The sequence below is a fragment of the Thermodesulfatator autotrophicus genome, assembly GCF_001642325.1.
Lineage (GTDB): Bacteria > Desulfobacterota > Thermodesulfobacteria > Thermodesulfobacteriales > Thermodesulfatatoraceae > Thermodesulfatator > Thermodesulfatator autotrophicus.
Genome location: NZ_LSFI01000003.1, coordinates 1 through 57,671 on the forward strand (window position 1 = coordinate 1; position 57,671 = coordinate 57,671).

Below are 57,671 nucleotides of genomic sequence, written 5' to 3' on the forward strand. Positions count from 1 at the left end.
TTTCCATTCCTTTTAGTTAGGCTTCAAACGTTATTTAGTCCAGGCGATAGACAATAGTCTATTGCCGTTTCCATTCCTTTTAGTTAGGCTTCAAACAAGTCTGCGTTAAAAGAAAAAAAGCGCTACCAAGAGTGTTTCCATTCCTTTTAGTTAGGCTTCAAACAAAAAGCCCTTTTGCGGCCTCTTACTTGGCCTTTACGTGTTTCCATTCCTTTTAGTTAGGCTTCAAACCTGTTTTGATTGTTTTGTTCAGTTTTGCTTAACTTCGTTTCCATTCCTTTTAGTTAGGCTTCAAACTTTGACGGTGAGGAGGTGTAGCTATGCAAGTTATTGTTTCCATTCCTTTTAGTTAGGCTTCAAACACGTTCCACTTCTCTTAGTCTCGCCGAACCATGACTGTTTCCATTCCTTTTAGTTAGGCTTCAAACGAAAACAACAAAAACGAAAAAACGAAAAAACGAAATTGTTTCCATTCCTTTTAGTTAGGCTTCAAACTCGGTATGAAACATGCGGACCGCTTAGCTGGAGACATGTTTCCATTCCTTTTAGTTAGGCTTCAAACACATAGATTAGCATAGAAGTCAAGAGAGGTCAAGATAGTTTCCATTCCTTTTAGTTAGGCTTCAAACTAAGCATAAAGAAAAATAACAAAAAGGGCGGTCAATCGTTTCCATTCCTTTTAGTTAGGCTTCAAACTTGAGATTGACCCAGTTAAGATGCTTAGCGAGCTATCGTTTCCATTCCTTTTAGTTAGGCTTCAAACGTGCAAGAGGAAAGTCAAAATTTTATTGACATATTTTCGTTTCCATTCCTTTTAGTTAGGCTTCAAACCAGGATCTCAGATGCAGTCTGAGCCTTTTGTTCCGCCGTTTCCATTCCTTTTAGTTAGGCTTCAAACTCTGAGGGCAGCCTCAAGAAGATCGCCGCTCAGAACTGTTTCCATTCCTTTTAGTTAGGCTTCAAACACGCCCTACATCTTTCAGTGTCGGAGCAAACGCTTCTCTGTTTCCATTCCTTTTAGTTAGGCTTCAAACCTGCCGTCCCACGCTTGGGCTATCGTTAAGAGTAGCGTTTCCATTCCTTTTAGTTAGGCTTCAAACAAAGCGGTGACATATATGTCACCACTTTGTGCAAATTATGTTTCCATTCCTTTTAGTTAGGCTTCAAACATGAAAGAAAAAGAAGTTAAATTCCATTTTATGCTCCAGTTTCCATTCCTTTTAGTTAGGCTTCAAACCTTAAATATATTATAAACGATTGCATAGATGCAAGTTGTTTCCATTCCTTTTAGTTAGGCTTCAAACATGTAACCGCCAAGTAACCGCTACTTTTTTTTAAGAGTTTCCATTCCTTTTAGTTAGGCTTCAAACTAGTTTGAGATTATATAAGACCATTGGCTTATTGTCGTTTCCATTCCTTTTAGTTAGGCTTCAAACGAGAGCGAATAAGTGATTGGTGGAATCATATATATCCAGTTTCCATTCCTTTTAGTTAGGCTTCAAACAAGTGAGTGGTAAAAACTTCTCTAACTCCACGAAGGCAGTTTCCATTCCTTTTAGTTAGGCTTCAAACTTTTCGGCCAAGTATGTATTCATAAGCGCTACCATTTCTGTTTCCATTCCTTTTAGTTAGGCTTCAAACCCCATTCATGCTCAGGGACGACTTCTTGTCGAGCTTCGTTTCCATTCCTTTTAGTTAGGCTTCAAACGCACGAATACATGGAAGATGTGCAATATTCCATAAATCGTTTCCATTCCTTTTAGTTAGGCTTCAAACTAACTTTAGCTATATCTGTTATTTTGAAACTGAAACCGTTTCCATTCCTTTTAGTTAGGCTTCAAACGCAAGCGTTATCCTTATGTTTACAAAACAAAACTTAGTTTCCATTCCTTTTAGTTAGGCTTCAAACCAGAATCGGTTCATATAAGGCTGAAAGTCTATTTTTTGTTTCCATTCCTTTTAGTTAGGCTTCAAACACGCCCTCGGTTACGTGTGTTTTTGCCTTTCAAAGAAGTTTCCATTCCTTTTAGTTAGGCTTCAAACTAAGTTCCCAGACGATTCGAGCAAGCTTGGGAGTCGTTTCCATTCCTTTTAGTTAGGCTTCAAACGGACCAAGACGGTATTATGAGAGAAGTTTAAACTTGTTTCCATTCCTTTTAGTTAGGCTTCAAACTTCACCCCGTCTCATCTCCTCCAGGGGAATTCTGTCGTTTCCATTCCTTTTAGTTAGGCTTCAAACCAAAAGTGAATCCGAAGAGGTCCCGTTGCAAGCTGTGTTTCCATTCCTTTTAGTTAGGCTTCAAACTTCTCTCTCTCGTCCTGACGCAACCCCCTTCCCTGAGTTTCCATTCCTTTTAGTTAGGCTTCAAACTCACGGACTTCCAAGTAAGGATAAACCTCAATTCTAGTTTCCATTCCTTTTAGTTAGGCTTCAAACCGCTAGGTTAAGAACTTCCCTTCCCAGAAGTTGCTGGTTTCCATTCCTTTTAGTTAGGCTTCAAACTCAGGGACTTCCAAGTAAGGATAAACCTCAATTCTAGTTTCCATTCCTTTTAGTTAGGCTTCAAACATACAAAGACACCAGTCTTTTGGCTGGTGTTATTATAGGTTTCCATTCCTTTTAGTTAGGCTTCAAACAGTATCATTCTAGTGTTATCCACCACAAACTAATCAGTTTCCATTCCTTTTAGTTAGGCTTCAAACCCGTCTAAGAGAAGAAATAGAAGCCCTTGTGGTCGTCGAAGTTTCCATTCCTTTTAGTTAGGCTTCAAACAAATGTGACACAAATAACAGAAAAAGTAGCACAACCGTTTCCATTCCTTTTAGTTAGGCTTCAAACGATAGCGAATTTAAAGTATATGTTCATAACTATACAGTTTCCATTCCTTTTAGTTAGGCTTCAAACATAACCAAAATAGCTGATACTGGATGGATTTTAGTTTAGTTTCCATTCCTTTTAGTTAGGCTTCAAACCTTACCTACCTTTATAGATTACCTAAACAAAAACCTGTTTCCATTCCTTTTAGTTAGGCTTCAAACCCATAAGACTAGTAAACAAACAATCAAACAAGCTATGTTTCCATTCCTTTTAGTTAGGCTTCAAACATATACTACAAAGATAATAGTGTTCCTATGAATGTATATGTTTCCATTCCTTTTAGTTAGGCTTCAAACTGAAAGCTGAGATATTCACCGATGATGACCCTATATTGTTTCCATTCCTTTTAGTTAGGCTTCAAACTAGCCGTGACCTCTCCACGAAAGGTCGTCTATTGCCCTTGTTTCCATTCCTTTTAGTTAGGCTTCAAACAGGATGCTTCAGATGAGGAGAGATTAGCCCTCTGCGCCGTTTCCATTCCTTTTAGTTAGGCTTCAAACAGGGAGTCGTGCCGGAACATCCCGCGATGGTCAAGCTCACGTTTCCATTCCTTTTAGTTAGGCTTCAAACAGAACCGTCGTTGAGAGCACCATAGACGTATCCGTCGGTTTCCATTCCTTTTAGTTAGGCTTCAAACCAGTTCGGAGACTTCTTTCTTTACTGCGTCCACGCGCGTTTCCATTCCTTTTAGTTAGGCTTCAAACCCTCATATCAATGAACTTGTTTTTATTTATATATCAACAATTTCGGCAAAAGTCAATTTGCTGAAAAAGGTGTATTTAGCCGCTGGACCTCCAATCCTGCAAAAATACCCGGGCATCCAGCGGCTAAAGCTAAAAATTTAGATTACAGGAGGATAAAGTGTCAATTATTGAACAAATTTTAGCCTTTATTATGTTAATTATTGTTCTCAGGATACTAAAAAGTTAAAACTTTCCGAGACTGCTTCGTCGCGCTTACGCGCTCCTCGCAGTGACAAATTGGAAGGAACATTGCGATAGTGAAGAATCCTTGCCGCTAGGCGATATAATCGCCGTGGTGTCATAAACCTATCTCTAATCTAAATTTTTGCAAAGGTCTCAAAAAATAAATAATTTCCTCAAATCCCTCTTTCACTGGGAGAGGGTTGAGTTGTTGCTTAGCTTTTTACACGGGGCTAATAAAGTCACACAAATATGCTGTCAGGGTCTCCTTTCTTCTTTCCCATTACCTCGCGAGAGAAATAGTGTTTAGTGCGAAAGGTATAGATAATCACAGAATCTTCTTCTGGCTTTATGAGAGCTTTTAGTTCCATTTTTAGCCGTTCTAACTGGGCTGCGCTGAGTTCTCCTTCAAATACAGAAAGTTGCACCCAGTGGAGATACTTTTTACAGGTCTTATGAAACTTTTGTACACGTTTTTCGCCGGCATCGTAAACCAGAATTACAAACATCAGCGTGTCCTTATATAAGGGTGGTAAAGTTCATCGCCAAGAAAGTGACGATAGAGTTTGTAGCACTCAAGCCTTATGAGTCGTCTATAAGAAACTTTACGCCCCAATCCTTTATGCATTATTGTTTCAGAAAGTCTTTTTTCATAAGCAGTCAAAAACTTCCTGACACCTTTTTCTTTGAGATAAATACCTCCCATTTCTTCGGCGAAATCGTTGGTTTTAATTTCCTTTCGGTTGAGAAGGCCAAAGATAACACGGTCAACTACTAAAGGTTTAAAAACTTCGGCAAGGTCAAGATTAAGAGTAAATGAACGTTGATTAGTCTCGTGAAGATAGCCAATTCTTGGGTCAAGGTGGGTGCGATAAATTTCTGAGAGGGCTGTCACATATAAAAGAGAATTTCCAAAAGAAATCAAAGCGTTCAGACGATTGGCGGGTGGGCGACGGCTGCGCACTTCAAAGGAAAATTCCGGGTCCGCGGTGATAACATCAAAGGCTTCGTAATAAGCCTGGCGAGCCTGACCCTCAATAGCCATAAGCTCAGCAGGACTTTGAGCCTGATTAAGCTGCCTCATATCGTCCTCAATAGTGGCAATCTGGGTGGAAAGGTCTTTGCCTCTGGAAGAATAAGTGCGCAAGTTAAAAAGCATATTGGCCAGGGCTCCGTAAACAAAAGCCCTGGCCAGACCAAGCCGCCATTCCTTATTGAGATAATACTCAGCCTGACGCAGGGTAATAAGGCCTGAATTCATGTATTCCCGTGGATAGTAAGAGCCAACATAGTATTCGTAATAATTGAAAAAATGAACAGGTATTTTTTTCTGAGAAAGGAATTCAAGAAGTTTTTTGTTAAAAGTTACCTCAGCAAATATATAAAGACTATCTATGGTTTCTACAGGGAGAGCCTTTTTCTCTTCCTGGCTTATGAAAACTAAAGTGTTTCCTTCGCGCTTAATCTGGCCGGGATTAAGAATGTAAAGAGACCGTTTCATGATAAGGTTTTAAGTCTTGAATAATACAATACCTTCAGACCAAAGTGTTTTTAATAAAACGCTTATCGCTGGCACGCTTTACCCTTAAGTTTTATATTTTTTTATGGCTATTATCAAGCTATCCTTATTTTTCATACCTTCTGGAGAAATAGAGAATGTTTAACTCCAACACACTTCCTGGAAAGAGCAAGTGCGGCAGTATCTGGACTTAACTGGTGGAGGAGGAAACTCGCTTTCAAGTACTGGAAGCATTTCTGAAATAAGTTTTTCAAGTTTTTGCTCAAGTTCAGGTGTAAGTTCCACTCTTTCAGTTTTACGCTCTTTGGGAAAGAGCAAAATACCAGGCAATTCAAGACCTTTTTCGTTCTTTAAGTAATAGAGGTAATAAGCCAGCTGGAGCCTTGCCGCCTCTTTGTGGCGGGATGACTTTTTGACTTCGGCCACTAACTCGTCGCGGAAAAGATCAATTTTGAGAAGGTTATCTACCATTATTTCTTTACGGGCTCGCGAATAAGAGCCTTCATGCACCAGCCGCCCCAGAGCTAAAAATTCATGTTCCTGAGAAGGATTTAAACGATGATAATAAAACCAAGCCTCCCGTGGACATACCTGGTAGGCGTAAAAAATGGTGCCGTTGAGAAAAGACAAATTTATAGACATATTACCAGAATTCATACCCTTCCGGTGTTTTTTCTTTTACAGGTGGAATTAAACCCTCTTCAGAAGTGTAGGGAAGTCGGGTTACGAAACACCCTAGCTCTTCAGTAGGGTAAAACCAATCTTTGAAGGCGGGAATCCACCAGATAGGAACCGGTACCAATAGTTCTATCAGTCGCCATCCTTTTCCTTGATTTTTGAAGGCCCGGGCCTCATCAAGAAAAGTCTCCGGCAATACCTCCACTGATGGAGTGCCCCTCCGGGTGGCAAAGCGCGCCCTTAGCTCCTCGTCGGCAAGATCAATAGTATAGCAGCCAAGGATTTCTCGGACTTCCTGCAAAGTTTTGCGCCCTAACTCAAAATCTTTCTGAAACGAATCTTTCTGAACAAGCTCTTCGTATAGCAGGCTTACAGCCTCCACCCAATCTCTCTCCGCAGGAACCTCGGGAAGATCTTTCAAAAGAGAAAGACTCTCTTCAAGAACACCTTCTGGATAGACATGCTTACTGCCTTCTCCTACGAGAGAGAAGATATTTACTTCCGCGGAAGGCTTTTCTCCTCGGCGGTTTACTCTACCCAGACGCTGGACAAGGGCATCAAGCGGGGCAAGTTCCGTAAAGAGCACATCGTACGAAATATCAAGGCTCACCTCCACCACCTGTGTGGCCACGAGTATGGTGCCAGGGTTTTGCTCCTGCACCAGTCTTTCTTTTTCCAGGCGATCTCTTAACACAAAACGAGAATGAAAAAGGTGAACCGGACCGGAGTAGTTTTGGCGCAATTCCCGATAGATTTCTTGAGCTTCTCGAACCGTATTTGAGATGACCAGCACCTTCTTGCCATTCAGGGCCCGGGAGATGATTTTTGAAACGGCTTCTTTGAGAGGACAGCTATGAAGGCCCAAACGATGGCGTTTTCGCAAAAAGAAGTTTTCTTCCGCTTCAATAAGGCTTTGCGGTGAAAAGATTTCAAGTAGTGCCTTCGGCAGGGTGGCACTAGCAAAGGCCAGAGATTTTCCCGGGAAATCGGAAAGTACCTCCGCAAGAAGGCCTAAAGTATAAGGCTCGTAGGAGTGGATCTCGTCGAACACAATGTGTGCCGAGGCTGCAAGTGTAAGCCTTTCCTCCCAATGCCTCCCCTGAAGACCGGCCAGGAGAAACTGATCCAAGGTGGCCACCGTAATTGGTTTGGCAAAGACCGAAGCGGCAAGTCTTTCCCAGAGAAAGTCCTCCTCGGTCTCCTGATGTAATATGTAAGAGGCGTGCCCGTGGGCAAGACCTACATTTTCCTGACCGTAAATGTTCTTTAGCCTCCGAAACATGGCATTTGTTGTGGCCTGGGTAGGAAGAAGATAAAGAATACGCTCGGCTTTCTCTGCCCAGAAGAGAAGAGCTTCTGTCTTCCCGGAACCGGTGGGAGCTCTCAGGGCGAGTTTTTTCCATGAAAGCTCTCTGGCCCTTTGCTGAAATTTATAAAGTATAAGCTTACGTCGGCAAAAATACTCTTCGAGAGCATGTTTGCCGTCTTTAAAGAAAAGCTCGTTAGCATTTTGCTTTCCGGCTGAAGCCAGCCAGTCCGCAAGATGGAGAACGGTTTTTACTTGAGCAAAGTCCCATCGAGGAGCTTCTTTGATCAGACCACGAAGGCTTATCTTACGACCATCTCTTTCGTGAGCTTTTTCAAGAAGGGTAAGAGGGGGTATTTCTTGGATAGTAATCAATTTTTCTTTCTCCAAGATATGCCCCAATATGGTCTTCCATATTTCAAAAAGGTGCGCGACAAGCTCAAAAAGGTTTTCTATAAAATTCGGTTTTCCTTCCCATGTATGGTAAAGATCTCCCGAAAGAGGAGAGTGGTGACTCAGCACCGCTCCAGTGGCCAAGAAAGGCTCACCGAAAAGTTCGGCCTCGGTAAGAAATACGAAGTTCAGAGAAGCCAGGGCATGAGGGAAAACACGGGGCTTCAGCCGCTGGGCATCTTTCTCGCACCCTTCTTTTAAGAGTCGCATGTAATGCTGGAAATCCTGTGTGGCCTTGCCAAGGTCGTGAAACAGAGCGGCAAGAACGCTTCTCCTGGTAAGATCTTCTCTTAAACCCAGCCGAAGAGACAATTTTCTGGCAAGCTCTGCCACTTTCTCAAGATGTGCCTCAAGGGTCTCATCCGGTTTAGCTAAAAGTTCAACCATACAAAGTTGCGCCCACGGAAGGAAAATGTTTTCAAAGTAGGAAACTCAAGCTGACTTCCCAAAGGGATAATAGTAAAAGGTCGGCGCTTTACAGGATGTCTTACTCCCTTGACTACCTTAAATTCCAAAGGAAGGACTTCCACACTTGGTGGTTCTATACGCAGGCCCGGTGTGAGCTTCACTTTCACTTCCAGCTCGCGTAGATCACCTGGTACCATTGTCCCGAAAAGGACGGAGCCTCCAGAAGAAAAGACAACCTTTTCTACGGCTTCAACGCTTGCGAGTTCGTCTTCCCTTCCTAAGGAAATGGGGTAAGCCGGATCGGCAAAAGCTTCCGCAAGCCGTTCAAGCAGTGCTTTTCCCCCGGTGAAAAGCAAGGTGTAACGCGGGAAAAAGAGAAGCTCTCGGAAATAGGGAGAACGCTCTGAGATTTTTTTATTTTTAATTTTTAATACTTTCCAGAGGTCTCGAGTCAATGCCGGGTCTCCACCGATCACCGGGGAGGGTTCGAGAAGGACAGAAACTTTTAGCGTCGAAAGAAGGCCTCCTTCTTGCCAAAGTTCATTTTCAGAAAGGCCCAGAGCTGCTCCGGCAATACCCAGGCAGGTCGTAGGCGGTGGCAAAAGCAGGGTGCGTTGAAAATTTATGTCAAGCGGCCTCCGAAAGGAGGCCACTGGAGCGCTTAGAGTAACGGTTAAGCCTTCCATATCTCCGCTATATCTTCTTTGGCTTCGCTAATAGCCTCGGAAAGGCTTACTACTTCACCATAGGAAGAAAGGGACTCACGTATTTCATTTTCATTTATGAAGAAGCCTGGTTCAAGCCCGAAGATGACTTTTGCTATTCGATCTTGAAATCTTTCTAGGGCGTTTTGCACAGGGGAAAGCGCAAGCCGGTACCTGCCGCTTTGAAATTCGACTTCGATGTTTTCAAGGAATACTGGATGTTTTACCGAAAGACGGGCATAGGCCAGAAAGCGCGGCGAGAGATCGGTAAGCATTCTAGCGGTGCGACCACCACCCCATAGAAGACCCAAGGCCTCAAGTAGGGCTTGAAGCCTCTTTGCCTTTTCTTTCGGGGAAAGGGAGAATTTGTTTTCTTCTTTCAAGAGTTCGTTCGGAATCTCGTTTTCACGCACTTCAAGGGTGGTGAAGCTTCCCAGACGATCAATCTCGACCAACAATGCGCCCCGAAAGACATTGGCGTAAAGTTCAGTTTCAAACATATTGCCGCCTTCGCTCATAGCCTGGCCAAATCTTTCAAACGAGCGTGTGCCGAGGTCGCGATCTCCCTGGAAAGGGAAAAGACCAATAGCTGCCGACACCCGCACCGGAGAGGTACGCCGCCTTCCGCCAGAGGGGTCTAGGTAACCAAAAAGATCTTCATCGATAAATTCCCAGGGCCTTACCGGCGGAGTAACTTCCTGGCCAGAGACCTCGCAGAAGGGTTCGGAAAGGGGCCAGCCCAGGTCTTCAAGGCGATCCCTCAACATACGCCTTATGGCCTGACCGGAGATATAGGGGAGGGTGCTTCCATCAGGAAGGGTTACCTTTTTGGTTACCAGGACGTTCCCTTCGGTGTGTGATGCGTTTACGTTGCCTGCCGAGACTTTAAAAAGGTATCCCAGGCTTATCGCCTTGCTCATTTTAGGCCTCCTTGGATGTTTCGTTTTGCCTTCTTAAAAAGGCATTCATGGCATATATTGAAAGGAGAGTTTTGACCCGCTTCCAGGGACTACCCTTTATGAGTTCTCCTGATTCTACCGCCAGAATATCTTCAGGTATGGTTAAGCTCAGGCGATACTGAACGTCGTTCAAAACACGGAAAAATTCATCTAAATTTTTGGCATTGCGTAGAGTGTATAAAAGCCCCATTTCATTTTCTTTTTGGGCGTGACTTCCAAGGGTGTAACCAAAACCTCTGATTACCTTTAGCAATTGTGCATCCATATTAAGAACCTCCTTGAGATAGACCTCAAATACTTCAAGAGTTTTAAAAACTAGAGGCCTTTTTTCCGAACCTTTATAAAGAAATTCTTCTATGAAGGGCAGAGGATCACCAAAATCTAGAACCGCGGCCGCGATCTTGTCTCGCCAGATGGTGTTGTAACCTCGCCCCTCTCGTTTTTGAAACTGTCTGAAGACGCTCTCAAGTATTTCTTGAGGGTGCTCCGGAGGAAGAATTTCGAGGAAGGCCTTATAAAGGCGGTAAAGGGCGGCCAGCCGGCTGAATTCTTTGAAAGATTGCATGGTGAAAGCCTGCCCCGGTTTTCCGGTAACCACGTAGAGCAACAAAGGTTGGACAGCAGGTTTTTCGGCTGCTCCTAAAAGTTGGGCGAGGAGTTCTCGGGCTTCTGGGCTTAATTTTTCAGCTTCTTGAGAATTACGCCGCACCAGGGAAAACAGGCGCAACAATAGCCCAAAGACCGTTTCATGAAGATAGGGCCCATAAAAGGCCAGCGGGACGTTCCTGCCCTTTTCTTCAAGGCGTAAGGGATCGAAAACTTCTCTCTGGAGACGTTCCAGGTCAGCAAGATCTCCGTGGAAACAAAAGATGTGCAGGGCATCTTTCCCCTGAGCGCACCAGAGCCAGCCGAGATAGGCGGCAAGCCCGGCTACGGCACAGGTTGGACAGATTCTAAGCTCACGCTTAAGTCCAGGATAGAAATTGGCAAACTTCCCAGGCTCAACGACAAAGGGATAATTCCACATCTTGGCCTTGGTAAGAGGAGCTGTTTCTCCGCAAAGGTCACAGGTTTCTTCTTTGCAACTAAAGGAGAGCTTGAGCTCGTAAGCCGGTGGATGAGTGAAATAACTTTTACCAGCTATTTTTATTTTTGGAGCTCGAGGAGTAGCCTTTATAAAGAGATTAGTCGGATAGAGCCAATTCTTTTTGGGATATTTTTTGATTTCTTCGTTTTCAGGATCAAAGTATTCGCCTTCGTTTCCGGTCTCCTGGACGAGCCTTTCTAACAGGTCTTCAAGAATTTTCTCGACCTCAAACTCCCCCTCACCGAAAAAGCGGTAGAGAACAACTAGGCCATTATCTACCCAAAAGTTACCAGTTGTTTGACCAAGAAATATTTTTACCAAGGCCATTTATTGCTAATTCTCCACCCTCTTTTGTAGGTAAAGATATACTATTTCTTTCGGCCGGTCAAAGGAAAACTTTAATTTTGATTCAAATAATGGCCAATATTGAAAGGAAGAATATAGTTAATTTCATTTCTTTCTTGTGTACCAAGATTTATTAGAAAAAGCCTGCTTTCAGGATAGTTGTTTTTAAAGGCTTTAAGAGCTCGCAAATCGCTAGCTTTCAATTTCGTTTTAAACTTGGCTTCTATAGCTGTTTGAGAGCTTGTTTTGTCTATAACAAAATCTACTTCATGGCGAGCTTTGTCCTGCCAGAACTTAATTTCTTCTCTTGAAAATCCACCCTTTAGAAGCTCTGCCATGATAAAGGTTTCAAAGAGTTGGCCACCTTCCTGACGGTATCTAGGGTCATTAAAATTATTAGTAAAAAAATTAGTAACTCCCGGATCCAGAAAATATACTTTAGGTATCTTTACTAATTCTTTGTTTTTGTTGGTAAAAAAAGGTCTTACCACTTGAATAAGAAATACTTCTGATAAAAGTTCAAGATAATTTTTTACGGTTTTTATGGAAAATCCTGTTAAACTTGCGATGTTTTCGTATTTGATTTTCTGGCCGTTATTAATAGCCAGATAAGTTATCACTTCTTTAAGTTCTCTAAGCTTTTTGACCTGTAGATATTCTACTAAGTCTTTTTTTACAAATAAATCAAAGATGCTTCTTAGTACTTCTTTTTTTTCTTCTTCGTTACTTTGGATAACAACCTCTGGATAGCCACCAAATTGTAAAAATTCAAATAATCTTAAAAGAAGAGGCTTAATAGGCTTTTCTAAGTCTTGCCCTTTTAATAAGGACACATTTGACCATAATTTTAGGGCTTTTTCGTCTTCTAAAAAAGACAAATATTCTTCAAAGTCAAGCGGATATAAGTAATGTAATATCTTTCTTCCAGCAAGGGATTCCTGAATACGATCTTTAATAGTGAGACTTGAAGAACCAGTGGCGTAAACTTTAATGTTTTCGTGATGGTCATATATGTTTTTTAAAACCAGAGAAAGATCTGCATAGCGCTGAAATTCATCAAGAAACACAAAGAATTTCTCAGAAGATTTATCCTGATAGCCGTGCAAGCGAAAGGTATTGAGGGCCGTCTCATAAGTAGCTACAGACTCGTATTGGGAAAAAACATCCACATCTATAAAAATTCCTTTATGCCCCTGCTTTTCGCATATTTCCTGGTAAAGAATTTTTAACACACACGTTTTCCCCACCTGCCTGGGGCCAAGAATGATGGAGTGCTTTCTTTTCCCTTGCTCCGCCAGGAGCTTTTTAAGAATCTTTCTGCTTTTAAGCATCTTTCCAAAATAGATACTCTAAAATGGAATAGAAGTCCAGTTTAGAGGCGATTTTTTGGTAATTGATGGCACAACCAATTTTTTCTGGTACAAAACAGATGGTTTACCCCTGCGAATGGTGTTCCCCCTGAACTTCCAGAACCAACTGAACACCCGTTGCCTTACCTCGTTAGAAAACTTTTTTGATTTATTTATAAACTTATCCTCTTTTCTATCGGCAAACCCGGGCGGTTCATTATGTTTAACTAGAAGGAGAATCTAAGGAACATGATAGTAGACCATAGTAGCCAATGGTAACAGATAAAGAATCGGTTGCTTTACTTCCTGGCAAGTAACAAATTGTGGGTGAAATAAGGCCAAAAGAGCCTTTAAATTCATATCCGGTGAAGGGTTCTATTAGGCCTATTAGCTTATCAGACGAAATAGAAGTAAGACCATTCCATTCAGTAGCAAGGGCGTGGGCGGTAAGGTGAGAGCTTTTAGGAAATGTCAAAACCACAGCATCGTTTACAATTTGCACTGCTATACCGCCTATGGCTGAACCATTGTTCACTTTAAATATTCTCTCGCATTGCACCCGGCCCCAACCGTAGCCTCTTTCAGCGCCAAGCTGGAAGGTGCTTAAAACACTGGAAAGAGATGATTCCTCGCCGTTTTCTTTTCGGAAAAGAGCATCGTTATCTTCAAGCTTCACAGAGTTTATTATGGCATCACTATGACTGTTTAGTGAGCTTTTAATCCAGAGATCACCTACGAAATAAACCTGTTGATCTTTCCTTGTTTTAGGTCCGATAAATTCCACCTCGTGGAGCATACCTTCTTCCGTTGACTTCTTGCCATAATCAATGGGCTGTCCCATGTAGCTGAATTTGAAAAGGTAATCAAAATCGTTATGTTCCCACGGGAAATACGGAGTTTCGCCATCAAGGGAAGGCCAGAGATAGCCAAAACGGAAATTTTCCATCAGAAATCTGCCAACTCTTTCGTAAAATTCCGGCCTGCCGCCAAAATAATCCCTGGTTATCCTCGCGGTCAGGGCACCCCATAAGGTCCTTCCGGGGACATACTCGCGTGTTTCCATTAAATTGCGGTATTTTCTTTTTCCGATGTGAAGAGGTGAAAGGAGTCTTAAAACTATGCGATAGTGGACAAAGCTCATGGAGTGCCTCCTGAATTAAAGGTTTCCTTCTGGGCAGCTTTAGCGTGAAAGCGGGCATAAATAAGGGTCTGTTCATAGAGATCCCGGACAAGAAGGAGGTTATCCATATTATCCGTGATGTTGTCAGAAAACCATTTAAAAACATCGCCGTGGTTTTCGTTATTTTCGCAAAAGCCCTTTAATGAACTATCGTTTTTGAACTGAGGAAGTTCCAGCAATGCCTTATAAAGGGGTTTTTTTATGTAAGGTGAAGTCTCGTTCTCCTTTGATGTTCTTGAAAATAAAAAGAGCATCATGGCATAGACGCCCTGGGACTGTAAAACCCCGAGGGCTTTCGTAACAAGTCTTTCTAAGGTTTCCTTATCCGGGCACTCCAGCATCTCCCGTGCCTTATCCTGGGCAATTTTGTCAAGGTTAATTTTGCTCATTTTTAACCTCCACAGGGTCACAGTAAATTTTCTTTATCCTGCCAAACCCTCTCGTTCCCATGCCTCCAATGCCGAGGTGCTCTGCCCATTCAAGAGCGGAGTTGATGAGGCACAGGATGGTTTCATTGCCGTTCTGACATCCCATCTTCGTCCATTTCCATTTTGTTTCGCCGTTCTCAGAGTATTTTTCTTCGGCTATCCACGACTTTGCTCTACTGATTGCTTCTTCAACCTTATCTTGCTCCTCCTTCTCAGGCCATACTTTCCTCTTCTTCAGTAGCCGTTTCTTTTCATCTTCACCTCCGTTATCTAAAACTTGCTCCCATTCTGTAAGTTTCGCAGTGGAAGGGAAACTATTCCTGAAGTCATCCAGCACCACATCAAACCATAGCACGGTAGCCCGGGGGATGGCCTCGTAGGTGAAGAGGGCGTGTTCTTCGGCCGCTCCGGTTTCAGGGTTTATAGCCACCGATGTGCGAACCTCCAGGTTGGAGTTGACTATCTGGGAGAAGAGCTTGTCAGAGACCAAAACGACACGGTTTCTGATTTGGGCAGGAATTTCGTCAGGCCATTGAATAGATGGGAAATTGTCTTCCCGCTCAACCATTAGCCAGCCGAGGTTAATGGGCTTGTCCGTAGGAAGTTCCCCATTACCATCCCATTTGGCTTTATCGGGCGACACAGTAAAATTGTTCCCCAACCCAGCGTCCTCAAGAACACCAGGACTCGTCACCCAAACCGGCCCCACCATGGAATAGACCGGAAAGAGCAGGATTCTGGCATCTGAGATAGAAACAACACCTGAGAAAGAGCCAGCCTCTCCCTGAACAGAGCCAAAGGTATAGCAGATAGGGCAGGTGGGCCGACCGCAATGTTTCCTCCCTTCCCTGCCGCCCCGCCCAGCGCACTGGGGCTTCCCATATCTCCTCGCTGCATAAGCCCTTATTGCTCCGTGAAGGGCCGTTCCGGGAATTTTAGGTAAATTCGTTCCCGGCTCCCTGACGATGGTATTGTCCACCCTGCCCAGCCTCATTCCCCCGGTGCCAATGTGAACAGGGTCTGTAGTCATAATGAGAAATCTATGGGTTTCAGGCATTTTTTACCTCCTATAATGTTGACTCATCTTTTTTATTCATTTCCTTCTACTTTTTCCTTCATGATATTATGAAAAAGGTAAACAGCATCGGTGAAATAACCTCTAACTGTCATATCCGTAAGCCAGTCCAATTTGCTGTCTTCAGGTTTTCCCCAGCGCCATTCGGCGTTCACAAAAAGGTCACGGCAAAACCTCTTGAAGTTTTCGTCGGCTATAGATTCCTGCGGGTCATCAAACCATTCTTCCCGCTTGGTCTCTATCAGGTTTCTTATGGCAAAAATCTGGCTTGAACTCAGGCGGGATTTCCCATCTTTAGTATCTTTTGCAATGAATTTCCAGAGCCTTTCAAGGTTCTCAATTTCGTCCAGAAAATAGGGTTTGGTTAGGGAACCTTTCCTTTTACCCCCTTCATCGTATGCAATCTCAAACCTTCTGGCATTGAAGTCAAGGAATTCAAAATCAAAGGTAGAAGGGGTGAAGTAGATGCGGTCGCCGGGCTTCAGTTCCCCCGCGTGGACAAGCCAGGGGTGGCTCGCATTCCAGGGATTGCCCAGGTCGGTTTTGTAGTAGCGGGTGCGGTCGGTGGGTTCGTCCTTCTGGGCAAGGAACACATAGGGGTACCAGTGGTCTTCCGTCTGGCCATCGCCCATCACGGCAGGGATGTACCAGGTGATGACACATCTTTGGAAATGCCCTTCGGAGAGGAGTACGATTCGGTGCCACCGTTTGAATTGGTTGGTGATGCGCTCTTTCTTTTCCTCATTCTCAAGGTTGCGATAAATTAAGGCCGGGTGTTCATTTTCTAAAGTGGTCTCCAGAAGCTTTGTCTCTGTTATGTGCTCAATGATAATGCCAGCTTTCGCTGCTTTCTGTTTTTTTTCCTCTCCCACCACACGCCATAGCAAACCTGGCGCTTCCTGCTTTAACATCCTCCGCCCCGCGTCCAGGAGGGTGCGCAGGGGCTGGTGAGAATCGGCAAAAACCGCACCTAAGTGAAGGGGCAGGCGGTTACGCACCTTGCCCATCTCCCTCTCGTATTTGGTCTTGATGGCCTTCACCACCTCAAAGGCCTTGTCGGCTGGCACCAGGGCCATGAAGGTGCGGGGCTCGGCGAGGATGGGGATGAGGGAGGTGTAGTTGTTCTCCAAGTACTGGACGCCGTTTTCCGCGATGGTGAAAGAGGCTCGCTCCTCTCCCGCCCGTCCGTATTCGGTGGGTTCGTAAACTTTCAGGGGCTGTCCCACTGAGGATTTCACAAGTTCATGGAAGGAGCGGCCATAGACACTGTCCAGATAATACAGATTCTCAATCACCCAGAAGCCGCCGCGGTATTCAAGGGCGTTGCCTTTATCGTCCGTGGCATTCTCCGGCACCCAGAGCACGGCCACTTTGCGCCCCTGGATTTCCAGTTCGTAGGCGTGGTAGGGGGCGAGGGCATTTTGCGGAGCAGGAGTTCCTTTGAGAAAGATGCGGGGGCGTTTGGTCAATTCGCCTCTCGCCTCTTCAAGGGTTTCTTCCCAGAACTTTCTGGTTGTCTCCCATATACGACGCAGGCGGGCAAAGGAGGGGTTTTTGGCAATATCTTCTGTTTTGGTTTTATCCTGCACATTTTGGGGATTGCGAACTGCAAGACTGCGCACTAAGGTGCCGTCCAGCCAGTGGCGCAGGTCAAAGGTGCCCACGAGAAGGGCCACGCGCCCATTGCGGTCGGCCACTTCGTCTATCCAGATGGTGGACAATAAAGCCTGACCGATATTTACAGCCCATTCTTTGGCCCGATCCGCCCTCCGCCCTTCGCATACATCGCACATTTTACGGGCAAGGGCCTTCTGCGAGGGGCCCTGAGGGCGCAAGCCGCAGACGGGGCATACTTCCCTGGGCTTCGGCAAGTCGCACCATTGCTGCGCCACCCAGGTGGGATCTGATTGGAGAGGGGGAACCTCTCTGAGATGCTTTTGGCCTATGGGAGGCAAATCATTCCCCTGCCCACTCCAGCCCATATCGTCCAGGTTGAAGACCGGCACAATCTCGCCCTGAAGGGAAAGGGAGTGGTTGTTCTTCACTGTGCCGCTTTGGAAGGCTCCGAGGAGGTACTGCCGCAAGGATTTGCAATTTTCAGCATAGTCGGTAAGTCCCAGCACATCCATATCAGGCACGACGAAGACGGAACCGTTTTCGTCCCGGTAAACCTCAAGGCCCAGGGGGTAGGTCTCTTCTATCACCTTTTGCACCCGGTCCCAGGCGTCTTTCAGGATGTCCTTGCGGGCTAACATATCGGGAATGGAGATGGCGGAAAGGAGGTAGCTCAGCCCATCGGTGCGGATGGAGAGGAGGCGCCATTTGACATCATTAGGAGAGCGTTGAGCATCAGGAGCACCTTGCTTGAGCACACACCGGGCAACCTCGGCTTTATAAAGCGCGGCTACAATGGAGGACCAATCCCATAGAGTAACTTCGTTGATGGGTCGGCGGGTGTCGCCGGGGGCTTTCTGCATGTTTGTCTTTAAAACTTGTATAACCTTTCCTCTTTTGTTTAAAAATCGTCCAGAATTTTCAATGATATTTTTTAGCTTTTCGTTAAGATTTTCAAAGTCTCCTATATACCATCCAAAAGGTGAAGAATACCCGGAAGATTGTCCCCCATCTGCATCATCTTCCTTTTCCATATGAGCAGATTTGTGAGCTTGGCCAAGTATTCCGGCAAGATGCGTTAAATCGCCTCCAAGAATATTTATGAAATTATTGTATCTTTGCGCTACCAGTGGTCTTCCCCATAGTATTAACTCTTTTAAGGAAACAGCCCCGTGAGCACCCAGGGAGACTCTCAGGTTTGGCAATTGAGCCTGGATTTGCTGTAAAGTCCTCCACAGCGCCGTAGGGTGATTAGCTTCCTCCAAGCGAGCGCATTGGCCTCTCTGCGGGGAAAGACTATTCCAATAAGGTAAACTTTGCAGTTCGGTCGGATTGAATACAGCTTTATGTGGATTAACTCTTGGTTGCCCCTGACAGTTTTGAGCATTGAAGCCCATACCTCCAGGTTGTAAAAATGCATCTGCACACTTCCCCACATCATGCAGCCACGCTGCCAGTTCGGCCTTCAGGATCTCTTCCCGTTTATCACGCAAATCTTTCAAGTCAGGCATGATCGCCTCCCTCGTTAGCGAGAGCATGAGCGATTTCCGAAAGTTCGCTGAGCGAGTGGAAGTCTTTCTCTAACCCCGCAACAGAAGCAGGCTCTTCAGATGCTCGCTCCATGCGGCTCGCCTTCCACCGCGCGCCATGCTTGACATACCATGCCCGGAAGCGCTTAAATTCCCCAAGGCTTCCTCCTCCCAATGATGCACCATGCTGTTTGTACTCCGAGTTGCTGAAAAGACCACCTTTCCCGCTTCCTTTGAAAGCGCCTTTAACCTCACCTGTTTCATCATCTAAGTACTTCAAAAAAGCCTCTTCGGGAGGCTCCAGGTCCGCGGTTCGTGGAGTTGACGTGGTCTTGAACCAGCCTGGCACATTCGTTTTCACAACACCTGTGATGAGTTCATCTTCCGCCACACCATACCCGCTGCTGGTTTTTGCCCCGAAGCCGTATTGGGTGAGCATGGAGCGGATGCCCTTGACCACTGCCTCAAGGTCGGATTTCGTCGTCTCTTCGTCGGCATCCAGGGGCACATAGAGCAGGGTGAAGACGCCCTGGGTGCCTGCGGGGACGCATTCAAAGTAGATGGGGTTCTTGCCCGCGCCCGTCTTGCGGTCGTGGGGGTTGATGACCTCCAGGCCGATGCGGTCAAAGAAGGTGGGGTAGAAGTGGAGAGCGCCCTGGAAGCCCTCTACATTATCTTTACGGTAGCCCTCGGACCGCACCCGTTCTTCAAATTCCCGGGCCATCTGTTCATAGGTTTGTTTATACCGCTTTTCCCATTCTTTTGCCTGTTCCTCGTCTTCAGGTCGAGGCCCCACAAGATGCAGGGTCAAAGCCCGATTCAGAAATTCGGCTGTGCCGTCTTTCTCGTTGCCAAACAAGCGATAGAGTCGCAGACGTTCCTGGACAAATTCCGTTTCGTTCTTTTGACCGGAACGCAAATCGTCCACTAACATTCTCATCATCGCCGCCCTAAGCGCCCCCTTCCACTGGCTGGGAGCCACATAGGGCACCTTGAAGACCCATTCCTTCTTCACCGGGTTATCCAGGATGTAGAAGTCCACATCGTCCTTGCTGATGTAAGGCTTGCGCAGGGTAAAGTGCACCTGCATGGCCCACGCACCGGGTGGAAAGAGGGCGAGGTCGGGGAAGGAGGGGCTGACTGTCTCATGATGGTTGGCGAGGCCTAAGATCTGTCCCATCCATCGGAGACGCTGGCAAAGGAAGGTCTGGTAATCGCCACGAGGGCTTTCAAGATCGCCGGCATAATACCAGCGTTGAAGGCCGTTTTTGCCCTTGGCATAGTCTTTGCATTGTGTAGTTCTGCCCTCACAAACACAATCCACTGCCAGAAGCTGAGCCAGGTGAGACAAGCGAGCCGCACAATCGCGTACGACCTGGTGTCCAATGCACCCCTGAAAGATGAATTGCTCAATCTCGGACCGTGCCTGTTGCTGAATTCTTCTTTTTTGCCGATTGTTTTGTTCGTTGCGAATGTTGATACCTTTCTGGGCGAAAGGTTCATACAAATCAAAGTGCGCCCAAAACTCACGCTTCATCGTTATCCTCCTGGACTGCTTCCACCAGTTGGCGGGCCATGTGAACCACACGGTGAGCGACTTCCAGGGCTTCCCGGGCATCTTCTTCGCTGAACAGTTCCCAGGGCGTCAGGCCGTGGAGTTCGTCGCCGTAATCGGTTTGGATGTGGACTTCCGGGCCCAGGGTTTGGCTTTTTTGTATCAGATCTTCCACCGGTTCCCGCCACTTTTGTGGAATCTGCCCCTGTTGCAATAAAGTGGCAAGAATGTGGGCCGGATTGTGGGTCTTGGGGGGCACGGTAAACAAAGCGATGACGGCCTTCAGCGCATTTTCAACGGCCAGTTGCGCGTGCGAGATACAGGCCCGCCAGCGCTGGAACTGGAAATCCTGTTCAGCTTCCTCCAGAAAGCCCTGGGCTACTCGAAGCCGGTAGGCCGCATGGGTGCTCATGTTTTGGCAACCTCCTGTAAGCGCTTTTCCCAACCCTGGGGAGGTGAACCCTGTTGCCAAAGCCACACGGGTTGCCCATGGATCCTACGACGCACCAGGCCTATATGGCGTATCTGACGACGCAACTTTTTCAGGAAGTGTTTCATCCGCCCCTGGGCATCGTAAAGAATAACGCCGTCCAGAGCGATGTCCAGGGAAAGGGGAGTTACCCGCCGGTACCACTCCTCCGGCGTGCGCAGCAGGGGCGCGGCGCAGGCCCTCCACTCCCTGGGCGCCACGGAAAGCCAGAGGCGCTGCCGGTCCAGGGGGCTGCGGGGCAGACCCTCCACCACGATGAGCAGGTCCCAGTCGCTTTCCTCGGTTGCCTCGCCCCGGGCTCGGGAGCCGAAGAGCACCACCGCATCCAGGCGCTCGCCCAGATGCCGGCGGAGGTGTTCAATTAAGTCTTGCAAATCCCGCTTGTTCATGGCGTAACCTCAAATCTTTTCACACGGAGACACGGAGGGGACAGAGAGTTTCTCTCCGTGTTCCCTGTGCCTCTGTGTGGAATCTTCATGACGAACATCCTTCAAGCAGTGCTTGGATGTAATTGCCAACTTTCTCGCCGTTTTGCCGGGCAAACCAGCAAATTTTTACATTGTCCAGGCTCAGGCGTTGCCATAAGGTATTGTTATCTGTAGCAGCCGTGTGCCATTGGCGCTCTTGAGATACGCCCAGCCAAGTTCGCAAGTGACTGAGCACCATTTTGCGTGTCACACCTCCGGGTAAACCTTCCGGAATCCAGCCCCAGATGCGAAACTCCCATCTCTCATTTCCAGCCGGATAGGCATGGGAAACATGAATGAGTGCCCTCTGGCGTTCCACTTTTTTGGTGCTTGAATCTTTTTGTACATCCCTCAATGAATTCCATTCCGTATTACAATGCTCGCATTGCGCCTTCTTTCGCGGTTTTCCTGAACAATTTTTATGCTCCTCCTTTGAAGGTCTGTGGTCCCACTCTTGGTGGCATTTGCTACAATACCACCGATCAATTTCTTCAATTTTTCCAAAATCTCCAACATGCCATAAACCATTTACTACACCCATCAACTGCCAGCGAGCAGGTGCATTAGGATGTCCGTTGTATTGAATGTGGTTGCGAATCAGCTGCCGCAGGTGGTAGCGCGCTACCGGAGCAAGAGGTAAGACGGAAGTCTTCTCATCTTCCTTGTTGGGGTTCAGACGGGTGGTTTGGGTTCGCAGCCACTGCTCAGGGTTATCCAGAGGAAACCGAATCCTGGCAAAGAAGAATCCGCCCAGTGAAGGTAAGTCTGGCGACGGCGCTACATTGCGTCGGTTAGGACGCCCTTTCAGTTTGTCAAAAGCCTTCAGAGCCTGTACCACATTTGGTTTTTTATCATCAGAGGTTATACAAACGACACCGTACCCCTGCTGCGTCTTTGGCCCGAGCCCGCCCCAGCAGGCGATCAGGCGGAAAGTCAACAACACAGTCTGCCATAAGTCTGATTCTGCCCATCCTTCCGGCAGCCGGAGCGCGCGCAGGTGCATTTCTCCCCCGCCCATAAAACCGCGTCCCAAGAACCAACCCCGATTGTTGTTTACTTTGATTTCCAAACGCCAACCGCGCTTCTCGTTCCACCACACTGGCCCTTCCAGCCGAAAGGCGCGCTGCAACCCTGTGGTGCCGAACACCGCACACACATCGCAATATCGCCCGTCTTTGTCAGGACAACGATGATCCCCTGTCACATCACACGCGCTTCCCCCCAGCCCCCGCACGATGGCTTCATACCACCAGCGAAGGCTACCCAGGATGCCCGTTTCGTGGATGCGGTCCATGGTGCCGTCCACGCCACCGGTGTAAAGCGGGGTTAGCGTCTTAATCTTCACTTTTAAGGGATCCATCTCTACCTCCATCTCTCACCACTTCAATCATCCCAAAACCCTGGCTGTTTCTGGCGCCGAGGCCGGCGTTATAGGCCAGGGAAAAGTAAGGCTCAGGCAGGTTTAGCTCGTAAAGCCCCATCCAGCCCTTTATCCAGTAATCTTTAAACTTCACGATGGCTTCGTTCTTCTTAGAAACCCGAAGCGGCTTAAGGTATGCCCCATTTAAAGGCGGAAGCTCTGCTCCTTCTCCCCATAAGGCCTTGGCCTTGCGTTCCAAATTTTCAAAAATCTTTTGGGTAAACTCCTGCTCAAAAGGAGTGTAAAAATAAGTCTTTTTGCGACCATCTGGAGTCATAAGGGTGCTATGAATAGTTATAGGGGAAAGTGCCCTCATTACTACTGGACCTTTAGCCTCAACAGGCATTTCCACCTCTACTGCCTCTACCTCGCAAAAGTTCTCACCAAGAAAAAAACTTCCTTTACGAACCAGATGGGTGGCAAAGGATTCAAGAAGCCTATCATCCACCGCGCCAACTTTTAACTTTACCGAACCGTGAAATGTTATCTCTCGCTTCTTGCGGTTAAAGGTTCGCTTTTTTCCGAGGAGGCGGGAGAAAGTGAAGAGCTTGAAACGCCTTTTGCCGTAGGTATAACCCTTTTCGTGGTAAAAATGGGCCAGGGTTTCATCAAGAAAACTGTAAATAAAGGCCTGCACCAAATGGTTATAATGAACAGGCAAAGAAAACTTTTCTTTAGTAACTTTAAAGGTTATGCTTATTCGCATTCCACCCTCAAATTCCCTGATTCAGGTAATATTAAACCAATACCAATTTGCTGTATAGAAATTTTTTATTTGGGGCTGCTATACCTGGCTAGCTTTTTCTGTAATTGCGGTAATTGCTAGCAAAATAGCCCTTGTGGCGAGGTGTCTGCGAGACTACTTCGCCTGTCCCGAGCGAAGCGAGGGGCAAAGCCCCGAAACAATCTCTTGTTTCCTCTATCTGCTGAGACTGCTTCGCTTCGCTCGCAGTGACAAATAAGGGGGCATTGCAAGCCACGTTCCCCACCTCGTCATGGTGAGCCCTATCAGGGGCGAAGCAATCTTTTTCCGGGTGATACTAAAAATATTTAGATTGCTTCGGCGACTAAGTCGCCTCGCTATGACGCCTTGTAATGTAAAACTCATTAATTTTACAGAAGTTATTATCTGTTTTATACTCCCGGTAATAGTTTTAGTGGGAAGAGAGTAAGCCATGATAATACTTGCTATTGAAACCTCTTGTGACGAAACTGCCTGTGCTATTCTAAAAGACGGCAGGTATCTTCTTGCCAATCTAGTGGCCTCGCAGGAAGAACTCCACCGCCGCTATGGAGGCATTGTTCCTGAGCTTGCCTCTCGTAAACACATGGAAATCATTTTACCTATCACCGAAGAAGCCCTGAAAAAGGCTAATGTAAGCCTGGAAAATATAGACGCAGTTTGTGTAACCAATGGCCCGGGCCTTATTGGTTCTCTGGTTATTGGAGTCTCTTTTGCCAAGGCCCTGGCTTACGGACAAAAAATCCCCCTTATAGCCTGTGATCACATAAACGCCCATATTCTGGCGGTATTTCTGGAAAAAGAAAGGCCGCCCTTCCCTTTCGTTGCCCTGGTGGTTTCAGGAGGGCATACCGCTCTTTTCTGGGTTAAAGACTATCTTGAGTTCTATCTTCTCGGGCAAACCCGAGACGACGCCGCTGGTGAGGCCTTTGACAAAGTGGCCAAGCTTCTTGGCCTTGGCTATCCTGGTGGGCGCATCATAAGCCGCCTGGCTGAAGAAGGAAACCCAGACCTTATCCCCCTCCCCCGCCCCATGCTTGATAAACCAGGCTTTGACTTTAGTTTTTCAGGCCTTAAAACCGCGGTGGTAAATTACGTGAACGACTTAAAACAAAAGGGGCTGAGCATTCCCCTACACGACCTTTGTGCTGCCTTTGAAAAGGCCGTGGTAGAGGTGCTTAAAGAAAAGGCCCTGGCGGCTCTTTCAGCCACCAACTGCCAGCACCTGGTTCTTGCTGGTGGAGTGGCAGCTAACAAGCGCTTGAGGGAAACTTTGAAACAGGAGGCCCAGAAGAAAAACTTCAGGCTTTACCTGCCAAGCCCTGAGTTTTGCACGGATAACGCCGCGATGGTGGCGGTTTGTGGTTATCGCAAATACTTACGAGGTGAATTTGCCTCCCTTGACCTTGATGTTTATGCCAGAGCAACCTTTAAAAAACTCTCCCTCTAAAATCCCTTCAGCCAGAGAGCTTTTAAGGCGCTATGACCTTAAGGCCAAAAAAAGCCTGGGGCAAAACTTCCTGGCTGACCCCAGGATAGCCCAAAAAATAGTGGCCTTAAGCGGCCTTCCAGAAGAAAAAATCGTGGTGGAACTGGGCGTAGGCCTTGGCACCCTTACCTATGCTCTCGCCCAAAAGGCCCAAAAGGTAATAGGCTTTGAGCTTGACCAGAACCTTATAGAAATCCTTGAAAAAGAAAGTTTTCTCACGCCAACCGTGGAAATAAGACACGGCGACATTTTAAAACTTGACTACCATGCTTTATCAGAAGAAATAGGCCAGAAGCTTATTCTTTTTGGTAACCTGCCGTATTACCTTTCAAGTCGCCTTTTGTGGGAATTAATTCAAAGCCGAAAAAACATAGATTTTTGCGTTTTTATGTTTCAGAAAGAAGTGGCGGAAAGACTTCTCGCCAGGCCCGGCCACAAAAACTACGGACCACTGAGCATCCTTCTTGCCTTAACCGCTGAAACAGAAAAGCTAATGGATCTTTCGCCTGGATGCTTTTATCCCCCTCCTGAAGTGCGCTCAAGCCTTATAAAAATAAAATTTTTGAATGACTCCCTACCCAATGAAAAAAAACTGCTTCAAGTCCTTAAAGCTTCTTTTGCCAATCGTCGTAAAAAGCTTGCTACTAACCTGAGAGCCCTTGACCTGAGTAAAGATGAAGCCAGAAATCTTTTAGAAGAAATAGACATTTCTCCAGACGCCAGGGCCGAGGAGCTACCTCCTGAAAAGTTCCTGGCCCTGGCAGAGAAACTCTCTAAAGACGGGTAAAGCGGTCTAAAAGCTTAAAAAGCATTTCGTGACAGAATTCGTATAACTCCGGTTGCCCTTTTATAGCTTCTGGGTCCTGAACATAAGGGCCACCAGGCTCAAGGTCTTCAGCGCTGTTCTCTAAAAGCCCTGCCACCAGGTCAGGAGTAACTTCCAGGTGAAATTGCAAGGCAAGGATGCGGTCTTCATGAAGAAAGGCCTGATTTTCGCAGGCTTCAGAACGCGCCAGGTGAATGGCCTCTGGAGGAAGGGAAAAAGTCTCCCCATGCCAGTGAAAAACCTCAAGAGAATGAGGCCAGTCTCTAAAAAGGCGGAGGCCTCTGGCAGCAGGCGTAAGCTCAACTGGAAACCAGCCTATTTCTTTGTAACGATTGGGATAAACCTCTGCACCAAGGGCCTCGGCCAGAAGCTGGGCCCCCAGGCAAATACCAAGAATCTTTATTCTTTCTTCATCTTCACCAATAATGTTGCGCAAAAAGGCCTTTTCTTCTGAGAGCCACTGAAACTGGTCTTCATCATGCACGCTCATAGGCCCGCCCATAAGAACCAAAAAGTCAAAATCAAGGGCTGAGGGAAAGGGCTCATCTAAAAAAACTTTAGTGTGAGTTACTTCATAGCTTCGGCTCCGAGCCCAATCAAGAATCACCCCAGGGGTTTCAAAAGGCACATGTTGGATATAATGAAGACGTTTTTTCATTTTCTTTCTCCTATAAATTAACCGCTTTAGGGGCCATACTTTGCAACGCGTAACGATTAGCCAGATCTTTTCTTTGTAAATACGCCTCACGCACAATATTCATGTCTTCAATGAAATGAGGAAGCTCTTCAAGGGTTAAAGCCTGAGGCCCATCACATAAGGCCTTCTCTGGGCGTGGATGAAACTCTACAAGAATCATATTAGCTCCAGCAATTACTCCCTGAGCTGCAGCGTGAAAAATCTCCTGAATACCATCTGGACCAAAATGACGCCTGCCTACCGAGTGGGTAGGGTCAACGCAGACTGGCAGGCGAGTCTGGCTTTTTATTACCGGCACGTGAGCAAAATCTACCAGGTTGCGATGGGGGTCTCCAAGATTTGTTTTCACTCCGCGCAAGCAAAATATAATGTTACGATTACCTTCGCTGGCAATATATTCACAGGCGTTAAGACTTTCTTCAATGGTGATTCCCATACCCCTTTTGTAAAGAACAGGAAACTCCGTCTGGCTACCAACGGCCTTTAGCAGTTCAAAGTTCTGGGCATTGCGAGTACCAATTTGAAGCATTATCCCGGTAGGGCGCCCTGCCCTTTCCCATTCTTCAAAAATTTCGTCTATATGGGATTCCTTACATACTTCCATGGCAATGCAGCGAATGCCATATTTGCCAGCCAGTTCAAAAAGCCAGGGGAGACACTTGCGCCCGTGGCCCTGGAAGGAATAAGGATTGGTGCGAGGTTTATAAACACCCATGCGAGCTGTTTCAAGGCCCACTTCTCTCATAGCCGCAAACATCATTTCTACGTGCTCCGGGGTATCTACCGCACAGAGGCCAGCAAAGATGTGAAAGGTATCCTGGCTGAAATAAAGCCCATTGTATTTAAAACCAAGGCCTTCCTGATCAGCAATGTGGCGACCTATTAGACGGTATTTTTTGGAAACCCTTACTACCTTTTCTACACCAGGTAAGTGGGCAATTTCCTCATCGGGAATCTTAGAAGTATCTCCTATTACGTAGATTTCTATGACCTTGCGTTCTTCACCGGTAACCCCTGAAATACGCGTGGTTATCCCCTGGTAATAGTGGAGAGTCTGTAAAATGCGCTGGACTTCAGGACCAGCCGGATCTATATCCGGCTTTAAAATAACTATCATATTGACACCCCTTCAAAAGAATTGTTTTGTTAAAGATTAAATTTAAAACCCTAAATTTATAATTTGCAAATATGCTTGCATTCATTTTACATCTCTTAGGCGCCTTTATGGCTATTATGAACCCAATTGGGAATATCCCCATCTTTGTAAGCCTGGTAGAAGAATTTAATGAAAAAGTTAGAATAAAAGTAGCCCAAAAAGCTACCCTATGGGCCTTTATTCTGGGTTCTTTGTTTATCTGGGCGGGAAACTTTATTTTCCACTTCTTTGGTATCACGCTTCCCGCCTTTAGAATTGCCGGCGGCATCCTGGTTTTTTTAATCGCCTACAACCTTTTACGAGGGAAAACCTCACGCCAGCATCATCCAGGCGAAGAAGAACACGAAGAAGCTGACCCTGACTCCATTGCTATTACCCCTTTAGCCACCCCTATTCTTACCGGGCCAGGCACCATTGCTACTGCCATGTCCTTTGCCGCGCAAAGGTCAAGTATTTATGAGTTGATAATCATAGAAGCTGTTTTTGGCTTTGTGTGCTTGCTTACCTATTTTTGTTTTGTTTATGGAGAAGCTATTTCCGCCAGGCTTGGCAAAACCAAAATAGGGGTAATCACCCGGCTCATGGGCTTAATTCTTGCGGTTATTGCCGTGCAAATGGGGATAGAAGGAATTAAAGAAGCCTTTTACTTAGCTAGCGAGATTACTTCAAAGTGATAGGTTATTAAGTCAACCAGGAGAAGTTTCCCAACAAGATTATCCTTGCGGCCACAAATTATTTTTACCACTTCAAAGGCTTGAACACCGCCAAGCACAGCACAAATAGAAAAAAAGGCGGCGGGTTCTTCTGGGGCTGCCCCGGCAAACACGTCTCTAAACTTTGGTGGCCTATTCGGGAGGAAACTTGCTACCTGGCCAAAGGCCCCTGAAAGCCCGGCGTGAACTAAAAATTTGCCCTTGGCCTCGCACATATCAGCCAGTATAAAACGGCTATCCCAATTGTCTAAGGCATCTACAACTCCGTTTACTTTATTAGGTATGTCAAACTTTTTTTCAATGCGTTGTACCCAGGCCTCTATCCACACATCATCTCTAATAGCCAGTAGTCGCTCTCTGGCTACTTTAGTTTTAAACTCACCAATATCTTTGGCCGTGTAAAGTATCTGGCGGTTCAAGTCTGTGGGAGAAACACGATCATCATCAACCAGAATAAGCCCGCCAATACCCAGGCGTACTAACCCTTCAGCTACTACTGTGCCAAGGCCCCCTACCCCGGCAATCATAACAGTAGAAGCCCTGAGGCGGGCCATATCTTCGTGAGAAAAAATAGCCTTCTGGCGCTCAAAGATGTTCATCCTCCAGCTCCCGGAGGGAAAATAACTACGGTGTCTCCTGGCTCAATTTCAGTGTTTAATCCTTGCAAATGCAAGACATTTTTACCGTTTACCAGAATAACTACTCCAGGCCTAAGCTTTTCTTCTTCAAGCAGTTTTTCCTGGATGCCTGCGTATTTTTTAGCCAGTTCTTTTAAAAGTTGGGCCAGGGTTATAGGTTCAGCAATAAATATTTCTCCTTCACTTGGCCGATAATTAAGCCTTAAAGTGCCAAAAAGCTTAAATTTTATATTGCCTTCCCTCTTTTCCATGTTCTTATAATAACCTTGACGCTAGCTAAAATAAAAGGTTTAAAAACATAAAAACAAAAGGGGGTTCAAATGTTATCTAACCAGATAAAAGAATATCTTGCCGGAGCATCCTGGATCAGAAAAATGTTTGAAGAAGGCGCCAGGCTTAAGGCCAAATTCGGCCCTGAACGGGTATGTGATTTTAGCCTGGGGAATCCAGATGTTCCTCCTCCTCCAAGTGTTCATAAAGCCCTTGAGGAATTAATTGAAGAAGACGCCCCTTCCCTTCACGCTTATATGCCAAACGCAGGTTTCCCCTTTGCCAGAGAAGCCATGGCCATCAAAGTCTCAAAAGAACAAAGATACGCCGTCCCCATGGAATGTGTGGTAATGACCTGTGGAGCCGCCGGGGCTTTAAATGTTATTTTTAAGGCCATTCTAGACCCGGGAGACGAGGTTATCTATCCTTCACCATTTTTTGTGGAGTACAAGTTTTACATAGAAAACCACGGCGGTGTACCTAAGCCAGTGGCTACTAAGCCTGATTTTTCCCTTGACCTTGCTAAAATAGAAGAAGCTATTTCCCCTAAAACCAAAGCTATACTCATCAATTCTCCCAATAACCCTACTGGCCAGCTCTACGAACTTGACGAAATAAAAGCCCTGGCTGACTTATTGAAAAAGAAGTCCGCTGAAATTGGCCGCCCGATACTTCTCATCTCTGATGAACCTTACCGAAATCTCGTTTTTGACGGTCGGGAAACACCACCTATTTTCCCTCACTATGACCAGAGTATTGTGGTTTCAAGTTTTTCCAAGGAACTGTCGTTGCCCGGTGAACGAATAGGTTTCCTGGCCTTACATCCTGAGGCCCAAAATCGTGAAGAACTTATGGGAGCCTTTATTCTGGCCAATCGTATTTTAGGTTTTGTAAATGCTCCAGCCATGGCCCAGCGCCTGGCAGCTAAATGTGCGGAAGAAGTAGTAGATGTAACCATTTACGAAAAACGGAGAGACCTTTTCTGCGAGGTCCTTGAAGAAGCAGGCCTTGAGTTCGTAAAACCCAAAGGCACTTTTTATGTATTTCCCAAAACCCCTATTGACGACGTAGAATTTTGTAAGCTCCTTCAGGAAGAATTAATCCTTGCAGTTCCCGGCCGTGGTTTTGGTGGCCCCGGGCATATTCGCCTGGCCTTTTGCATTGACGAAGTTTACATTGAAAAAGCCCGCGAAGGCTTTAAACGCGCCGTAGCTAAAGCCAAAGAAATAGCTTATTAGGAGGAAACATGTATCAACCAAGGCTTGAAACCTTACCCCGCGAAGAACTTGAAAAACTTCAATTGAAAAGGCTTAAAGCCACCTTGAGGCATATCCAAGAAAATAATCAGGCCTACTTTGCAAGGTTTGGAGACTTGTCCCCTGAAGACATAAAAACTCTAACAGATATCAGGGAATTACCCTTTATCACCAAAGACGAATTAAGAGAGGCTTATCCCTTTAAACTGGCCTGCGCTCCCAGGGAAGACTTTGTGCGCTTTCACATGTCTTCAGGAACAACCGGCACCCCGGTTATAAATCCTTACACCCGTTCTGACGTAGAGCAGTGGGCAGAAATTATGGCCCGCTGCCTTTCAGCCGCCACCCTTACCCACAAGGACGTCTTTCAAATAACACCTGGCTTTGGTCTTTTTAACGGGGGCTTTGGTTTTCACTATGGTGCCGAAAGAATCGGCTGCTTTGTGGTTCCTATAGGCCCTGGAAGAACCCTCATGCAACTCAAGTTCATTAAAGACTTTGGCACTACAGCCATAGCAGCGATTTCTTCTTATCCTCTGCGCTTAATAGAAGTGGCCAAGGCCGAAGGCTTTGACTTCAAGAAAAGCAAACTTCGGGTAGGCATCTTTGGGGCTGAAGTCTGGAGCAATGAAACTCGCAAATTCATAGAAGAAGAAATGGGCATAGAAACCTTTGACATAATTGGCATGACGGAAACAGGTGGCGTGGGCCTTGGCATAGACTGTATTGCCAAAGCCGGTATCCACGTATGGGAAGACCACTACATCGTAGAAATCGTTGATCCAGAAACAGGAGAAGCACTTCCAGACGGTGAAGAAGGCGAGCTGGTAATAACCACTCTTACCCGTGAAGGCCTTCCCTTAATCCGTTACCGCACAAGGGATATTACCCGGGTGGTATCACGAGGGCGTTGTGCCTGCGGGCGCACTATGTTACGGCTTGCCCGCATCAAAGGCCGCACTGACGACATGCTTAAAGTAAAAGGGGTAAACTTTTATCCCCGCCAGATTGAAGAAATCATTATGGCCCACCCGGAAACTCTCCCTGATTACCTGATAAGAATTGGCAAACAAGAAGGTAAAGACTTTATTGAAATCCTGGTGGAAAGCCGCACCCTTGACGAAACACTTAAAAAACGCCTGGAAGAAGAAATTTATAATTACCTTGGCTTCAGGGCCCAGGTTATCCTTCTCCCTGAAGGGCAGATTCCACGGCGAGAAGGGAAAGCCGTAAGAGTTGAAAAAATAGAAGAATAGAGAAGTAGCATTTTTTGTATTACGGAGCGTAATTGTGCGGAAGCCCGCGGGGCGACGCAGTGACCCTATCAGGTCACTGCGAAGAGGCATAAACTGCCGACGAAGCAGTCTCTCTCCCAAACGCTAGCGAAGGGATCTTAGATTGCTTCGCTCCGCTCGCAATGACAGGTAAAAAAGCTCGCAATGACAGTAAAAATTGTCATCTGTTTTGTGCTCCCAAATATCGCCAAAAAATTTAGATAAATTCAAATAACATGAATAAAAAAGGCAAAAGACTTGTAGGCCTTGCCCCTTTAGCTGGTTTTACTGAAAGCGCTTTTAGAAGACTTTGCCGAGAACTTGGAGCAGACTTTACCTGGACGGAACTCATTAGCGCTGACGCCCTTCTGGCCAAAGGTCTTGATTTGCCAAACATTTATGTTTCAAAAGAAGAGCGGCCTCTTCGCTTTCAGCTTCACGGCTATGATGAAAAGAAGCTCGCCCGGGCAGCTGAGCTGGTTTTAAGCAACCTCAAACCCGAAGGTCTTGATTTAAACGCCGGTTGCCCGGCTCCCAAAATTATAAAAACCGGTGGAGGAGCCGCCCTCCTAGAGGACCTGCCAAGACTTTTTCGCCTGTCCCGCACTCTTGCTAAAATAAGCCACGATTTTGGGGTTGATTTTTCTGTAAAATTCAGGCTTGGCTTCAACCACGACCAGCTTGAAAAAATAGCTGAGACCCTTCTCAAAGCAGGAGTGGACATACTGGTACTTCACCCTCGCACAGCTAAACAGGGCTTTAGCGGCAAAGCTCGCTGGGAAAGAATAAAAGACCTGGTTAACCTGGCTGAAGGAGAGGCCCGGGTTTACGGAAGCGGAGACATAACCAGCTTAAAAGACCTCGCTCTCTTTTTTGCCAAAACTGGTGCCAAAGGAGCCCTTATTGGCCGAAAAGCCCTTAGCAGACCCTGGATTTTTACCGAGTGGAAACTGGCTCAGGAATTTGAGCTAAATTTCTACGGCCGCCTATCCCTTTTAAAAAAACTCCACTCTTATCTCTCAAATTACCGCCCGCAGGAAGAATGCCTGCGAATTCTAAAAATATTTACCCCCAAGTTTTTAAAGGCCATGCCTTACAAACGCAAATTTTTACCCCTAATTCTTAGCGCCCAAAATATAGAACTTTTCTGGAAAGGTCTTGAGTATTGGGAGAAAAATTGCCGATAGAATTATAGATGAAAGCCGAAATTTTACGTTTAATAAACAAATATAAACGCACAGCCAACCTGCCCTCTTTTAAGGAAACAGCTCTGGCCCTTGAAAGGCTGAGGCTTGAATACCACCCCACCACCGAACGCATGGTAAGGATAATACTTCTTGACCCAGGCCTTTGTTGCCAGCTTTTGCGCACAGGGAACTCCGTCTTTTATAATCCCATGGGGCTTCCCATGAAAACTATCTCAAGGGTGGTCTCTCTTCTTGGCTATGAAAACTTAAAAAACCTGGCTAAAGGCCCTCACTTCTCAGATAAAGACCTGAAAGATGAAGAACTTGCCAGAGAACTTGCCGTATCCATCCTGGCGGCTCACTTTGCTGGCAAAGCGGCCATTAAAAAAGGTATAAACGCCGAAGAGGCCTATCTCGCCACCCTTTTAAAACGCATAGGACGACTTGTTTTGCTTCTTTATAGTCCAGAGTATTTCCAGAAGATTAAAACTTTGTCACCGCGACTGCGTAAAGAAATTCTTTACGTTGTGGGAGAAAAGCTTGCCAAACAGTGGAACTTCCCTGAGTTTATTTTGAATAACCTGGAAGGCCGTGAAGTTTTTATTCGGCCTAAAAGGCTTGAACACCTATGCCTTTACGCTGACTTTATGGCCGCAGGAATCGTAGCCGGGAAAGGCCCCCTTGGCTGGGAAAATCTTTTTCGTTCTCTGGAGGAAGTTGATGAGGCAATCAGAAACATCTCTAAAAACGCCTCTCATTTACCGAGTGAAATTTTGAAACAGCTAAAGATAGAAACCTCCGCCAAAGTTTTTTCACCTAACGTAGAAATTGGCCCTTTCTTACCAGAAGAGGCCCTGAATTTGGCCCAAAAAGTTTTAAAAAGCCTTTCTGAAGAACTCTCAGCTGATGGCATACTGATTTATCGCGAAGGAGAAAACTTTTTTATGGTAGATTCCGAGGGGGAAAAACCGGTAAGGCAGGAGTCCTTTAAGCGCTTCCTCGCAACTAACGAAATTATAGCCTATGATGGCCAGGTTTATATCCCTATAGCTTTTCATCGGGTGCCGGCCATTCTCCTGATACTTAAATACCAAAAACCCTTAAGCAATGAAGAACTATATGGCCTGCGCTTTGTAAAACGTACCCTGGAAGACCTGCTCGAAAAATTATAAGATCCGCTATTTCCTGCTAACTGTTTCCCCAAAAAGACAGCAGTTTTTTATTATTGGGAGCGTAAAACAGGTGACAATTTTGGGTTGTCATTACGAGCCACTTACCACCGTCATTGCGAGCGGAGTGAAGCAATCTCAGGGGATTACTTCGTCGGCCCTGCGGGTCTCCTCGTAATGACCCGGTAGGGACACTTCGCCACAGCAAATACGTCGCCTCGCGTTGACGCTTGTAATGTAAAAATGCCCCATTAATAAAATTTTGGACCCAAGTTCTTTTCTGAACGCGCCGCAGCCGTTAAGTCGCCTGTACCAAAGACTTTAAAAAAAAGATATACTCCCGAGAGACTCCTAAAAACTCTTTTCTAAGAGAAAAGGCTTTGGTTTTAATTTTTTCCCGCTCGGAAAGCATTTTTTTCCATAAGGCCGCTACATTTTGAGGATCATCTATTTTAAAGCCCACCCCTGTTTCAATAAGATGTTCTGCCAGGTCAGAAATACTTTCAACATAAGGGCCAAAACACACCGGATGCCCAAAAACCAGCGGCTCAAAAAGATTATGCCCACCTACTGGGACCAGGCTCCCGCCAACAAAAGCTATGTCCCCCAGGGCATAAAGGCTGGCAAGTTCTCCCAGGGTATCCACTACTATTACTTCTGAAGGAGAAGGGGTACTCCGAAGAGAAGCACGAAACCCTTTGTTTTCAGCAAGACTTAAAACTTCTTCGGCCCGCGAGGGATGCCGTGGGCAAAGAAGCAAATAGCCTTCCCCGAACGCTTTAAACGCTTCAAGCAAAATTTCTTCTTCCCCGGGGTGGGTGGAACCACACACAATCACCGGCTTTTTTAAAAAAGGTCCAAGCTCGTTTTTTAAACGGCTTATCTTTTCCTCAGGGGGTGGCGAAACTTCATATTTTAAGTTTCCCAAAAAATGTATTTCTTTTTCAGGCAAAAGTTTTTTAAGACGTTCGGCATCTCCCTTGGTAGCGGCACCTATAAAAGAAAAAGGTTCAAAAAGTATTTTTTTGAGGAAAGAAAACTTTTCAAGCCTCCTTGAAGACTTTTCAGATAAAGCCGCATTAACCAAGGCCATAGGAATGTTTTTTTTGCTTATTTGGGCAAGAAGGCCAGGCCACACGTCTGTTTCCACCAAGATAAAAAAATCTGGATGGAATTTTTTCAAATATTTTTGGACAATGGGATAAAGGTCAATAGGCCCTGGCCAGACAAGGTCAGCTAAATTTTGGGCGCGTTTTAAGGCCTGCTGGTAACCACTTGAAGTGGCCACGGTAAAAACTAAAAAGTGATCAGAAAAGTTTTTCCGTAAGGCCTTTAATAAAGGAATAGCGGCTTGCACCTCCCCTACTGATAAGGTATGAATCCAGATAACCCGTTTAGAAACAGGAATAGTGGGAGGATTTAGGCGTTTAACGAGAAGGGGGCGTTTTTCTCGTTTAAAATGCGGCCCCAGATAAAAAGGCCAGGTAAATATTTGAGAAGCAAAATAAAGCGTCAACATCAAAAGTTTTATTATAGCTTGCTTAAGTTAAAAGAGAAGGAGGACATATGGCCAACGATCACCAGTATGAAACACAGATTGACCACCTTTTGAAAACTACCCAGAAATTTTCTCCCCCTGCCAGGGTTTTAGAAGAAGCCTTTATAAAAGATTATGATTCTGTTTACGCCTATTCCATAAGAGACCCTGAAGGTTTTTGGGGGCAAATTGCTTCAGAGCTACTCTGGCTTGAACCCTGGCAGAAAGTTAGAGAAGTCAACCTACCTTACCACCGCTGGTTTGTAGGCGGAAAAACCAATATCACCTTAAACGCCCTTGACCGCCACGCCGATTCCTGGCGGCGTAACAAGGTAGCAGTAATATGGCTTTCTGAAGAAGGCGAAGAACAGGTAGGCACATACGGGCAATTAAGAGACAGGGTTAACCAGTTTGCCAATGGCCTGAAATCACTAGGCGTAGGCAAAGGAGACCGGGTAGTAATTTACATGCCCTTGACCATTGAGGGCATCATTGCCATGCTGGCCTGTGCCCGCATAGGAGCTATTCATTCCGTTGTTTACGCGGGCATGGGAGCTGGTGCCCTGCGTTCTCGCATTGAAGATTGTCAGGCCAAAGTGGTGATATGTTCTGACGTAACCTTCAGACGTGGCAAAGTGGTAAGACTTAAAGCCGTGGTTGATGAAGCCCTTGAAACACTTGATTTTGTTGAAAAAGTAGTGGTCCATCGCCGCACCAGCCCACCCATTGAACTAGAAGAATGGGAAGTTGATTTCTGGGAACTATTACGGTCTCATTCCCACCACTGCCCGGCTGAAATAATGGACGCCGAGGACCCACTCTTTATCCTTTACACTTCAGGCACCACTGGAAAACCTAAAGGGGTGGTTCACGTTCACGGTGGTTACATGGTGGGAACTTATTATCTCACCAAGGCCTTTTTTGATATCAAAGACAAAGATGTTTACTGGTCCACATCTGATATAGGCTGGATTGTGGGGCATTCCTTCATTGTTTATGGCCCCTCTGCGCCGGTGCCACTCTTCTTATCCGTGAAGGGGCTCCTGATTACCCTCATCCCGGGATAGTCTGGCAAATGGTGCAAAAATATGGTGTCTCTGTAATGTTTACCGCTCCAACGGCTCTACGTATGTTCATGCGTTTTGGTAAGGAACATATTGAAAAATATGACCGCTCTACCTTAAGAATTCTCGCCTGTGCCGGTGAGCCCTTAAACCCTGAGGCCTGGCGCTTTGCCCAGGAGGTTATACTTGAAAACAAGGGCTTCTGTGTTGATAATTTCTGGCAAACCGAAGTGGCTGGCCCTGTTTTGGGGACCCTTCCCTGTCTCCCAGCTAAACCAGGGTTTACCGGAAAGCCTTTACCAGGGGTGGTGGCCGACGTAGTTGATGCCAACGGGAAAGCCCTTCCGCCTGGCAAAGGTGGTTACCTTGTTTTAAGACAGCCTCTCCCCTACATGATGCGCACTATTTATAATGACCCGGCCAGATATGAGTCATACTGGAATGAAATTCCAGGCTGTTATAAAACAGGAGATATCGCCGTTTGCGACGAAGAGGGCTATTTTGCCGTTTTAGGGCGGGCAGACGACGTATTAAACGTAGCTGGCCATCGCATAGGTACTGCTGACCTTGAATCTGCCCTGGTAAGTCATCCCGCCATAGCAGAAGCTGCGGCTATAGGCCTCCCAGACGAAGTCAAAGGTGAGCGCATCAAGGTCTTCGTAGTCTTAAGGGAAGGCAAAAAACCCACCGATGGCCTAAGAAAGAGCATTATACAGCACGTGCGCAAAGAGCTTGGCCCTATTGCCACTCCATCAGAAGTAGCTTTTGTTGACAAACTTCCCAAAACAAGAAGCGGAAAAATAATGCGCCGTTTATTGCGAGCCCAGGAATTGGGGCTCCCTGAAGGGGATACTTCAACCCTTGAAGACTAAAGGCTTGCCAAAAATAAAGGGCTGGATTATGAGCAAAACTAAAAGAAAATATAAGGAGGCCTTATGGATTGGTATAAAAAAGATTTTCTGCCCCGCGAAGATTTAGAAGCTATTCAACTCAAGCGTTTAAAGGATACGGTAGAACGGGTTTATCACCTGGTGCCTTTTTACAGAAAAAAGTTTGATGAAATTGGCCTTAAGCCCCAGCATATAAAAAGTCTTGATGACCTTAAAAATCTCCCCTTCACCACCAAACAGGACTTAAGAGACAATTATCCTTTTGGCCTTTTTGCCGCTCCTATGGATCAAATAGTAAGGATACATTCCTCTTCAGGCACGACTGGAAAACCCACGGTAGTTGGCTACACTGAAAATGACCTGAGAGTCTGGACAGAAGTGATGTATCGCACCTACAAGATGGCCAACGTTGGCCCGGGAGACGTGGTGCATAACGCCTACGGTTATGGGCTTTTTACTGGAGGCCTTGGTTTTCATTACGGAGCCGAAGCCGTAGGAGCCGCGGTGGTACCTTCAAGCGTAGGTTTTACCAAAAGGCAGCTTATGCTTCTCAAGGATTTTGGTGCCACTATCCTTTGCTGCACCCCTTCTTACGCCCTACACCTGGCAGAAGTAGCCAGAGAGGAAGGGTTTGACCCACCGAAAGACTTTCTTTTACGAGCGGGCTTTTTTGGGGCTGAACCTGCTTCTGAAGGCCTTCGCCAGGCCGTAGCCGAGGCCTGGGGCATAAAGTATTTTGAAGCTTACGGACTTTCTGAAATCATCGGCCCAGGAGTAGCCGCCAGCTGCCCTGAAGGAGAACTGCACATATTTGAAGACCACTTTATCCCGGAAATCATAAACCCTGAAACAGGGGAAGTTCTCCCTGAAGGCCAAGAAGGAGAGCTCGTCTTTACCACTCTCAGCAAACAGGGGCTTCCCATAATCCGCTACCGCACCAAAGATATTGCCAGCCTTTACAAAGCTCCGTGCAAATGCGGACGCACTGTTCTACGCATGGGCCGCATTGTAGGCCGTACAGACGACATGCTCATCGTCTCTGGAGTAAACGTCTTTCCTTCTCAGGTAGAGCACGTGCTCACTCAAGTAGAAGGCCTTACGCCCAATTACGTAATCGTGGTTGACAAGCGAGGCGTTCTTGACGTACTGGAAGTGTGGGTAGAAGTGGACGAAAGGGTCTTTACCGGAGATATTGGCTCTCTTGAAAACCTGAAGCGCAAACTTGAAGAAGAACTGGCCAATGCTTTATTCTTGAGAGCACGGGTTAAACTGGTTGAACCCAAAACCCTTGAACGCTCCATGGGTAAAGCCAAGCGGGTGGTTGACCGCCGCGAGCTTAAAGACATAGCCTAAAGGAGGCCAAAATGCGAGGTAAATACGCAATAAAACAGCTTTCCATTTTCCTTGAAAACCGCAAAGGAAGACTAAAAGAAGTCACCAGGGTGCTGGCCGAAGCCAATGTCAATATAAGGGCTCTTGCCCTGGCAGAAAGTGCCGAGTTTGGTATCCTCCGCCTGGTGGTGGATAACCCGGAAAAGGCCCGCTCAGTCCTTTCAAAAGAAGGTTTCACCGTTAAAGAACAGGAAGTCTTTGCCGTAGAAGTGCCTGACAAACCTGGCGGCTTCTACCAGGTAGTAAAAGCTTTGACAGAGGCAGACATAAACATTGATTACACTTACGCCTTTGTGGGGGGCAAGGATTCAGCTATCCTCATCTTCAAAGTACCTGATAATCTTTTTGAAAAAGCCCTGGAAATGGTTAACCAGAACGGCATAAAACTGGTTGAACCCATATTTTTTTACGGAAAATAGGCATGAAAAAGAGGGGGACAACTCCCCCTCAAAAATTGTTTTATCCATGCCTTACCCCTTTATCTTTCCAAAGATTTTTTATGTTCAGCCTTCGGCCAATTTGGGGCGGTTTAACCTCTCTTTTAAATCTATTTTTGTAAAAATGTTTTAGCTATTACATTTTCTGGAGACAAAAGAAGAACCTGACGAAAAACTCGCCTGGCCTCTTTTTTCTTCCCCTGCCACCACAAATCCTGGCCAAGCTCTACCAAAAACAGCACATCGGTAGGATAGCGTTGCAGCATTTTTCGCATCACTCTCTCGGCATGATCAGCTTTATTCTGAAGGCGCAACGCTATAGCCAAACGTAAGTTTCCGTAATAATTATATCTATCTTCTCTTATCAGTCTTCTCATTAGGTCTTCTACTTTGGGCCAATTTTTTTGAGCCATATATGGTAAAGATAGTCCTAAAAGAGCTTCAAATGAATTGGGATTTATATTTAAGGCTTTTTCATAATAATCAATTGAGTTTCTATATTTTCTGGCCAGATAATAGAGCCATCCTAATCTTAAATTAACCAAATAAAAATTTGGATACTTCTGATGAACAGGCAAAAGAACGTTAATAGCATCTTGATAAGCACCCATCTTTTCATAACGATAGGAATCACGGAAAGCCTGCGGCACATCTAAAGCCAGAGCTGAAGATGTTATCAGAAAAAGACCTAAAACAAAAGTGATTAAGCCTTTTTTCATCACAACCTCCTTAACTTTTAAAAGCTACCACCAATACTTAAAGTAATAACTGTTTGACTAACATTGTCGTTATATCCAGAATGTTTTAACCACTCTTGAGATAAATTAAAAGCTGCCCTTAATTTACTAGTAATTTTATGACCTACTTCAAAAGAAAAACCACCTAAATATTCATCAGACAAGTTATAGACTACAAAACCTTCATTTTTAACAGCAAAAATCTGTTTTCCAAACCAACCTGAAACTTTAAAGTCTGTTAATCCTATATAAGTGCTAAAATATTGTTCAAAAGAAAAGTTATTCCTATCAAAGGTACCAACATTTTCATTAGTATGAATAAAATATAAACGAGATTCACCATATATTCTTTTACCAAGAAAGGCAAAATAATAGCCAAAATGTGGCCTAACCTGAAATACATTTAAGTCATCACCAGAAGTAGTAGAAAAAGAATTATATAATGAATAAGCAAATTCTAATCCTGCATTCCAGTTATATGTTTGATAATATTTCCACTGAAAGTAAAAAATTTTCCCGCTATCTGTGAGTTCATCATCAGTATTGATATAATGAAAGCCAAATTTAAAAATATAATTTTTAAGGATTTGGTCAGTATTAGAATAAACTATATTAAAATCAGTTTGAGATAAATCATTTCCTATTTTATAATCTATTTCTGTTTGTGATATACCCAATTCTAAAGTATGAGCATAACTATTTTTTAAGGATAAGTAACCCGTAGTTGTCCAGCCATTATCTTTAACTGGCGAATTTTGAAAATCAAAATAACTCAAATACAAGCTAGCATACGAATCCCAGTCTTGAGCCCAAGCTTTTGGAATACCTACTACAAAAATTAACAAAATAAAAATAGCAAACCTTTTCATGATAACCTCCTTAAAGATAATTTATATTTTTTACTATCAAGAACTACCTCTTGTACAAAGCCTTTTAAAGAGTCCAATATTACTTGAGTCTTTATTTCTTCACCTCCCTGGCTAATTTTTCCTTTTATTTGGTTAGGAGCAGAAAATTCATAAATACCTTTTATTTCAGCCAGGCGATGATTAAAAGAGGCTAAAAAAGTATAAAAGGCCCGTTTCACCCGACCATAAAAAGTCTCTAGAGGTAAAAAGTCCTCCCACACAAGCCCTTTCTGGTAAACCAATGGCATCCTCGGTAGAGCTAAAAATAACATTTTAAACCAGATAGCCTGGCCGTCATGACGTAAAAAATAAAAAGTACCTTCAAACTTATTAAAATAGAGAGAATCATGTTTTTGGGCCAAATAATATGTGCCATCAGTATCCATGTGAACTTTAAAGCTTATCTGTTTTTGAGGAATACCATTTACTATAAATTCAAAGGTCATTTCCTGGTCAAGAACTAGTGACATCATATTTTCCATAGCCTTATCTGGATAAAGACCTTGAACCAGTTCTCCTTCTTTAGGGATATCGTTGGCTTTATAGATTAAGCTATTATGTTTTAAAACAGCGTAATGCACAAAACTAAAGGGTTGCGTAGGGGCCCCTAACTCTGGAGTCAGTTGTACCTGAACATGTAAATGGGGCTGAGGAGAATATCCTGAACTGCCACACTGCCCCAATATCTGACCTTGCTCCACCCACTGCCCTTCTTTTACTTTGATGGAATCCTTTCTAAAATGGGCAAGCAACACATAAAAGCCGCGCTCATCATATATTAGAACATAATTTCCCCAATTTTGGGTCTCATTAACCGTCCCAGGAGGGTTGTCTTCTATGTCATTGGCCAGACTCACCACCCTCCCTCTAACTGGAGAAAGAACAGGTTTGCCAAAGCAATAGTAATCATCAAGATATATACCATCGCCGTGATAGGTCTGACCGTTCTCATCCGTAATGACAAAATCAACTGCATAGCGCCATATTCCCTTATGGGTCCAGGAGCCGTCAAAAGACTGCCATACTGTCCACTCCCCTGCTACTGGTAAACTCAATGTACGCAATGTTCCTGGAAATCTAGCTAAATAAGACAAATAGTGGTCAAGTGTACGTTCAGGTGAACCGCGATAGTAAGAAGCCAGCAAGGGAAAACCAGCTAGACCTAAAGTATATAACAAAGAAAGAACTACTACATTAAAAGGAAGGGTAAAGGAAGGGATACCATACTGAGCCCAAAAAAAAGTAGATGCATCTAAAAGAAAAGGGGAAATAGCCACTGATAATGCCGCCAGAATATAACTTTTAGGACTAGGAATAAGAAAGACTCCACCTATAGCCATGGCTATCAAACTGAAATTAAAAGCACCCAAATTACTGGCTGCTTGATAAATAGAACCCTCAAGAAAAGACAGTATTAAAAGGCCTAAAAAATAGCCTCCTACAGCCAGGACAAATAAAATGCGCGAAGCCAAAAATATAACAGTTAAAAAAATAAGTCCTCCTATAAAATGGGGACAAAAGAGAAGAGCTCCTAAAGATTGAGTCAAACCTAAAAACCAGATTGGTAAGTGCTCAGCGACATCTATAAGGAAAGACCAAGTTTTAAATTCGGTAAACAAAAGGTTACTATATTTATAAGAGGCCAAATATATAGCTGTACTTATTAAAACAAAAGGAATATTAAGTACTGGCAAACGAAAAAAATGATAGAAAATGTTAGCTAATCCAAAAGTAATTATAAAAGTTAAAATTCCAGCAGTCACTATCAGGAAAAAACTAAATAGAGAAAGCTTAAACAAGTAGCCAATTGATAGACCTACTAATAAGGGATTATAAGTATAAAAACCAGAGCCACGAAAAATTTTCTTTAGACCTAAAAACCTGGCAAATTCATAAGCAGATAATACACATATAAGGCCAGATAAACCGATATTAGGGTAAATAAAAGTAGCGGCTAATAATAACAAACCAAGCCAAAAATTCTCAAAGAAAAAGATTTCAGAATAACTATTGGCTATAGTTCTAAAATAACCCCAAAAAGAGCGAATCTTCTTTAAAATTAATTTTTGTTCTTCTAAAATTATTTCTTTTTGAATAATTTTTTTATCACTTTGAAAAGTTGTTTTCATAAATCAGTTTAAGACATTTTCAATACTAGCCTTTCAGGAAGGCGTTCTCTATTTATAACATCATCTAATGTTTCTGCTTCTCTGATCACGTCAACTTGACCATCTTCTCCCACTAATACCACCGCTGGACGATAACGAATAAACTGCATCCATTGGGTAACATTGTAAGCCCCTACCGGAGAAAATATAAGGCGTGTTCCTCTGGGTAAAGGAGGTAACTGTACGTTTTCAGCTACTACATCTATGTTCATACAAAGTGGGCCGTAAATTATACATGGCTCAGCTGGACCTGGAATATCTTCTTCAAGCTCTACTTTAAAGTTGTACCAAAATGCCGTAAAAAGAATATTTACTCCAGCATCTACTACATAAGAGCGAGTACCATCGGGTAATCGTTTACTAGCATGCACAGTAGTGATTAAAAAACCAGCCTCATCTACTATAGCCCTACCTGTTTCTAAAATAAGTTTAGGAAAATCATTAGGTTTAAGTTTTGATAATAAGGTATCACAAATAGCTTCTGCAAAATCTTCCATAGGAGGAACAGCAATTTCTGGTGATAAATAAATTCCCTTCAGACGATTACGAGAAGGAAATCCACCACCTATATCTAGATATTCTATTTTTAAACCAAAATTATCTTCAAGTTCATAAGCAAAATCTACCATCTTTTCTATAGCTTTGGCATAAGCTCTAGGTTCAAGTAAAAAAGTACCTAAATGACAATGTAGGCCACTTAATATTAGTTTACCGCCAGAAACTATTCTTTTGGCTGCATCTAACGCCTGGCCTGATTCCAAATTAAAACCAAAACGTGTCCACTGAGGACTTATTCCTGTATCCATATTTAGTCTAATACCTACTTTAATAGAATTACCTAGTTCCTCAGCAATGTCTTCCAAATCATAAATTTCATCAAAATGGTCAATATTTATAAGAGCACCTTCCTGAACAGCTCTTTTAAGAGCAGAAATAGGTTTATAAGGACCATTAAAAATTATTTCAGAACCTGGTACTCCCAATCTGCGAGCTTTTTCATATTCAAATTCTGAAACAACTTCTGCAGTCTCTCCTTCTTGATGAAGGATAGCACAAATAGCATCTAAATAGTTGGTTTTGTAAGACCAGGAAAAATGAACATTTGGATATCTTGTAGAAAACATTTGATATATTTGACGATATTTTTCTCTTAATCGCCTTTCAGAAAAAACAAAAAGCGGCGAACCAAATCTAGAGACTAAGTCACTAATAGGTACTCCGTCTATTTCAGGACGCAAATGGCGACCATAAACAGAACCAAACTTATTACTAAGTCCCACCTGAACTTTTTTTATAAGGGGTTTTTCGTAAGGTTCTTTCATTCCGGCTCTCCTTGTGAATTAAGTTTCACCACGCGTTACTATTTTTTGGAAAACATCCATATCAGTAACTAAATCGTAAGTGTAACGTATATAAAGGCGTCCGGCTTCATATTCTGAATGGGTCTCAACAGGTTGGCCTAATACTTTTTTGACCAGTCTTGCTGGAAGATTTATGCCAGCCCCAGTAGCAAAGTATAACCAGGCCGGAAAACGAGGGTTTATCTCTATCAAATAAATACGGTCGTCAGTGGCTATACACTCAAGCTCAAAAGCTCCTCGCCAGCCGGTTTCACGTAAAAATTTTTGCGATGACTCCAGTAAAACTTCGTGCTTTATAGTTACTCCTGTCCATATTTTGCCAAGAGAAGTAATCCAGAGCTTTTTGATGGCCATCATACCTAAAGAACCGCCCTCTCCATCTCCCACTCCCACTACATTTAATTCCTCACCCTGAATAACTTTTTGAACCAGAACAGGATATCCCCATTCTTCTACAATTTTATAGAAAGCTCCTTCAGCTTCAGCAAAGGTGTGTACACGATAAGCCTTATAAAAAAGACCTTTTACCATAGCTGGAAAACCTATACGATCAAGCGCTTTTAAGAGATCTGAATATGAAGAAACCTGTTCTGTTGGAGGAACAGACAAACCGAGACGAGGAGCCATTTCTATTAATCGCTGCTTAGAGCGTAGCTCAAACTGTTCCCAGGTAGGAAGAAAAGTCTCAATCCCTTTAGACTTTAATTCCTGTTCTCCTTTTATAAAAAGGGGAAGCTCAGCATCTAGAGTAGGAATTACTACCTGGAGACCTGTCACATCTTTAATGTAAAACAGTCTGGCCAAGTAATCTTCTTCTGAACTTGAGGGATAAGGCATAATGAATGATTTATCAACCAGCCAGTCAAGATATATTCCCGGCTCCATAGCATCATAGGCCAGGCCAATGGCCTTTATTTTAAGAGAAGAGTCTTCTTTTAAACTTCTAATAACACCTAACCCCGGGCCTGGATTATCAACAGCGTTAATGCCTGAAACAGCCACCACTATTTCTTCAGACATAAAAACTCCTTTTAAATAAGCTTGTAATGCCGTAGCTGTTCTAAGAAATCAGTCACGTCACGTTCAGCGGTCTCAGCATCAACCTCAAAATATCCTGGCAATTCACTTATTATTTCTTCAGGGGTTTTGCCTTCTTTAAGTTTTTGAAGAATCCATAAGCCTACACGATTAGTGGTAAAGCTATTTCCTGAAACGGGATCAAAAATAAAACCCTCTTCATTTATAGCTAAACGCTTTAATTTCTCCATAAAATACCTCATCTGAATGGCTTTTATATGTACATTATAAAAGATTATCACAAATCAAAATATACAAAACTAGATTTTTCTAGACTTTAATTTTTCTCAAGCAATTTGGAGTCATAAACCTTCTTGTCGCCAATAATATTAACCTGACCGACCACCAGTAGGCACAACAAATTGGAGGCTTTGACCACGCACAGGAATCTATTTAAAGGAAGCTGGTGGTTATTGGTTGATGTTTTCACAGGAATGGGAGCACAAAACAAACGACAATTTTGGGCTGTTATGCTAGCCTCCCTACTGCGTCATTGCGAGCCCTCACCCGTCATTGCGAGGGGTGAAGCCACGAAGCAATCTCGGGGGATTACTTCGTCGGTGCTCACGCACCTCCTCGTAACGACCCTGGTAGGGTCGCTTCGTCGCACTTCGTGCTCCTCGTATGACCCATTGGGTCACTTCGTCGGCCCTGCGGACCTCCTCGTATGACCTGGTAGGGTCACTTCGCCACGGCGACTGTGTCGCTCTCGATGACGCTCTGTAAGGTAGCTGGATTGAAAAAGAATGGTTACTTCTTACTACCGGTTATAAGGCTAGACCAGACTTCTATCTGGTGGCCCAGGTATTCTGAAGTCTTTTGATATTGAGCTAAAAGCACTTCAAGGTTGTTGAACTGCTCGCGGATCCTTTCTTCATAACGACTGATACGCTCTTCCAGGCGAGTTTTTCTCTCAGAAATACGCTCAAGGGACTTTTCAAGGCCGTCTTCTTTAGCCTTTAAGCTTTCTTCCACACCTTTTAGCACCTGACCAAACTGGGCCCAGAGTCCATTTTCAGAGTCTGTAAAAATAGCCTTTACTTCTTCAAAGTGGTTTTGAAGGGCGTTGTTCAGCCTTTCGTTATCTACTTCCAGAAAGCCATCACGGTTAAAAACTATACCCATGTCAGAAAGGCTTCTTATAGTAGCCGTGGCCTCGCCAGCTAAAATGGAAGTAAGTCTCGTTAAGCGTGTTTTAATGAGTGAGATGGTGGTGTCTCCCAGCAAAACCCCGTTATTTTCCGGGTTGGCCGGGTCAAACTTTTGCAAGTCCTTTAAAAGGCCCATAGTAGTGTTAAATTTTTCCACAAAGCCGTTTAGGGCGTCTTCAAGTTTTTGCCAGTCTCTTTGAGTAGTTATGGTGACGGTTTCTGAAGGGTCAGCCTTTCTCAGGGTGAGTTTAACACCTTCTATCAAGTCTTCTACGGTATTTTCAGGGCGATAAACAGTTATCCCGTTATAAATAATTTCGGCATCCTGAGCAGCCTGGGTTTCAGTAAGATTTTGAACATCAGGATTAAAGGCCAGCCGCGAAAGACCAGTGGTGTCCTGTTCGTCAGGACTTTCGTTAAAAACACCGTCTCCGTCTTCGTCCACTTCTATCTTGATGGTATTGGCTGCGCCGGTTTTCTCGCCCGAAAGGAGCAAAAAGTAGTTCCCGGTGCCATCAGCTACTACTTGAGCTTTAACACCGGCTTCGGCCTCATTTATGGCCCTGGCGATGTCAGCCAGGGTATTATTTTCTTCAGTAATTTCTATTTCCACAGCTGGCTCATCACCGATAGAAATCTTAAGTTTGCCGGTGCCAATTTCTTCGTTTAAGTCTGAGAAGGCCTCACTTTTTAAGCGCTGGAAAGTGGCCAGTCGGTTAACTACAAGCTCGTTAACGGCTTCTTCAGGAGTGCCGTTAACTTCGGCAAAAACTATAGAATCATTTGAAGACGAAGCCAGAAAAGTATCAAAAAGTTCTAAACTTTTTAGAGAATCAACCTGGTTAGCCAGCTCTTCAATGGAGGCTTTAAGCTGGCCGTAAGAGCTAAGTTTAACCTGATAGGCCTGTTCTTTGGCTTCAAGAAGTTTTATAGGACGGCGCTCAACCTCTACCAACTGAGAGACAATGTTATCAACATCAAGCCCAGAGACCAGACCACCAACGCTTATACCCATTTAAATCCCCCTTGAAGTTTTTTCGTAAGAAAGCAAACAGGCTTTCTTTTCAGAGAGCCGTTTACGCTCTGCTAAAAGTTCCTCTCTATATTTTTCGGCCAGAGCCGCTATTTTCTTTTCTTTTTCGTGAAGCATTTTTACGAGAGCAAGTTCACCTTCGTTTTTGGGAGTAAACTCGTGGAAAAATTTTTCGTATAAATCCTGGCGAGACGCAAGGAGCGCAGGGAGTTCTTCGGCTCTTTTTTCTTTTAGGCTCAGTTCAATTTTTTCATTAATAGCAAAAAGTTCCTGAATAGTGTTCATTACTTTTCTCCTGCTGTTTCTCGCTCCTGTTGGCGAGAGATTTTTACGGCTTCCTGCCAGGCTTCGTAAATGGGTGTTAAAGCCCTTTCGGCATTTTTCAAATGAGAAAGGTCATTTTCAAGGTTAGCCAGAGTAAGCTCCTGCATGGCGTAAAAATAAAGGGCTTCAAGGTTGGTAAGCCACTCGGCTTCTTGCTCGCGGTCAAGGGCAGCACAAAGCTCGCCGAGGATAGCCACTGCTCTGGCGATGTTTTTGCCCTTTTCTTCATAATTTTGACTTAAAATAGCTCTAGCTGCCTTTTTAATGGAGTCCATAAGCCCTTCAAAAAGTTTTAAAAGGATAAGCCTTTTGTCAGAATAGGTATTTACTTCTATGCGTTTATAAGCAGAGATAGCCGCCTGCGCATATCCCGTCATTTCTAGCCTCCTAAGCTAAAGTGAATAGAGGCCGGCCCCAAAGGGCCGGCTCATTTAGACTAACCCTGGAGGAGGGTCAAAGCCTGCTGCGGAATCATGTTGGCCTGGGCCAGCACAGCCGTGCCCGCCTGCTGGAGAATCTGGGCCTTGGTTAGGTTGGCCGTCTCTGCGGCAAAATCAGCGTCCATGATACGAGAACGCGAGGCCGAAAGGTTCTCGTGAATGCTTGCCAGATTGCGAATGGTGGACTCAAGGCGGTTCTGGATAGCACCAAGGTCCGCCCTGAAAGAGCTGATGTCTTCAAGGGCCTGGTCTATGCGCTTGATAGCTTTGTCAATATTAGAAACCGTAAGAATATCCATACCTTCTAAAGTTTCACTACCTACTGTAAGAGTCTCCTCAGAACCAGTACCCTGAGGAGCACTGTTGTAGCTGGTGAAAAGGTCCTGATTGCTAGCAGTATAATTTACGTGTACGGTAAAGTCTTCTTTACTTTCAATCTTTAAGCCACCTTTATAGACGATTACTTGATCAGGAGCACCTTGTGTAATAGCTGCTCTGGAAATAGTCTGTGCATCCAGATCCTCACCGTTATCCATAACATAACGGGTAGCTCCATCAAAAAAGCCTGAGACTTGGTCACCAGCATCAGAAGCTCCACTCAAGGTTTCTCGAATTACAATATTACGGCCGTCATCAGCGGTAAGGATAAGGTCTCCGCTATCAGTTACCGAAGCCCGCACGCCGGTATTTTCATAATGGGCATTGAAAAGATCGGCCAGCTCTTCAGCAGTAGGAACAGGATCACCTTCACCAAATTTTGCTACTTGATACCAGTTACCCTGCTCGTCCATTATGCTTAAAGTATATTCTAGATCATCAGAAGTAGTTGGATCATCATTAAAAGAAAAGGAGGTAAATTTACTGGCATCAACTTTAACCTTAACTCCCAAGGCCGTAGCAGTAACATTCTCATTTATTTCGGCAGTCTGGTTAATAGCGGCGGCAAGTTTTTTGGCACTATCAAGCCCATTAGGCAAGCTAGATGTATCATAGCCAGTATTCGCATAAATATCTACACTATTGATCTTAAACTCACCATTTGCATCAACCTTAGAAAAATCGTTTGTAAAGCCATCACTATAAGTAGTATCTTGGATATTATAGCTTTCTAAGCTAAAAACTCTATCTGCATAACGGCCTACATCTTTTGTTTTGACGCTTGTGGTAAGCTCAAGTTCAATCAATTCACCCACATTGGGGCCTACCTGAAAGGCGGCTTTACCGAAAGTGCCGTCAAGGATCTTCCTGTTGTTAAAAGAAGTAGTGTTAGCGATTCGGTCAAGCTCGGCTTTGAGCTGCTGGAACTCGGCGTTAAGAGACTCACGGTCTGCATCAGTATTGGTGGCGTTTCTGGCCTGCACCGCCAGCTCACGCATACGCTGAAGAATAGAGGTGTACTCGTCAAGGGCGCCTTCGGCCGTCTGCGCCAGGGAGATACCGTCGTTGGCGTTTTTCATGGCCATGGCAAGCCCCTTAATCTGGGCCTGCATGCGGGTGGCAATGGCAAGGCCTGCGGCGTCGTCCTTGGCGCTGTTAATCCTCAAACCTGAAGACAAACGCTGAAGTGAACGCTGAAGAAGACTCTGGGTCTTGTCAAGATTCCTCTGAGCGTTGATAGAAAAAACGTTGGTGTTAACTACCATTGGCATAACTCTTTACCTCCTTGTGTTTTTTTTTGTTTCAGGCTTCCCTGCCTGAGAATTAAATTGACTTAAGTAAAGCTAAGCATGAGGCCTGTAAGCTTAAACTTGTTTATCTTTCACCTCCTTTCTTTATCTCCTGGCCTCTGCTAATACTTATCGTCCTGTTTTTTTAAGACTTTAATTTTCTGGCCTTTTTATTTCGGAGAATACTTCGCCTGTCCCTGAGACTGCTTCGTCGCGCTTCCGCGCTCCTCGCAGTGACAGTAGAAGATGCCTCCTCGCAGTGACAAAAGGAGAAAAAGGTGCTCCTCGCAGTGCAAAAGCGCAGTGACAAAAGGAGCTTGTCATTGCGAGGCCTCGTCAGAGGCCGAAGCAATCTCAGCGAAGAGAAGGTGCCCCTCGCAGTGACAGCTGGCTAGGCCGCGGCGGGCTTTTCAAAAAGGTGTTTTAGAGGCTGTTTTAAAGGATAGTCCTGATCAAGGACCACCTGTTTGGCAAGTTTTTTATCCACATTTAACACGATTGGCCCCATGAGATTTACAGTCATTTCCTGAGGTTTTCCAGGAGGGACGGTAACTATACCTAAAAACTCAATTTCGTCGCCATCTTGAAAGTGAAGTTCTTTTAAGGCTTCTTTGGGAATGTCAGGAGAGTAGTTTTCAAACACTTCTCTTGGAAGAATTACCAGAAAAGCAAGCTCAGGGACATCTACGGCCTGAAGCCATAGAAAAGGTGAGTCATCAGCATGGGGAATCAGCACATAGCGCTTGGCTTCAGGAAAACCCAGAATCCCGGAAGGGAAAAAGATTATTTTTGAATCGTCTATTTCTAACTTTCCAAAACGAGTGGTTTCTATTTCCACGGTTCCTCCCTGCTAGTTTTTATAAGACAGCTTTGCTTGTCCCCGGGACTGCTTCGTCGGCACTTCGTGCCTCCTCGTAATGACCCGTTGGGTCACTTCGTCGCACTTCGTGCTCCTCGTAATGCCCCAGTAGTGGGTCACTTCGTCGGTGCTTACACACCTCCTCGTAATAAACCCAGTATTGGTCACTTCGTGCTCCACGTATGGCCTCCGGTTCAGTCTTTCGGCTTCTTTGAAAGTGTCATGGCGAGGCCACACCCTTTCCCAGTCATTGTGAGGCCTCGGCAGAGGCCGAAGCAATCCCAGTAAAACAATCTCTCTCACGCCTTTCATAATTTTCATTTCTTTAGTTTTAACAAAAAGTTTTCTAAATCTGACGGCACCCTGGCCGCGCTTAAGTTTTCCTGCCTTATTCGTTCAAGTACTTCTAAACGATGTACAGGGATATGAGCCGGAGCTTCTATTCCTAATTTTATCTGGTTACCACTTACCTCAAGCACCTTAATTACTATTTCTCCACCTATAACTATGCTTTCACCAGGTCTGCGACGAAGTATTAACAAAGCCTTCTCCTAGGAAAGATAGTTAACCAGGCTGAGTTGCATCACCTTGGCCGTGGCTGCTAACGCTGATTGATAAGCCACCTCTTTAGCTCTTATCTGTGTAGCCACCTCCAAAAGGTCAACATCCTGAGTGCGGCTGATATTCTCCTGAATGCTGACTTTCAAATCCGCGTAAAGGTTTTCTTTTAGCTCAAGGTGATCAAGCCTTGCCCCTACATCAGCGTGCTGGTCTGTAAGTTTGTTTAAAACCCTATCTAGCCTTTCCAGTTGTAGCTGGATGTTTTCGTTTTCTTTTTTGGGGTCAACCTGATTGTTGTTAGAAAGGGTTTTATAAAGTCCGATAAGGCTTTCAAAAATCTCTGACTTAGAGACGGCCTCCTCGCCGTTTCGGCCCACAAGAATCTCTTGCCCTGGGCCATAGCCCTGAAATAAGTCTTCACGGCCTCCTTCATAAACTACTTTTACTAATTCTTCTCCTCCAGGAAGGGCCTCTTTAACCAGACTAAAAGGCCCATTTTCATAACCAGTGGGCCTGTTCCCGGCAAATATATAGCGCCCGTTATGACGAGAGTTAGCTACCGCCACCGCCTCCTCAAGGAGATTCCAGACCTCTCTGGCCAGAGCCAGACGATCCTGGTCATTTAAAGTATCGTTTGCGCCCTGGATGGCCAGTTCTTTGGCTCTGGTTACGATGTTTTCCAGACCGTCAAAAGCTTTGTCTATAGCTTCAAGATAGCCTCTACTTTCAGTAATAGAAGACTGATAGCGGTCTATTTCTTCAATAGCCTTGCGGTAGTTAAGGGTGTTTACCAGGGCCACAGGAGCATCTGACGGCTTATCAAACTTTATACCTGAGGCCGCCTGGGCCTGAAGGTCACTAAGCTCGGTGGTCAAACGGTTAAGATGATTTAACATGCGGTCATACTGGGTTTTAAGCCCAATGCGAATTGGCATCTAGCCCCTCCTAACGCTTGCTCTGTATTAATGTATCGAGCATTTCGTCTGCCACCGTTAATATTTTGGCTGAAGCGGAAAAGGCCTGTTGATACTTGATTAAATTGGCCATCTCTTCGTCAAGGGAAACCCCAGAAATGCTGTCGCGCATGATGTTTAGCTGGTTTATAAGGTCTTCCATAAAAGTTTTAGAGTTTTTGACGGTCTTGGTGGCAATACCTACTTCGCCTACAATGGCGGTGTAGTAGTCAGAAATAGAAGCCTCTCCAAGGTTTTCACGCCTGGCGTCAGAAAGGGCGGAAAGCCTTAAGGCGTTGCGGTTATCTCCAGGCTGAGGTGAAAAGCCCTGAAGGTCATCTATAAGGCTCCGTGTCTGCGTATAACTCTTTCTGCCAAGATAAGCCACCAGGTTGCCTTCAGGGTCGGTAAGGGAGCTTTCCATCTTAAAAGAAACCCAGTCAGCCTGGCCGTCGTTATCAAGGTCTGGGTCGTTTATGCGAAGATAAAGACGCCCTGAAGCATCAAGGCCTGCAGAAAAGTCTGGCACACCGTCGTTATCGGAATCTATAAATTCAGTATCTGTGTCAGAATCCTTATTTAATTTCTTTAGAAAATCTTCCAGGGTATCGCCAGAGTTAAGTGATATGGTTTCTGTGGATAAGGTGGTTCCATCAGGCTTTAAGTAGCTTATAGTAATACTTTGGGCATCAAAAGAATCATTTAACCCTACCGGAGAATCCGTAAGGAAATACCAGTTGTTTTCATCAGGGTCAAACTTATTAGCGGTAATGTTTTCAGCGAAGGCTTCTTTAACCCCGCCATCGGTAATCACAAAACTTCTGGTGTCGTAAAGACCAGAGGTTTTTACCACCAGGCGGCCAGCGGTGTCTATTTCGGCCAAAAGGCCATACCGGGCATTTTCAGGGGCATTATACTTTTTAATTAGCTGGATAAGCCCTTCGTCACTGCTAATAGCTATGCGGAAAGGATCTGAGACTTCGTTTTCAGGGTCAACATCTATGGGTTTAACTTTTTCGTCAAAAAGCCAGTTTTCTATGGTGCCTATTTTAAAAGAAAGATCAAAACTACCGCCATTAAGATAAATGTGCCCCCAGGACGCAGCTTCGTTATCTTCTTCAAGCACAAAATAAGCCGTTCCAGAAGGTGGATTCTCAAGGGTGATGACAACTTCGCCATTGTCTATATAAGCCTTAAGCTCGCTTCGGGCATCAAGAGTAGCCACGACATCAGAAAGGCTACCACCAGAGACAGAAAAGCTTGAACCGGCTATCTCCTGGCCAGAAGCATCAAAAAAACTCACGGTAAGAGAACCGGAAAAGCCTAGAGAGGACGGATCAAGGCTACCAATATCTGCCACATACTGCGTGGGTTTTAATAAGGGCTCAAGGCCTGAAAAAATGCTTTTCCCGGTTGCCTGATTAAATTGAGGCACATAAAGGCCAAGATTTTTAAACTCTTTCAAAAGAGAACCTTTGTTTTCAGGGTCCTCAAGGCCAAGTTCAAAAGAAGCGTAATTTTTATAAGAATTTGGGTCAAGCCTTAAAACTAGGTAATCGTCAGGGTCAACATAAGCTCTCAAGCCTGCCACTCTATCAAGGCGAGCCATGACGTCTTTTAAAGTATCGTCTGCTCTTACATCTACCCAGACCTGGTCTTCAATGGTAGCCCCCAAAGAAAACTCGTTATTTAGCGCCAGACGCACTTCTTCTAGCCTGTCCTCAAAAGAGGAAAATATTTTAAGCCCCCACTCATTTCCGTTTAAACGAAAAGTTTCCACCTGGAAGTCCTCAAGATAATTATTGGCCAGGAAGCTTTCTATCTGAGTCTTCAAATTGTTGATATCCGCTTCACTGGAGGCCAAATTGTAAGCCACGAGAAAGTTTTGGTTTAACGACTTTCCGCTAGCATCGTAAAAACGCAAGAAAAGCTTGTAATCACCTTCACTGACAGGGCTCGTCCAGGAAGAAACAGGAAGCTTACTTCTGAACTCTGAAAAAAGATTTGTTTCACTACGCCAGGCCTCACGGTCAAGACGCGCCGCAGCAAGGTATTCGGGATTAACCGAAAGCTTCTCGTTAAGGCCTATGCTTCCCGCATCAAAGCCTGTAAAGAAAACGTTTATCCCTGTAGCCGCTAAAATTCCTGAGGTGTCGTTAGAAAAAGCAAAGCCAAAGCCCTCCTGAGCTTGAAAAACCAGCCGTCCTCCCCGCACCAGGGCCTTAACCGAAGTGTCAGGATTAAACCCAAGTCTCTTAAAGGCATCGTTTATCTGGCCAGCCACATCGTCTAAAGTGGCTGTGGAAGGCAAAGCGAAATCCACCTTAACCGGGGTAATCTTTCCAGCCGGGTCTTTAAGCCACACAAAAAGAGAACCGTCGCCTTTTATGTCCTGAAAGAAAGGCAAGCTCTTTAAACTGCCGTCACTCTGAAAAGTTCCCTCTAGCTCACCTTCATAAAACTTAAGCCCCACGCCCTGGGTGTGAATTTCGTTTACCGCCCGTATTAACTCTTTGGCAAAGAGCTGAAACTTGCCCGTAAGGTTTAGCTCTTCCACCCGGTGGTTGGCGGCCTCGTCGTCAAAACGGCCAAAGGCCAGAGGCCCGGAGGTTATTTCAAAGGTAAGTTTCCCTCCCCCCTGCACAGCGTCTTTTACTACCAGACGGCCGTCTTCAGTAAGATAGGCCTGCACTTTGTAGTGATAGGCCTTTTCTATGGCGTTTAAAAAATCCCTTACGGTTTGGGTGTCATCAGTGGTGGAGTAGCTACCGGTGATTTCTTCACCGAAGTGATCCGTCCCACTAAAGGTAATGTTAACACCACCAGTTAATCCGAGTTCTTTCCAGGTGGTGTTTTCTTTTACCAGTTTGCCATCCGGGGTAAAGACATTGCGTTCGGAGATAACATATTCGTAGTTCCAGTCGTTTGAGATCTGCTCCACGATGCGAAGCCAGCCCCCGAGCTTTCCTTGAGAAACTTCCTCACTGGTAAGCCTTACTTTTTCACCTGAGTGGCCAAACCAATAGACTTCGTTTCCGTAAAGTTCAAGGTGCCAGTAGGAATCAATGTCAACCAGGTTGTAGCCGTTTCCAAGGATTACGGCATAAGCTCCCTGGCTGTTTTCAAAGTAGCGCACCTGGGCAAGCTCTGAGAGCCTGGCTACCAATTTATCGCGCTGGTCCCGCAGGTCGTTGGCCTGATGTAGGCCTGATTCAGCGGCGGTTATCTGGCGGTTTATCTCGGCAATTTGCTTGGCAAGGTCGTTTATTTCATTTACCACATCGCGCAGTTTAAGCCTTACATTTTGCTCAAGGTCAACAATGCCCTGGTATTTATCACTTATGGCCTCAGCCAGAACCTGTCCTTTTTCTATTACCACCCGGCGTTCAGGAATACCCTCAGCCCGGTTAGAAAGCCCCTGCCAGGCAGTAAAAAAGTCATCAAGCATCTTGGAAAGGCCAAGGGGGTTGGCCTCGTTAAAAAGGCCCTGAATAAGGTCAAGCCCGGTCTCTTCCGCAGAAAGAAGGCCAAGGTCACTGCGCTTCAGGTTGAGATTGGCCTCAAGAAAGGCGTCAAAGTAGCGTTTTATCTGCTCTACTTTGACTCCGCTTCCCATGGGGCCAGCCGGCCCGGGAGTGGGCGGGTAAGGTGCGTTTACCACTTTTTGGCGAGAGTAGCCCTCGGTGTCCACATTGGCCACATTGTGGCCGGTAACATGGACTCCTGTCTGAAAGGCCAGAAGCGAATTTTTGGCAATGTTTAAAGCGCTATAAAGGCCAGCCATTTTACACCTCTACGCTTAAAAGCTGTGCTCCTTTTATGTTTTCAGCTTTACCCTTGGCGGTGTAAACCCCTTTGGGAGCAAAGTGTTTGCCAAGAAAGCGGTAGGCCTCTTCAATAAAGGCAAGCCCGGCTTTAAGAAGCATCTGGTTGTGCTCACTCAGGCGAGTGATCTCTTCGCGGAGTTCACGCGAAAGCGGCGCTTTTTTAAGACTCGGGTCCTTGAGAAGGGTTTCTTTTTCTTTGAGACAATCAAGAAGTTTTTCTATGTTGCCAGAAACAATGGCTTTGCGTTCTTCTTCTAAGATTTCCGCAAGCCTTTGCCAGGGATTTCTCATGGCCTACCTCCTGTCTGTTTTATGAGGCTGCTTCACCCCGCTCGCCGTAACAATAGTGCATCTCATTGCGGGCCATACCCCTTTCAGTCATTGCGAGCCATGTTCCCACCTCGTCATTGCGAGCGGAGCGAAGCAATCCAGATCCCTTCGCTACCGCTCGGGACAAGGATTACTTCGTCGGCTTTTTGGCCTCCTCGCGGTGACAAAGAGAAAGCGTCACCGCAAGGCCTAGTAAAAGGCCGAAGTAATCTCTTTAAAAGTGCCAACCCCTCTCTCATTATTTACTCCCGGCCATTTTCCCGTATTTCTGGCTAAGCTCCCGGTAAAGCATCTCTGAGAGTCCGGTGCCTTTCTGGGCAAGCCTTCTTGAAACTTCCTGATAAAAAAAGTCTTCATACATCTCCCTTTGAAAACTTTTCGGCACCAATCCGCCTTCAGGTATAGTTTTTTTAAGGCCCTTTAATATCTGGTAAAGAAAAACAGCCTCAAACTCCTGGCAGGCTTTACGCAAAGCAGCCTCACGGTCTTTTTTAGCCAGGCTTTCAAGTTTTTGAATGCTTTTCAGGTCAAGGCTTGTTATCTTCATAAAAATTCCTACATAATGACCAGTTCAGCCTGTAAGGCCCCTGCCCTTTTTATGGCCTGGAAGATAGCAATGAGGTCCCGCGGGGTAGCGCCAACGGCGTTAAGCGCCCGCACCAGCTCCCCAATACTTACCCCTTCTTCAAGCACCACCAGGCGAGCTTTTTCTTCTTCTACTTTTATTTCTGTTTCAGGCACTACTACTGTTTCTCCAGCCGAAAAAGGCGGCTGTATCACCTGAGGGGTCTCTTTTATCTGCACTGAAAGATTGCCGTGAGCAATGGCCACGCGGGAGATACGCACGTTTTCCCCCATAACCACCGTGCCGGTGCGTTCGTCTATCACCACACGTGCCGGGACATCTGGCTCAACTGAAAGGTCACCTATTTCTGCCAGCAGGGAAACCACCTTTCCGCGATACTTTGCTGGCACCAGGACCGTCAAAGTGCGTCCGTCAAGGGGCTTGGCGTAGGGGCCGTTTAGATAGGCGTTTATAGCCTCAGCCGCTCGGGCCACCGTGGTAAAGTCTGTCTCCCGAAAAGAGAGGCGTAAGACCCCTTTGCCGTTTATGCTAACCGGGACTTCTCTTTCAACAATGGCTCCGCCGGGAATCTTGCCCACTGTGGGG

General features: G+C 45.2%; 48 protein-coding genes, 1 pseudogene and 1 CRISPR repeat array (1 of these 50 running past the window's edge). Of the genes and pseudogenes, 10 read left to right on the forward strand and 39 right to left on the reverse strand.

Annotation, left to right across the window (positions count from 1 at the left end; all coding sequences use genetic code 11):
• The first annotated feature begins 66 nt into the window (after positions 1–66).
• Positions 67–3,582: a CRISPR direct-repeat array (repeat unit 30 nt; unit sequence GTTTCCATTCCTTTTAGTTAGGCTTCAAAC).
• 461 nt (positions 3,583–4,043) lie between these two features.
• The 17 genes from cas2 to cas6 form a co-directional block, all read right to left on the reverse strand.
• A complete protein-coding gene (cas2, locus tag TH606_RS00855) occupies positions 4,044–4,310 on the reverse strand; it encodes a CRISPR-associated endonuclease Cas2 (RefSeq protein ID WP_068540639.1) in 267 nt (88 codons plus the stop codon).
• Positions 4,310–5,302, reverse strand: coding sequence for a type I-B CRISPR-associated endonuclease Cas1b (cas1b, locus tag TH606_RS00860; protein ID WP_068540641.1), 993 nt, complete (start codon positions 5,300–5,302; stop codon positions 4,310–4,312). The genes cas2 and cas1b overlap by 1 nt, the downstream gene beginning before the upstream one ends.
• A 159-nt stretch (positions 5,303–5,461) precedes the next feature.
• Entirely contained in the window at positions 5,462–5,977 is a 516-nt protein-coding gene (gene cas4 / locus TH606_RS00865; protein WP_082863444.1) for a CRISPR-associated protein Cas4, read from the reverse strand.
• Positions 5,964–8,144, reverse strand: coding sequence for a CRISPR-associated helicase/endonuclease Cas3 (locus TH606_RS00870; protein ID WP_068540646.1), 2,181 nt, complete (start codon positions 8,142–8,144; stop codon positions 5,964–5,966). Before TH606_RS00870 ends, cas4 begins: the two co-directional genes overlap by 14 nt.
• Entirely contained in the window at positions 8,129–8,851 is a 723-nt protein-coding gene (cas5, locus tag TH606_RS00875) for a CRISPR-associated protein Cas5 (protein ID WP_068540648.1), read from the reverse strand. The genes TH606_RS00870 and cas5 overlap by 16 nt, the downstream gene beginning before the upstream one ends.
• Positions 8,839–9,789, reverse strand: coding sequence for a type I-B CRISPR-associated protein Cas7/Cst2/DevR (gene cas7i / locus TH606_RS00880; RefSeq protein WP_068540650.1), 951 nt, complete (start codon positions 9,787–9,789; stop codon positions 8,839–8,841). The genes cas5 and cas7i overlap by 13 nt, the downstream gene beginning before the upstream one ends.
• Position 9,790: 1 nt before the next feature.
• Entirely contained in the window at positions 9,791–11,242 is a 1,452-nt protein-coding gene (locus TH606_RS00885; RefSeq protein WP_068540652.1) for a hypothetical protein, read from the reverse strand.
• Between the two features lie 71 nt (positions 11,243–11,313).
• A complete protein-coding gene (locus TH606_RS00890; RefSeq protein WP_068540654.1) occupies positions 11,314–12,591 on the reverse strand; it encodes an ATP-binding protein in 1,278 nt (425 codons plus the stop codon).
• A 241-nt stretch (positions 12,592–12,832) separates the two neighbouring features.
• The gene (locus TH606_RS00895; protein WP_068540656.1) at positions 12,833–13,750 is read right to left on the reverse strand and encodes an RAMP superfamily CRISPR-associated protein; all 918 of its coding nucleotides are present in this window, start codon (positions 13,748–13,750) and stop codon (positions 12,833–12,835) included.
• Positions 13,747–14,178 carry a hypothetical protein gene (locus TH606_RS00900; protein ID WP_068540658.1) on the reverse strand — a complete coding sequence of 144 codons (432 nt, stop codon included), beginning with the start codon at positions 14,176–14,178 and terminating at the stop codon, positions 13,747–13,749. The genes TH606_RS00895 and TH606_RS00900 overlap by 4 nt, the downstream gene beginning before the upstream one ends.
• The gene (locus TH606_RS00905; protein ID WP_068540661.1) at positions 14,165–15,274 is read right to left on the reverse strand and encodes an RAMP superfamily CRISPR-associated protein; all 1,110 of its coding nucleotides are present in this window, start codon (positions 15,272–15,274) and stop codon (positions 14,165–14,167) included. Before TH606_RS00905 ends, TH606_RS00900 begins: the two co-directional genes overlap by 14 nt.
• A 32-nt stretch (positions 15,275–15,306) precedes the next feature.
• Positions 15,307–18,417 carry a CRISPR-associated protein Csx11 gene (locus tag TH606_RS00910; RefSeq protein WP_068540663.1) on the reverse strand — a complete coding sequence of 1,037 codons (3,111 nt, stop codon included), beginning with the start codon at positions 18,415–18,417 and terminating at the stop codon, positions 15,307–15,309.
• Entirely contained in the window at positions 18,410–19,972 is a 1,563-nt protein-coding gene (locus TH606_RS00915; RefSeq protein WP_068540665.1) for an RAMP superfamily CRISPR-associated protein, read from the reverse strand. Before TH606_RS00915 ends, TH606_RS00910 begins: the two co-directional genes overlap by 8 nt.
• Positions 19,962–20,402, reverse strand: a complete 441-nt coding sequence (locus TH606_RS00920) for a HEPN domain-containing protein (RefSeq protein ID WP_068540668.1) — start codon at positions 20,400–20,402, stop codon at positions 19,962–19,964. Before TH606_RS00920 ends, TH606_RS00915 begins: the two co-directional genes overlap by 11 nt.
• Entirely contained in the window at positions 20,399–20,869 is a 471-nt protein-coding gene (locus TH606_RS00925; RefSeq protein WP_068540670.1) for a nucleotidyltransferase family protein, read from the reverse strand. Before TH606_RS00925 ends, TH606_RS00920 begins: the two co-directional genes overlap by 4 nt.
• An 85-nt stretch (positions 20,870–20,954) precedes the next feature.
• Positions 20,955–22,307 carry a type III-B CRISPR module RAMP protein Cmr1 gene (gene cmr1 / locus TH606_RS00930; RefSeq protein WP_068540673.1) on the reverse strand — a complete coding sequence of 451 codons (1,353 nt, stop codon included), beginning with the start codon at positions 22,305–22,307 and terminating at the stop codon, positions 20,955–20,957.
• Complete coding sequence (gene cas6 / locus TH606_RS00935; protein ID WP_068540676.1) at positions 22,282–23,073, reverse strand: CRISPR-associated endoribonuclease Cas6; 792 nt, start codon at positions 23,071–23,073, stop codon at positions 22,282–22,284. The genes cmr1 and cas6 overlap by 26 nt, the downstream gene beginning before the upstream one ends.
• A 469-nt stretch (positions 23,074–23,542) precedes the next feature.
• Here cas6 and tsaD point away from each other — a divergent pair, with 469 nt between their 5' ends.
• Both tsaD and rsmA read left to right on the forward strand, forming a co-directional pair.
• Positions 23,543–24,559: a tRNA (adenosine(37)-N6)-threonylcarbamoyltransferase complex transferase subunit TsaD gene (tsaD, locus tag TH606_RS00940; protein WP_068540678.1), complete on the forward strand. Its 1,017-nt coding sequence runs from the start codon at positions 23,543–23,545 to the stop codon at positions 24,557–24,559.
• Positions 24,525–25,385, forward strand: a complete 861-nt coding sequence (gene rsmA / locus TH606_RS00945) for a 16S rRNA (adenine(1518)-N(6)/adenine(1519)-N(6))-dimethyltransferase RsmA (protein WP_068540783.1) — start codon at positions 24,525–24,527, stop codon at positions 25,383–25,385. Before tsaD ends, rsmA begins: the two co-directional genes overlap by 35 nt.
• Here rsmA and TH606_RS00950 read toward each other — a convergent pair.
• On the reverse strand, positions 25,372–26,082 hold the full coding sequence (locus TH606_RS00950; protein WP_068540681.1) for a type 1 glutamine amidotransferase: 711 nt from the start codon (positions 26,080–26,082) through the stop codon (positions 25,372–25,374). The genes rsmA and TH606_RS00950 overlap by 14 nt on opposite strands.
• Positions 26,083–26,092: 10 nt before the next feature.
• Positions 26,093–27,238 (reverse strand): 3-deoxy-7-phosphoheptulonate synthase, encoded by a 1,146-nt coding sequence (locus TH606_RS00955; protein WP_068540683.1) that lies wholly within the window; start codon positions 27,236–27,238, stop codon positions 26,093–26,095.
• A gap of 71 nt (positions 27,239–27,309) precedes the next feature.
• On the opposite strand from TH606_RS00955, the gene TH606_RS00960 reads away from it, so the two are divergent.
• Entirely contained in the window at positions 27,310–27,951 is a 642-nt protein-coding gene (locus TH606_RS00960; RefSeq protein ID WP_068540684.1) for a MarC family protein, read from the forward strand.
• Here the strand turns inward: TH606_RS00960 and TH606_RS00965 are convergent.
• Both TH606_RS00965 and TH606_RS00970 read right to left on the reverse strand, forming a co-directional pair.
• On the reverse strand, positions 27,921–28,589 hold the full coding sequence (locus TH606_RS00965) for a HesA/MoeB/ThiF family protein (RefSeq protein WP_068540686.1): 669 nt from the start codon (positions 28,587–28,589) through the stop codon (positions 27,921–27,923). The two genes, TH606_RS00960 and TH606_RS00965, sit on opposite strands and share 31 nt — an antisense overlap.
• Entirely contained in the window at positions 28,586–28,879 is a 294-nt protein-coding gene (locus TH606_RS00970) for a ubiquitin-like small modifier protein 1 (RefSeq protein WP_068540688.1), read from the reverse strand. Before TH606_RS00970 ends, TH606_RS00965 begins: the two co-directional genes overlap by 4 nt.
• Positions 28,880–28,948: 69 nt before the next feature.
• Between TH606_RS00970 and TH606_RS00975 the strand changes: the two genes are divergently transcribed.
• From TH606_RS00975 to TH606_RS00990, 4 genes are all read left to right on the forward strand, one after another.
• Positions 28,949–30,136 (forward strand): pyridoxal phosphate-dependent aminotransferase, encoded by a 1,188-nt coding sequence (locus tag TH606_RS00975; RefSeq protein ID WP_068540691.1) that lies wholly within the window; start codon positions 28,949–28,951, stop codon positions 30,134–30,136.
• Positions 30,137–30,144: 8 nt separating this feature from the next.
• Positions 30,145–31,410 (forward strand): phenylacetate--CoA ligase family protein, encoded by a 1,266-nt coding sequence (locus tag TH606_RS00980; protein WP_068540694.1) that lies wholly within the window; start codon positions 30,145–30,147, stop codon positions 31,408–31,410.
• 254 nt (positions 31,411–31,664) lie between these two features.
• Positions 31,665–32,615, forward strand: coding sequence for a tRNA-dihydrouridine synthase family protein (locus TH606_RS00985; protein WP_068540696.1), 951 nt, complete (start codon positions 31,665–31,667; stop codon positions 32,613–32,615).
• A gap of 8 nt (positions 32,616–32,623) precedes the next feature.
• Positions 32,624–33,787: an HDOD domain-containing protein gene (locus TH606_RS00990; RefSeq protein ID WP_068540698.1), complete on the forward strand. Its 1,164-nt coding sequence runs from the start codon at positions 32,624–32,626 to the stop codon at positions 33,785–33,787.
• 295 nt (positions 33,788–34,082) lie between these two features.
• On the opposite strand, the gene TH606_RS00995 is transcribed toward TH606_RS00990, so the two are convergent.
• Positions 34,083–35,303 carry a 3-deoxy-D-manno-octulosonic acid transferase gene (locus TH606_RS00995; RefSeq protein WP_068540701.1) on the reverse strand — a complete coding sequence of 407 codons (1,221 nt, stop codon included), beginning with the start codon at positions 35,301–35,303 and terminating at the stop codon, positions 34,083–34,085.
• Between the two features lie 196 nt (positions 35,304–35,499).
• Between TH606_RS00995 and TH606_RS01000 the strand changes: the two are divergent.
• The 3 genes and pseudogenes from TH606_RS01000 to TH606_RS01010 form a co-directional block, all read left to right on the forward strand.
• Positions 35,500–37,254 (forward strand): annotated as a pseudogene (locus tag TH606_RS01000) (AMP-binding protein); the annotation flags it as partial.
• 66 nt (positions 37,255–37,320) lie between these two features.
• Positions 37,321–38,628, forward strand: a complete 1,308-nt coding sequence (locus tag TH606_RS01005) for a phenylacetate--CoA ligase family protein (RefSeq protein ID WP_068540703.1) — start codon at positions 37,321–37,323, stop codon at positions 38,626–38,628.
• Positions 38,629–38,639: 11 nt separating this feature from the next.
• Complete coding sequence (locus TH606_RS01010; RefSeq protein WP_068540706.1) at positions 38,640–39,086, forward strand: ACT domain-containing protein; 447 nt, start codon at positions 38,640–38,642, stop codon at positions 39,084–39,086.
• Between the two features lie 128 nt (positions 39,087–39,214).
• Here TH606_RS01010 and TH606_RS01015 read toward each other — a convergent pair whose 3' ends face one another.
• The 17 genes from TH606_RS01015 to TH606_RS01100 form a co-directional block, all read right to left on the reverse strand.
• Complete coding sequence (locus tag TH606_RS01015) at positions 39,215–39,823, reverse strand: tetratricopeptide repeat protein (RefSeq protein ID WP_068540708.1); 609 nt, start codon at positions 39,821–39,823, stop codon at positions 39,215–39,217.
• A 17-nt stretch (positions 39,824–39,840) separates the two neighbouring features.
• Entirely contained in the window at positions 39,841–40,710 is an 870-nt protein-coding gene (locus TH606_RS01020) for a hypothetical protein (protein ID WP_068540710.1), read from the reverse strand.
• Positions 40,707–42,878, reverse strand: coding sequence for an urea transporter (locus tag TH606_RS01025; RefSeq protein WP_068540713.1), 2,172 nt, complete (start codon positions 42,876–42,878; stop codon positions 40,707–40,709). Before TH606_RS01025 ends, TH606_RS01020 begins: the two co-directional genes overlap by 4 nt.
• 8 nt (positions 42,879–42,886) lie before the next feature.
• Positions 42,887–44,239 (reverse strand): type III PLP-dependent enzyme domain-containing protein, encoded by a 1,353-nt coding sequence (locus tag TH606_RS01030; RefSeq protein WP_068540715.1) that lies wholly within the window; start codon positions 44,237–44,239, stop codon positions 42,887–42,889.
• Positions 44,240–44,257: 18 nt separating this feature from the next.
• The gene (locus TH606_RS01035; protein ID WP_068540717.1) at positions 44,258–45,298 is read right to left on the reverse strand and encodes an ATP-grasp domain-containing protein; all 1,041 of its coding nucleotides are present in this window, start codon (positions 45,296–45,298) and stop codon (positions 44,258–44,260) included.
• Positions 45,299–45,309: 11 nt separating this feature from the next.
• A complete protein-coding gene (locus tag TH606_RS01040; protein WP_068540720.1) occupies positions 45,310–45,546 on the reverse strand; it encodes a PqqD family protein in 237 nt (78 codons plus the stop codon).
• 559 nt (positions 45,547–46,105) lie between these two features.
• Positions 46,106–47,521 (reverse strand): flagellar filament capping protein FliD, encoded by a 1,416-nt coding sequence (gene fliD, locus TH606_RS01045; protein ID WP_068540722.1) that lies wholly within the window; start codon positions 47,519–47,521, stop codon positions 46,106–46,108.
• Positions 47,522–47,824: a hypothetical protein gene (locus tag TH606_RS01050; RefSeq protein WP_068540724.1), complete on the reverse strand. Its 303-nt coding sequence runs from the start codon at positions 47,822–47,824 to the stop codon at positions 47,522–47,524.
• Positions 47,824–48,240 carry a flagellar export chaperone FliS gene (fliS, locus tag TH606_RS01055; protein ID WP_068540727.1) on the reverse strand — a complete coding sequence of 139 codons (417 nt, stop codon included), beginning with the start codon at positions 48,238–48,240 and terminating at the stop codon, positions 47,824–47,826. Before fliS ends, TH606_RS01050 begins: the two co-directional genes overlap by 1 nt.
• A gap of 59 nt (positions 48,241–48,299) precedes the next feature.
• On the reverse strand, positions 48,300–49,952 hold the full coding sequence (locus TH606_RS11965; protein ID WP_068540730.1) for a flagellin N-terminal helical domain-containing protein: 1,653 nt from the start codon (positions 49,950–49,952) through the stop codon (positions 48,300–48,302).
• A gap of 409 nt (positions 49,953–50,361) precedes the next feature.
• Complete coding sequence (gene fliW, locus TH606_RS01065) at positions 50,362–50,808, reverse strand: flagellar assembly protein FliW (protein WP_068540732.1); 447 nt, start codon at positions 50,806–50,808, stop codon at positions 50,362–50,364.
• A gap of 338 nt (positions 50,809–51,146) precedes the next feature.
• Positions 51,147–51,371: a carbon storage regulator CsrA gene (gene csrA / locus TH606_RS01075; RefSeq protein ID WP_068540736.1), complete on the reverse strand. Its 225-nt coding sequence runs from the start codon at positions 51,369–51,371 to the stop codon at positions 51,147–51,149.
• Between the two features lie 9 nt (positions 51,372–51,380).
• Positions 51,381–52,325: a flagellar hook-associated protein FlgL gene (gene flgL, locus TH606_RS01080; protein ID WP_068540738.1), complete on the reverse strand. Its 945-nt coding sequence runs from the start codon at positions 52,323–52,325 to the stop codon at positions 51,381–51,383.
• Positions 52,326–52,335: 10 nt separating this feature from the next.
• Positions 52,336–56,127: a flagellar hook-associated protein FlgK gene (flgK, locus tag TH606_RS01085; protein WP_068540740.1), complete on the reverse strand. Its 3,792-nt coding sequence runs from the start codon at positions 56,125–56,127 to the stop codon at positions 52,336–52,338.
• A gap of 1 nt (position 56,128) precedes the next feature.
• A complete protein-coding gene (locus TH606_RS01090; RefSeq protein WP_068540743.1) occupies positions 56,129–56,461 on the reverse strand; it encodes a hypothetical protein in 333 nt (110 codons plus the stop codon).
• 277 nt (positions 56,462–56,738) lie between these two features.
• Positions 56,739–57,047 carry a rod-binding protein gene (locus TH606_RS01095; RefSeq protein ID WP_068540746.1) on the reverse strand — a complete coding sequence of 103 codons (309 nt, stop codon included), beginning with the start codon at positions 57,045–57,047 and terminating at the stop codon, positions 56,739–56,741.
• 8 nt (positions 57,048–57,055) lie between these two features.
• A protein-coding gene (locus tag TH606_RS01100) for a flagellar basal body P-ring protein FlgI (protein WP_068540748.1) crosses the window boundary here: on the reverse strand, positions 57,056–57,671 show its 3' portion. The gene runs 476 nt beyond the window's last position; the window shows 616 of its 1,092 coding nt (coding positions 477–1,092); its start codon lies off the right edge, out of view; the stop codon is at positions 57,056–57,058.

Coding starts and splice junctions, on each gene's coding strand:
- cas2 (WP_068540639.1), bottom strand. CDS start 4,310: ATGTTTGTAATTCTGGTTTACGATGCCGGCGAAAAACGTGTACAAAAG.
- cas1b (WP_068540641.1), bottom strand. CDS start 5,302: ATGAAACGGTCTCTTTACATTCTTAATCCCGGCCAGATTAAGCGCGAA.
- cas4 (WP_082863444.1), bottom strand. CDS start 5,977: ATGAATTCTGGTAATATGTCTATAAATTTGTCTTTTCTCAACGGCACC.
- TH606_RS00870 (WP_068540646.1), bottom strand. CDS start 8,144: ATGGTTGAACTTTTAGCTAAACCGGATGAGACCCTTGAGGCACATCTT.
- cas5 (WP_068540648.1), bottom strand. CDS start 8,851: ATGGAAGGCTTAACCGTTACTCTAAGCGCTCCAGTGGCCTCCTTTCGG.
- cas7i (WP_068540650.1), bottom strand. CDS start 9,789: ATGAGCAAGGCGATAAGCCTGGGATACCTTTTTAAAGTCTCGGCAGGC.
- TH606_RS00885 (WP_068540652.1), bottom strand. CDS start 11,242: ATGGCCTTGGTAAAAATATTTCTTGGTCAAACAACTGGTAACTTTTGG.
- TH606_RS00890 (WP_068540654.1), bottom strand. CDS start 12,591: ATGCTTAAAAGCAGAAAGATTCTTAAAAAGCTCCTGGCGGAGCAAGGG.
- TH606_RS00895 (WP_068540656.1), bottom strand. CDS start 13,750: ATGAGCTTTGTCCACTATCGCATAGTTTTAAGACTCCTTTCACCTCTT.
- TH606_RS00900 (WP_068540658.1), bottom strand. CDS start 14,178: ATGAGCAAAATTAACCTTGACAAAATTGCCCAGGATAAGGCACGGGAG.
- TH606_RS00905 (WP_068540661.1), bottom strand. CDS start 15,274: ATGCCTGAAACCCATAGATTTCTCATTATGACTACAGACCCTGTTCAC.
- TH606_RS00910 (WP_068540663.1), bottom strand. CDS start 18,417: ATGCCTGACTTGAAAGATTTGCGTGATAAACGGGAAGAGATCCTGAAG.
- TH606_RS00915 (WP_068540665.1), bottom strand. CDS start 19,972: ATGAAGCGTGAGTTTTGGGCGCACTTTGATTTGTATGAACCTTTCGCC.
- TH606_RS00920 (WP_068540668.1), bottom strand. CDS start 20,402: ATGAGCACCCATGCGGCCTACCGGCTTCGAGTAGCCCAGGGCTTTCTG.
- TH606_RS00925 (WP_068540670.1), bottom strand. CDS start 20,869: ATGAACAAGCGGGATTTGCAAGACTTAATTGAACACCTCCGCCGGCAT.
- cmr1 (WP_068540673.1), bottom strand. CDS start 22,307: ATGGATCCCTTAAAAGTGAAGATTAAGACGCTAACCCCGCTTTACACC.
- cas6 (WP_068540676.1), bottom strand. CDS start 23,073: ATGCGAATAAGCATAACCTTTAAAGTTACTAAAGAAAAGTTTTCTTTG.
- tsaD (WP_068540678.1), top strand. CDS start 23,543: ATGATAATACTTGCTATTGAAACCTCTTGTGACGAAACTGCCTGTGCT.
- rsmA (WP_068540783.1), top strand. CDS start 24,525: ATGCCAGAGCAACCTTTAAAAAACTCTCCCTCTAAAATCCCTTCAGCC.
- TH606_RS00950 (WP_068540681.1), bottom strand. CDS start 26,082: ATGAAAAAACGTCTTCATTATATCCAACATGTGCCTTTTGAAACCCCT.
- TH606_RS00955 (WP_068540683.1), bottom strand. CDS start 27,238: ATGATAGTTATTTTAAAGCCGGATATAGATCCGGCTGGTCCTGAAGTC.
- TH606_RS00960 (WP_068540684.1), top strand. CDS start 27,310: ATGCTTGCATTCATTTTACATCTCTTAGGCGCCTTTATGGCTATTATG.
- TH606_RS00965 (WP_068540686.1), bottom strand. CDS start 28,589: ATGAACATCTTTGAGCGCCAGAAGGCTATTTTTTCTCACGAAGATATG.
- TH606_RS00970 (WP_068540688.1), bottom strand. CDS start 28,879: ATGGAAAAGAGGGAAGGCAATATAAAATTTAAGCTTTTTGGCACTTTA.
- TH606_RS00975 (WP_068540691.1), top strand. CDS start 28,949: ATGTTATCTAACCAGATAAAAGAATATCTTGCCGGAGCATCCTGGATC.
- TH606_RS00980 (WP_068540694.1), top strand. CDS start 30,145: ATGTATCAACCAAGGCTTGAAACCTTACCCCGCGAAGAACTTGAAAAA.
- TH606_RS00985 (WP_068540696.1), top strand. CDS start 31,665: ATGAATAAAAAAGGCAAAAGACTTGTAGGCCTTGCCCCTTTAGCTGGT.
- TH606_RS00990 (WP_068540698.1), top strand. CDS start 32,624: ATGAAAGCCGAAATTTTACGTTTAATAAACAAATATAAACGCACAGCC.
- TH606_RS00995 (WP_068540701.1), bottom strand. CDS start 35,303: ATGTTGACGCTTTATTTTGCTTCTCAAATATTTACCTGGCCTTTTTAT.
- TH606_RS01005 (WP_068540703.1), top strand. CDS start 37,321: ATGGATTGGTATAAAAAAGATTTTCTGCCCCGCGAAGATTTAGAAGCT.
- TH606_RS01010 (WP_068540706.1), top strand. CDS start 38,640: ATGCGAGGTAAATACGCAATAAAACAGCTTTCCATTTTCCTTGAAAAC.
- TH606_RS01015 (WP_068540708.1), bottom strand. CDS start 39,823: ATGAAAAAAGGCTTAATCACTTTTGTTTTAGGTCTTTTTCTGATAACA.
- TH606_RS01020 (WP_068540710.1), bottom strand. CDS start 40,710: ATGAAAAGGTTTGCTATTTTTATTTTGTTAATTTTTGTAGTAGGTATT.
- TH606_RS01025 (WP_068540713.1), bottom strand. CDS start 42,878: ATGAAAACAACTTTTCAAAGTGATAAAAAAATTATTCAAAAAGAAATA.
- TH606_RS01030 (WP_068540715.1), bottom strand. CDS start 44,239: ATGAAAGAACCTTACGAAAAACCCCTTATAAAAAAAGTTCAGGTGGGA.
- TH606_RS01035 (WP_068540717.1), bottom strand. CDS start 45,298: ATGTCTGAAGAAATAGTGGTGGCTGTTTCAGGCATTAACGCTGTTGAT.
- TH606_RS01040 (WP_068540720.1), bottom strand. CDS start 45,546: ATGGAGAAATTAAAGCGTTTAGCTATAAATGAAGAGGGTTTTATTTTT.
- fliD (WP_068540722.1), bottom strand. CDS start 47,521: ATGGGTATAAGCGTTGGTGGTCTGGTCTCTGGGCTTGATGTTGATAAC.
- TH606_RS01050 (WP_068540724.1), bottom strand. CDS start 47,824: ATGAACACTATTCAGGAACTTTTTGCTATTAATGAAAAAATTGAACTG.
- fliS (WP_068540727.1), bottom strand. CDS start 48,240: ATGACGGGATATGCGCAGGCGGCTATCTCTGCTTATAAACGCATAGAA.
- TH606_RS11965 (WP_068540730.1), bottom strand. CDS start 49,952: ATGCCAATGGTAGTTAACACCAACGTTTTTTCTATCAACGCTCAGAGG.
- flgL (WP_068540738.1), bottom strand. CDS start 52,325: ATGCCAATTCGCATTGGGCTTAAAACCCAGTATGACCGCATGTTAAAT.
- flgK (WP_068540740.1), bottom strand. CDS start 56,127: ATGGCTGGCCTTTATAGCGCTTTAAACATTGCCAAAAATTCGCTTCTG.
- TH606_RS01090 (WP_068540743.1), bottom strand. CDS start 56,461: ATGAGAAATCCCTGGCAAAGGCTTGCGGAAATCTTAGAAGAAGAACGC.
- TH606_RS01095 (WP_068540746.1), bottom strand. CDS start 57,047: ATGAAGATAACAAGCCTTGACCTGAAAAGCATTCAAAAACTTGAAAGC.